Raw genomic sequence first — 56,739 nt, 5'->3', positions numbered from 1 at the left:
GGCCCCCACCGGCAATATCAATGGCCCCGAAGGGCAATATCCAGTGGCCTCCAGACCTTCAAATACTCACCTTATGGGCACATCCAATTCCGAGGCGGCCGCTTTCAAGCCTGGTCTCCACCAGGATCGGCCCTTCAAAGCAAGATTTGAACCTCTGAGGGCTCGAGCACGTAGACTTCAAGATTTTTTGAGCAATCGGGCATGTCGCGGTTGCCCAAGTCCGCCGATTTTCTCGCCATGATGCAATTTCCTCTCGTGGGAAACAGCGGAGCACCTGCGATGCGTCCGAACCATGCTCTCTCCGGCGCATCCCATTCGGCGTCGAGGAGGCTGCCCCCGGTATCTGGACTCTTGGCCAGCAGGCTGGCCGCTGGGTGTGTTTCTGCATGGGAGTAGCGACTGGTCCCCGCCTTCGTTGCAGGGTGGGAAGGTCGAAACCGTGTTAGGCGGGCCGAACGCCAAACATGAAAATGGAGCCTTCTCTGGGATCGACCCCGCCTTTAGTTCATCAAGCGATCGTACTCCCGATCGCTTTAGTCGTTCTCTGTGCTGACATCCAGCCACTTGGCTTTTGGTGTTGTACGCGGGAGAGGTCCGTCCATTTGGACGACGCCTAACAGTTGTTGACTGGCGGCTGCGGCTATGTCGTATAGCACGTGGGGCACCGACGTGTCCGTCGTCACAGACCTAAGGACGTCTTCTGATATTTCCTCGCGATAGTCGTCGTCGAGGAGACAATACGCGACGACCGTCACCGCAGAGGTCGTTCTGTTGCCCTTCGCGACGAGATGTCCTAATACGAAGATGCTGGATGATCCCACATGATCAGCACGGGTGGACCATTCGATTTCCATGTCGTGATGTTCGCTAGAGTCGACGGCCGCTTGAACTGACAGAACCTTAAGTCCCTCAATTTTGAGGTGGTGTCTCAGGATTTGCTTAGTCCTGCTCTTCTTGCTCAAAGCACAGCCTCAGCCTGCTCCATCTCAGAGTAGACGGCCGAAAGGCTGCCACTCCCGATCTTCTTGCTGAAGAGGGGGACCACATTCGCTGCGTACTCTAGGACCTCTCTGTCGCGCGCGGAAGGCTCTGCGTCCTCTACTCTGTGACGGATTCGAAGCCCGACTGCTTGTGCATAGCGTCGAATGGTTGAGAGGTGAGGATCTCCACCGAGTCGTTCGAAGTTAGAAACGGCTGAGGGGTCGCGCCGCATTTTCGCAGCCACATCGGCTTGCCGAAGACCCTTTTTGATGCGCATGCGGATCAGTTCCTGAATGAACTCGTGGTCTTCCTCGGCCAGTTGCACACCCAAGAGATCTTCCGGATTGTCGAGATCCAAACCGAGCATTTCGAGAATCTTGCTGTTGGACGTCATGACTTGAGGTTAACCGCAAGTAGAGGGCTGCACAAGTTAACTCTTCCTCTGTTGCTTCATCCAAAGGGTCAGGCGATCGCCCGCCTCCCGGATGTCGTCATTCTGCATTTTCTTCCAGTCATGTCCGTACTTGTACCCGAACTTCAGTGCCAAGAGAACCCCAGGAAACCCGGATGGCTCGGCGAAGTACAGGCGGTACTTATCACGACCGATATTGACGATGAGCTCACCAACCTCCTGGTTCAATCCCATTGGGTATTTCACTACGGACTCATCCCATACGGTCTCCCCCCGCTCGGCGGTTTCGAGGATGGGAACTAAGGTAACGGCAATCTGTGGATCAGCAGCAGCTGCGAGCTGAATTTCAAGCGCGACCTGGGGTGCATAGTCCCACTCGCCGCCACCACCGCCTTGGAGCAGTTTTAACGCGGGCTTGCCAGCTTCACTCAATGAGATCTGTCCAGCCCAAGGCGCCCCCATCTGGGGTGGAGGAGCGGAGCGACGTCATGTCTGGAATTAAATCACGCCGTTGGACAATTGCATGGAGCGACTTAGGGGTAACTCCTTGGCAACCGCGCAAGTCTGGGTTCTCGGATTTGGCAGGTAGTGCTTTCCGACACCCGTGGCCTTCGTTCAAGGTGATTCAGACGAATCCTTTCGTCCCGTCGGTCTGGCGTGACTCAAAATGGCATGTTCGAGTTTCTTTCATGAATTCACATGTTCTGGGTGGCTTCTTTAAGGAGCCAGTCGGCACGATCAGCCGATGGACATGGCAGCATCAACCAACGCGAGATCCAGCCGTGTGGGGTGGACGCCGAGCCATTTCCCCCGGGTGGGCTCGCGCCGGGAAAGCGCGCTTACCGGTATGTTGTGCCTATGACTATCGACGGGGCCGGCAAGGTGACTTTTCTTCTCGGGGCCGGTGCCTCTGTTGACGCAGGGTTGCCAGTCTCGGTAGAGCTAACTCGGGTTATCACTCAGCGTCTGGACACTGGCTGGGGACGGTCTCCCGTGTCGCAGGCACTTCATGTAGCGATCGGGGCAATTGTCGCGCATGACACGGCCCGGGGGAAGAGCGCTTATGACGGTATAGATGTTGAACGGATCTTCGCCTCCATACAAATGCTCGCACGAAGGAATGATCATGAACTTACGCCGTTCGTGGCCGCTTGGAGTGGGGGAATCGATTCGTTTGGAGCTAACGGACGGCTGCCTGCGTTTTGGGGTGGTGAGTTCAGAAAGGCAGTCCACGACGATCGCTTTGGCACTTCTTCTCTGGAACGAAAGTTCAAGGAGGGTGTTGAGGCTCTCGCTAGGACTATTGACTCGTCCGAAATATATCGTCGCTTAGAGCAAGAAATGATTGAAAGTCTGGTGTCAACTCTCGAGGTTTCGGCCGAAAGCGTAGAGTATCTCTCCCCCCTGCTTAGAACTGCTGAGTCAACTACCGTTCAGATTGCAACGCTCAACTATGACAACAGCGTGGAATTACTGGCTAAGCAGCAGGGTGCTGACCTTGATACCGGCATCGAAAGCTGGCTGGGGGGTTACAAATGGAGTTGGCGTCCTGAGGCCAACGTTCGTCTCCTGAAGTTGCATGGCTCACTTGATTGGCGTCTCCGAGTTCGACGCGAAGACGGCGAACGAATCGCGGTTGACCGCGTCCTGGTCGGTGAGGATGACGACCGAAAACTATGGGGAAGCAATATGGGCGTGGTGTTTGGGCAGGGCTCAAAACTACGTGCCGACGGCCCTTTCTTGGCTATGCTGATCGAATTTGATCGGTTTCTGGAATCCACAGAACACCTCGTCATAGTCGGCTACTCCATGCGTGATGAGCACATCAATGCTGCTTTACGTCGCTGGGTAGTGGAGCACCCGGAGGGAAGGCTTTCGATAGTGGATCCCGGGTTTCCGGATATTGCTGATGCCCAATACGACGTGCCTTTCCAACGGGATCTCGTTGAAGCCTTCTGTGAATTCGACGAGTCTGGATCCCGGCTGGGTTACCCGCGGACACCAACTGCCAATCTTGTTGTTATTCGTAAGGGGGCAAGAGACGGCTTAGCTGAGGTTTTCGAGCGGGTGTTACCCGGGTTCGAATAAGTCCAGTGAGGGTGTGACGTTCTATTCACCCCGGCTCGGCATGTTCGTCCCAAGCCGTAAGTACAGGGTTCTTGCATGAGTGGCCGGCGTTGAAGTCGAAACGGACTTCACAACCGGGGAACTGCGGCCACGAGGAGTGTACAGCTGCTTCGGAGTGGAGACAGTACAGAAGCCGGGGCCCTTCTGAGGGGAGCACAAGCTGAAGGCGGAAAACCATGAACGGCCTTCGCCCCTTAAACCTCCGCCACCGGAGCCGCGAACTGCGCCTCGTACAGCCGCGCGTAAGCTCCACCAGCAGCCAGCAGTGAACCGTGCGTCCCCTGCTCCACGATCTGGCCGGCCTCCATCACCAGGATAAGGTCGGCGTCGCGGATCGTGGACAGGCGGTGCGCAATCACAAAGGAAGTACGGTCGCTCCGCAAAGCACTCATGGCCTTCTGCACCAGCACCTCGGTCCGGGTATCCACCGAAGACGTCGCCTCATCCAGGATCAACACTGACGGCCGGGCCAGGAACGCCCGCGCAATCGTCAGCAGCTGCTTCTCCCCCGCGGACACATTGGAGCCCTCGTCCTCCAGCAGCGTGTCGTACCCGTCAGGCAGTGACCGCACGAACCGGTCCACATACGTCGCCCGCGCCGCCTCCAGGATTTCAGCATCGGTAGCCCCAGGCCGGCCGTACGCAATGTTGTCCCGGATCGACCCCGCAAACAGCCACGTATCCTGCAGCACCATCCCCATCCGCGAGCGCAGCTCGCGCCGCGGCACGGAGGTGACGTCCACGCCGTCGAGCGTTATCCGCCCCGCATCAATCTCGTAGAACCGCATCATCAGGTTCACCAGGGTGGTCTTCCCCGCCCCGGTGGGCCCCACAATCGCCACCGTCTGCCCCGGCTCCGCCACCAGGGACAGCGAAGAGATCAGCGGCTGCTCCGGCGAATACGAGAACGAGACATCCGAGAACACCAGCCGCCCCCGCCCAAACACCGGCCCCGCAGAAGGCGCAGGCTCAACAGACTCCTCGTCCTCGTCCAGCAAAGAGAACACCCGCTCCGCGGACGCCACTCCGGACTGCAGCACGTTGGCCATGGACCCCAGCTGCGCCAGCGGCATGGTGAACTGCCGCGAGTACTGGATAAACGCCTGCACGTCGCCCAGCTGCATCGCCCCGGACGCCACCTGCAGTCCGCCCACCACGGCAATCCCCACGTACACCAGGTTCCCGATGAACGTCATGGCCGGCATGATAAGCCCGGAAATGAACTGCGCGCCAAAACTGGCCGAGTACAGCTCCGCGTTCTTCTGCCGGAACCGCTCTCCCACCTCCTGCTGCCGGCCGAACACCTTCACCAGCGCATGCCCGGTGTACGTCTCCTCGATCTGCCCGTTCAGCTCCCCCGTGTGCTTCCACTGCGCCACAAACAGCTTCTGCGAGCGCTTGGCAATCAGCGCAGTGATCCCCAGCGTCAGCGGAATGGTCACCAGCGCGATCAGCGCCAGGGTGGGCGACAGGATAAACATCATCACCAGAACGCCCACCACGGTCAGCACCGACGTAACCGCCTGGCTGATGGTCTGCTGCAGGCTCTGCGAAATGTTATCCACGTCGTTCGTCACCCGGCTGAGCAGCTCGCCGCGCTGGATCGAGTCGAAGTACCGCAGTGGCAGCCGATTGATCTTCGCCTCGATCCGCTCCCGCAGCCCGAACACCGTCCGCTGCACCACCCCGTTCAGCACATACGCCTGCACCCACATAAACGCCGACGACAGCACATACAGCACCAGCGCCCACGTCAGCACACTTCCCAGCGCCGCGAAGTCGATCCCCTGCCCCGGCACCAGGTCCATAGCACTGAGCATGTCCGCGCGCTGCCCCTCCCCGGACGCCCGCAGCTGCGCAATCACCTGCTCCTTGCTCACCCCCGCCTGCAGCTCCCGGGACACCACGCCGGCGAAGATCAGGTTGGTGCCCTCCCCCAGCAGCCGCGGCCCGATCACGGACAGCGCCACCCCGGCCACCGCCGTCACGAACACCAGCAGCAGCCACGCCCGCTCCGGCCGCAGCGTCCCCATCAGCCGCTTGGCCGACGGCCAGAAGTTCATCGCCTTCTCCGCCGGGACGTTCATCCCCGCGAACGGCCCGCCCCTTCCCGGCCCGCCCACCGGACGGGGGATGCGTACGACGTCGGCGCTTGCCGTTTTGGCCGCGGGTGCGGTTCCGGAGCTGGTCCCTGGAGCGCCGCTTCCGGAAGAGGCGGACGACGGCGGACGGTGCGGCGCGCTCATACCGTCTCCTCCGCTGCCAGCTGGGAGGAGACGATCTCCCGGTACGTCCCGGACGTCTCCAGCAGCTCGCGGTGCGTTCCGCGCCCGACGATCCTGCCGTCGTCGAGCACCAGGATCTGGTCCGCGTCCACGATGCTGGACACGCGTTGGGCGATGATCACCAGCGTGGCGCCGGCGGTGCTGCGCTTGAGGGCCTGCCGGAGCCGGGCGTCGGTGCCGGTATCCAGCGAGGAGAACGAATCGTCGAAGATGTACAGCTCGGGCCGCTTGACCAGGGCCCGGGCAATGGCCAGCCGCTGGCGCTGCCCGCCGGAGACGTTGGTGCCGCCTTGGCTGATGGGCGCGTCCAGCCCCTCCTCCATCCGCTCCACGAAGTCGCGGGCCTGGGCGATCTCCAGCGCGGTCCAGAGCTCGTCCTCGGTGGCGTCCGGCTTGCCGTAGAGGAGGTTGCTGCGCACGGTGCCGCTGAACAGGTAGGGCCGCTGCGGGACCAGGCCGATATGCCCCCAGAGCAGGTCCGGGTGCAGCTCGCGGACGTCCACGCCGTTCATCCGGACCGAGCCTTCCGTCGCGTCGAACAGCCGGGGCATGAGGTTCACCAGGGTGGTTTTGCCGGCGCCGGTGCTGCCGATGATCGCCGTCGTCTGCCCTGCCCTGGCGGTGAAGCTGATCCCGCTGAGGACCGGCTGGTCGGCACCCGGGTAGGCGAATCCGACGTCGCGCATCTCCAGCTCGCCGCGGCGGCCGTCCTGTGCCGCCGTCGTACTAATGGGATGAAGCGGCGGCCGGACGCTCGACTCGGTCCGCAGCACCTCCCCGATCCGGTCCCCGGACACCGCGGCGCGCGGGATCATCACGGCCATGAACGTGGCCATCATGACGGACATCAGGATCTGCAGCAGGTAGCTCAGGAAGGCGATGAGCGTGCCCACCTGCATGGAGCCGTCCTGGATGCGGAACGAGCCGAACCAGATCACGGCCACGGACGAAACGTTCAGGACCAGCATCACCACGGGGAAGGCGAGCGCCATGAGCCGGCCGGCGCGCAGGGCGGTGTCCGTGACGTCCGCGTTAGCGCGGGCGAAGCGTTCGGTCTCGATGTCCTCGCGTACGAAGGCGCGCACCACGCGGATGCCCGTGAGCTGCTCGCGGAGGACCCGGTTCACGGTGTCGATCCGCGTCTGCATCTTGCGGAACAGCGGCACCATCCGGGCGGTGAGCAGGCCGACGGCGACCAGCAGCACCGGGACTGCGACGGCGATCAGCCAGGACAGCTGCGCGTCCTGCCGCACCGCCATGATCACGCCGCCGATGCTGAGCATGGGCGCGGTGACCAGCATGGTGGCGGACATGAGCACCAGCTGCTGGACCTGCTGGACGTCATTGGTGGACCTGGTGATGAGGCTGGGGGCGCCGAACTTGGTGACCTCCTGCTCGGAGAACTCCCCCACCCTTGTGAAGATGGCGTCCCGAAGGTCCCGGCCCACACCCATCGCCGCCTTCGCCGCGAAGTACACCGCGATCACCGCGCAGACGATCTGCAACAGGGTGATCCCCAGCATCACCCCGCCCAGGCTGAGGATGTAGCCAATGTTGCCCTTGGCCACGCCCTCGTCGATGATGTCCGCGTTGAGGGTGGGCAGGTACAGGGACGCGATGGACTGCGCGAGCTGGAAAACCACGACGGCGGCCAGCAGCTTGCGGTGCGGCCGCAGGTATTCAACAAGCAGCTTCCAGAGCATGGGCGGCTCCCTGACACAGTGTCCACAAGGTGTGGTGCGAAGGTCAGTTTACGTCCGGAGGCTGGGAAGTTCTCTAGAGCACCAGGCCCAATGCGAACGGGCCAATGAGCACGGTGAAGATGGTGATCAGGAGGACGCCCACCACGTTGAGCACGATGCCCCCGCGGACCATCTCGCTGATCTTGACGTTGCCGGTTGCGAAGACGATGGCGTTGGGAGGTGTTCCCACCGGCAGCATGAACGCGCAGGTTGCCGCCAGTGCCGCCGGGATCAGGAGCGCCATGGGGTCGATTCCGATGCCGATGGCTACCCCGCCCAGGATGGGGATGAAGGTGGCCGCTGTGGCGGTGTTGCTGGTGATCTCGGTGAGGAACAAGACAATCAGGACAACCGTGGCCAGCAACAGAATGATCGGCAGGGCCCCGAGGCCGCTGACCCGTTCACCGAACCAGGCGTCCAGGCCGGTGCCCGCCACCGCGGCAGCCAGCGACAGGCCGCCGCCGAACAGCAGGAGGACGCCCCAGGGCAGACCCTCTTCTGCGTCCTTCCAGTTGAGGGTCATGTTCCCCTGCTTGTCGCCGGGGATGATGAACAGCAGGGCACCGGCCGCGATGGCAACCACGGTGTCGTCGAAGATGTCCAGGAAGGGCAGTTGGTCACCCAGGTCGCCGATGTTGGACAGCAGTCCCGGCACAATCCAGAAAAATGCGGCGCCAACGAACACCGCACGCACAATTTTCTCGCCCTGGCTCATAGGCCCCAGTGCGGCGATCTCGTCATTGATGAGCTGCTTGCCGCCGGGCACCTCGTCCAGGTGGAACCGGAAGATCATCCGGGTGAGGAGCAGCCACGCCAGCCCGATGAACACAACAACAATAGGGACGCCGAGCATCATCCACTGGGCGAAACCGACGGTCTTTCCAAGTTCGTCACTGATGTAGCCGGCCACAATGGCGTTGGGAGGGCTGCCGAGGAGGGTTCCCAGCCCGCCGATGGTGGCGGACCATGCCACCGCGAGGACCAGGGCGACGCCGAAGACGCGCACTTCGCGGTTCTCGATGAGGTCACTGACGGCCCCGCCGGCCCGGAGTTCCTCGCCAACGTCTCTTCCACCAGTACCGACGGCGGCTTCCGCGCCATGCTTGCTGTTCTCCACCACGAGGGTCAGCACGCTCAGGGCAATCGGCAGCATCATCAGCGTGGTGGCGGTGTTGGACACCCACATCGACAGGAACGCGGTGGAGATCATCAGGCCCAGGATGATCTGGCGCGGGTGGGTTCCCACGCGCCGCAGGGTCAACAGCGCGATCCTGCGGTGGAGGTTCCACTTCTGCATGGCAATCGCGATCAGGAAGCCGCCAAGGAACAGGAAGACGATCGGGTTGGCGTAAGGAGCAGTGGTCTCGGCAATGGTCCGTTCCGTCAACACGGGCATCAACGCGATGGGCAGCAGCGACGTGACGGACAACGGCACAGCCTCAGTCATCCACCAGACCGCCATGAGGGTGCCGACGCCGGCCACCACGCGGGCGTCGTTGGACAGTCCGGAGCCGCTGAGGAGGAAGTAGACGATGACGCCGAGGGCCACTCCGAGGCCGCGGACCAGCCATGTACGGCTTGCCCGTCGGGGAGGCCGGCCTTCGCCGGGCTCCTCGTCAAACTCACCTTGCTCGGGAATTACCCTCCTGGACGGTTCGCTCATTTTCCGGCCTCCGCACGCCATTGTGTGAGTGAGTGCCAACAAAGCAGCAGCCGGCCAACGGGCCCACAACCCCCTGCTGGCGCCTACCCATCGTTTGGCCAGCGTGGATTCACACTGCTAGTCGGCCCAGTTCCGGCCGTGGCGGCGCCGTTCGCCAGTTGGCGCCGCCACCTCCCTTTATCAGCGCCTGGTCAGGCGTTCTGCTTGATAAGGTCTTCGGCTTCCTTGAACCATGCGTCGGCGGCGCCGTCGACAGTCAGCTTGCCAAAGTTCAAGTCGGAGGCGACACGCTTGAAGGACGCCTCGAGGGTACCGAAGCCGACGATCGGCGGCTCGGGTGCGTCCTTGAGGTACTGCTCGATGGACTTCTCGTAGTCCACCACGAGCTTGTCCGTACCTTCGAAGGTGGTGCCGTCGCGCTGGGTCTTCGACGCCGGGACACCGCGGGAGGTCTTGAAGATCTGTCCCACCTCGGGATCATTGACCATGAAGTCGATGAAGCGGCCGGCAGCGTCCTTGTACTTGGTCTTGGCGCTGGCCACCATCAGCATGGAGGGCTTCAGGAACAGGCCCAGGTTGTCCGGATCGTCCGAGGGCGGCGGCACCAGCTTGAGCTCCTTGGCGCCGGTGTCCGAGAGGTAGCCGGCCATGAAGTTGTCCCAAGTAAACTCGGTCGCTGCAGAGTTCGAGCTGAAGGGTGATTTCGGCGCCAACTGGGTGACGCGCTCTTCGGAAATCATGGCCGGGGTGCCGCGCAGGGCCGCGGTCGTATTCCACCACTTCTTCAGGTCATCCTTGGTGAAGCCGAGCTTGCCGTCCTCGGTGAAGGCCTCGATATTGTTCTGGCGCAGCCAGATGTTGAACATCCACCAGACGGACGTGTAGTCGCCGCCGCCGTAAATAGCGCCGTTGCTCTTGGCGCCCACCTCCGTCATGAAGTCGTTGAACTCCTTGTACGTCCATGTGCCGGTGGGCTCCGCGATGCCCAAGGGCGCCAGCTTGGCGGGGTCGTAGTAGACAGCGAACGCGTTGGTGCTGGTGGGGATGCCGTAGGTCTTGCCCTTGATCTGCCCCGAGGGCAGCAGGGACTTCTCGAACGCGTCCGTGTTGATGTTCACGGTGCCCAGGTCCAGGAGCTGGTTGCGCTGGCCGTAGTCACGCAGGTAGGACAGGTCCCACTGCATCACATCCGGCAGCCCGCCGCCGGCAGCCTCGGTGGCGCGCTTCTGCCAGTAGCCGGCAAAGTCGGTGAAGTTGCCGTTGACCTTGATGTCCGGGTTCTTCTCCTCGAACAGCGCGATCGCCTTGCGGGTACGCTCGGCCCGGTCATCGTTGCCCCACCACGTGTAGTTGATGGTGACCGGGCTCTCCGCGGAGCCCGTCTCTCCGGCACTGGTGCCGGTGCCTGTTCCACATGCTGCCAAAGCTGCGGCAGATGCGGTGCCGACGGCCACGGTGGTGAGGAAATGCCTTCTGTTGATCATGCGAGCCTCCTTGCTCAGTGTGTTGCCTGATGGTCCGGACATTCCTCTGTGAGGTGACCTGGATTACACGTTGTGAAACGTATCAGTCGCCAGCGGAAAAATCCAGAAACATTTCCGTTGACAGGAAAACTGCAGAAACATAGGCTTGGTTTCGCGAGCAGATCCCCCATGTCAGGAGAACCGTGAGCTTTCCCTCCCGCCGGGTCACCCTGGCCGACGTCGCCAATGCCTCCGGGGTATCAATTGGCACGGTCTCCAAAGCACTCAACAATCGGGGCCAGCTCCGGGAAGATACCCGGGACAGGGTCCTGGCTGCAGCACACAAGCTTGGCTTCGAAACCCTGCCTGCCGAAACCAGCAGCGGCGGGGTGATCACCATAGGCCTGGTCACCTCGGATGACATCGGACGCTTCAGCATTCCGGTGATGTACGGCCTCGAGGATTCATTCGGCCCCGACCAGGCGTCGGTGCTCATCAGCAACTCCCGGGGTGACCTGGTCCGCGAGCGCCACTGCGTTGAAACGCTCGCCTCGCGGAATGTCGACGGAATCGTCGTCATGACCAACCACACCGGCCCCCGCGCCCCGCTCCCCAAAACATCAGTGCCGATCGTCTATGTCATGGGACAGTCTTCAGACCCCGACGACATGTCAGTGGTGGTGGACCAAGTGCAGGGCATGCTCCTGGCCCTGGAACATGCAGCCAACCTGGGGCATCAGAACATCGCCTACGTGGCGGGCCCCCGCCAGGACTACTCTGCCCGGATCCGCGCCCAGGCCGTCCAGGAACACGCCCCGACCTTCGGGCTCACCCTCGTGGGCGACCGTGCACTCTACGGAAACTGGTCCGAGGCGTGGGGCAGGCAGGCTGCCCAGATGCTCCGCCAGCGGGTGGAACCCGTGGACATGGTGCTCTGCGGCAGTGACGAAATCGCCCGCGGCGTAGCTGACGGCCTGCGCGAGGCAAACATCGTTGTGCCCCATGACGTCTCAATCATCGGCTTTGACAACTGGGCAGCAGCGGCCCTGAACAGCCGCCCCGCCCTGACCACCATCGACATGAACCTCGAAGAACTGGGCCGCGCGGCAGGAGCACGCGTCCTCGAAGCCATCACCGGTAATCCCAGGCCCGGGATAGACGCGCTGCCCTGCCAGCTCATCGTGCGCGACTCCACCTAGCCCCTGCAGGCACAAACTGCGGAAGCATGAGGGAGCGCGCGCCTTCCCCGGAAGCCACATCCATGAAAGCAACCATGCACCTCACCATTCCCCCGGCAATCACGCAACTGCCGCCGTCGTCCTTTCCCTTGGACCGGATCCGGCTGCTGCCCGGCCAATTCAAGACCGCGCAAGACGTTGACGTCCGGTATGTCCTCGAACTCGACGCCGACCGTCTTTGCGCGCCGTACCTGCAGGAAGCGGGACTTGGTGCGGCAGCGGAACCCTACGGCGGCTGGGAATCCGACGGCATGGGAGGGCACATCGGCGGGCACTACCTGACGGCCTGCGCCCGGCTCTTCGCCGCCACCGGCGACGTCCGGCTGCTGGAACGGGTGCAGTACGTTGTGGAGGTCCTGGAACAATGCCAGGCTGCAGCCGGAAACGGCTACCTCGGTGGCGTGCCCGGTGGACGCCGGCTCGGCGAAGAGCTGGCGGCCGGGAACATCGACGCTGATCTCTTTACGCTCAATGGCCGGTGGGTCCCGCTCTACAACCTTCACAAGACCTTTGCCGGCCTCCTGGACGCGTACACCCATGCCCGCTCCGAGAAAGCCCTGACGGTACTCACCCGGCTGGCGGACTGGTGGCTCACGGTCTCTCGCCATCTGGACGACGACTCATTCGAGGAGGTGCTCACCACAGAGTTCGGCGGCATGAACGACACTTGGACGTCCCTTGCCCGGCTGACCGGCCGGGAAGACTACCTGCGCGAGGCCCGCCGTTTCTCGCACCGGGCACTCCTTGATCCGCTGGCTGCGGGTGACGACCGGTTGGATGGACTTCACGCCAACACGCAGATTCCCAAGGTGCTTGGTTACGAACGGTTTGCCCAGGCGACCGGGGACGCGCGCTACGTCAAGGCATCCGATCACTTCTGGGATGTCGTCACCAGGCAACGGACCGTGTCGATCGGCGGCAACAGCGTCCGCGAACACTTCCATCCGGCGCGGGACTTCACCCCCATGGTCCTGGACGTCCAGGGCCCGGAAACCTGCAACACGTACAACATGCTCAAGCTCGCCAAACTCCGTTTCGAACGGACCGGTGATCCGGCGGCGGTGGAGTTCTATGAGCGCGCCACCTTCAACCACATCCTTTCCTCCCAGCACCCCGAGCGGGGAGGCTTTGTGTACTTCACGCCCATGCGGCCGTCCCACTACCGCGTGTACTCAAAGGTCCACGAATCTATGTGGTGCTGCGTGGGCTCCGGCATGGAGAACCACGCCAGCTACGGGGAGCTCATCTACAGCCACAGCGGCGACACCCTGGCGGTCAACCTCTACATTCCATCCACCCTGGACTGGACCGAGCGCGGGATACACGTCCAACTGGAGACGGATTTCCCGTACTCGGACGTCGCCACGCTGACCGTCACCGCGGACACCCCCGCAGAGTTCACCCTGCGGCTTCGACGCCCGGCGTGGGCCACCGATATGGAGGTCCGCCTGCCGCAGAGCGACGCGGGGGTCTCACCACAGGCTGGAACCGCCGACGACGGCCACCCCGTACTCATCCGGCGCGTCTGGGAGGGCGCCACCACAGTTTCCATCAGGCTCCGCGCTGAAGTCCGGGCCGAAGCCCTTCCGGACGGCTCGCCGTGGGTGTCCTTCCTGTACGGACCTGTGGTCCTTGCCGCCAGGGAAGGGAACGCAGGCATAAGAAGCTTCGAAGCACCCGACGAACGCATGGGCCATGTTGCCAGCGGCCACCAACTGGCGCTGGCACATGCCCCGGTGGTCTCCGCGCAAGAGCCGGCAGACGCCGTCGTTATGGTCAGCCGCGAAGCGCTTTCCGCGGAACTCACCGCCACCCAGGGTGGTTCTCCCGTCCGGGTCCGGCTCGAACCGTTCGCGGAGATCCACGACGAGCGCTACACGGTCTACTGGCCAACCGGCCCCGCGCCCGCCGTGCGGGCAGCCGAACTCGCCGCCATGGACGCAGACGCAGCGGACATGGAAGCCGTCGTCGACGCCGTCACGGCAGGCGAGCAGCAGCCCGAAGCTGACCATTCCTTCGCCGGCGAAGGCACAAAGGCCGGTGGACAAGACGGACTGCACTGGCGGACCGCAACGGGTTGGTTCTCCTACATCCTCAAGGACCCCGGTACCGACGCAGCCTTCCTCAGGGTCAGGGTCCGGCAGGATCCGGGCCGCCGCCAGCGGCTCACCCTGAACGGCGCACCGCTGGCGAAGGTATTGCGCTCCGATGTCGACCACGGACACGAAGTAACCGAGTACGCCATCCCGGCGGAAGCAAGGATCAAGGACCCGCACTCCCTCGTGTTCTCGGTGCACGCGGAGCCTGGCTACACCACCGAGGACTTGCTGTCGGTGGAACTGCGACAAGGACCTCGGCGTGACTGACGGAGCTAAGGGCTTGGCACCTGCCTGCCGGAGTGGATGGCTTCCTTGTAGGCATCGATTTTCCGTTCCAGGGCACTGAGGTGCAGGTGCACGCCGGCTAGACGTTCAAGAACGGCTGCGTGGTGCTGTTCAAGCAGTGCCAGCCGGTCTTCGGTGGATGCCCCGGCCTGGTATGCGGCGGCGTAGTCGCGCATCTGTTGGATATTCATGCCGGTACCGCGAAGCATGAGCACGCCCGCGAGCCAGCTCATGGTGGAAGGATCGTACCGGCGCCATCCGCTCGGGCCTCTCTCCGGCGCGGGGGCGATCCCTTCCTTCTCGTAATAGCGAATGGTGTCAACGGTGATGCCGAGGGCATCTGCAGCCTCACTGATCGTGAGGCCAGCATCGGGTCCGGCCGGTGTCAGGGAAGGCATGCTTCCAAGTTTCGCATTTGACATGGTGTGCACACCAGCATCGACGCTGAATGCACCCGGATGTTCCGGAGCTTGTGTTTGGAGGACAGCATATGAAACAGGTTGCACTGGGCTCGCAGGGCCTGACCAGCTCAGTCATGGGACTTGGATGTATGGGCATGAGCGCCTTCTACGGCGGTGCCACGGAGAACGAATCGATCAGGACCATCCGCCGTGCACTGGACCTCGGAGTGACCATGTTCGACACTGCAGAGGCCTATGGGCCCTTCGCCAATGAGCAATTGCTGGGGAAGGCGCTTGGCGGAGACCGCGATCGCGTGGGCATTGCAACGAAGTTCGCCATTGAGTTCGACGACGACGGGACGCCTCATGGGCCGAACGGTTCCCCTGAGTACGCACGCAGGGCACTCGACCGGTCCCTTCGCCATTTGGGAACCGACCATATCGATCTCTGGTACCTGCACCGCGTCGACCCGGCTACACCGATCGAGGAAACGATCGGGGCGATGGGGCAGGCGGTAGAGTCCGGAAAGGTCCGTTACATCGGCGTATCTGAAACTTCCGCCGAAACCCTGAGAAGGGCCCACGCGACGTTCCCGATCACTGCCATCCAGTCGGAATACAGCCTGTTCGAGCGGGACGCGGAGCACAACGGCGTCCTTGATACCGCACGTGAACTCGGCATCGGGTTTGTTCCCTTCTCACCGCTGGGCCGGGGCTTTCTGGGCGGGACAATCACCAGGAAGGATGACCTGCCGGAAGGCGATGCCCGCAGGAACTTGCCCCGATTCTCGGACTCAGCCATCGAGGCCAACCTCCGGATCGTCGACGTGCTGCGGACGCTCGCCGGGCGCAAGGGCATCACACCGGCGCAGCTCGCGCTTGCCTGGGTGATCCACAATGGCACCACCCCCATCCCAGGGACCACCAAGGCACACCGGGTGGAAGAGAACGCTGCCGCAGCAGAGGTCGAGCTCACCGCGGAGGACATCGCGCGGATCGGGGAAGCGTCACCCCACGGAGCAGCAACCGGAACCCGGAATACGGAAGCGGCCATGGCCCGGGACCGCGGCTAAACGCCGTGTGAAAAGCGAGGTGCTAACCAGCCCGGGTATCAAACTGCCGCCGGTACTCCGTGGGCGTCGTCGAAAAGGCGGCCGCGAAGTTCTGCCGGAGGGTGACGGCGTTGCCGAAGCCGCAGTCCGCGGCCACCTGTTCGATGGACAGGTCGCAGGTTTCGAGCAGCCGCCGGGCTGCGTCAAGGCGGCGGGCCCGGATCCAGGCGGCGGGCGTCGTTCCTGTTGCTGCCCGGAAGGAACGGACGAAAGTCCGGCGGCTCAGGTGCGCCTGCGCCGCCAGCAGGTCAATGGTCAGGGGTTCACCCAGGCGGCCCAGGGCCCATTCCAGCAGGCGCGAGATCGGATCGTCGGTGGAGCGGGAAGGAACAGGGCGCTCGATGTACTGCGCCTGCCCGCCCTCCCGGTGCGGTGCGATGACCAGGCTGCGTGCCACCTGGTTCGCCGCCTCCGCCCCGAGCCGGGCCCGCACCAGGTGCAGGCACGCGTCCAGCGCGGAGGCGGTTCCGGCCGAGGTCAGCACGTCGCCGTAGTCGATGTAGAGCACGGACTGGTCCAGGGCGATATCAGGGTGCCGTCCGGCAAGGGAATCGAACGCCTGCCAGTGCGTGACCGCCCGACGCCCCGCGAGCAAGCCGGCGTCGGCCACGGGGATTGCCCCAAGGCACAAGCCCAAGATCGGCACCCCGCGCCCGTGCGCCTCTTGGAGCACCTGCCGCAGCGAATCACTGGGGAGGCGCCCGTCGTCGAACCATGAAGGCACCACCACAACGTCCGCCGCCTCCGCGGCCTCCGGCCCTTCCACCTCGCCCAGCCGGTAGCCCTCAGCGGTGGTGACCTCACCTGCCTGGTCAGAAAAGAGAACCGTCTTCCAGCCGGCAAGGCCCTGCCGGGCAACCTCGTCAAAAACCATCTGCGGAACGGCAAGGTGAAACATCGTTGCCCCATCGAACGCGTACACCGCGATCCTCATCCCACCCCTTCCAAACAGCTTGGCCCGAATCCATCGTATATCCGCCTTCGTGCCACTGTTGGCACACATCCGCGGCGGGAAGACTGGAAAAGTTGCCAGCAGGCAGCCGAGAGAAACACCAGGGAGAACAAGATTATGAGCACCCCCCGCCGCGCCCTCATCCTCATTGACGTGCAGCAGCAGTACTTCAGCGGACCCCTCGAGATCCAGTACCCGCCGCATCAGGAGTCCCTGCCCACGATTGCCAGGGCAATTGACGCCGCCACTGCCGCAGGCATTCCGGTTGCCGTGATCCAGCACTCCGCGGGCGTTGGTGCACCCGTGTTTGCCCCGGGCACACCCGGGTTCGAGCTGCACCCCGAGGTTGAGGGCCGTAAAACCGGCGACTGGAAGCAGCTGGTCAAACAGTACGGTTCCGTCTATGCCGGCACGGACCTCGCCGAATGGCTGCGGAAGCACGACGTCGACACGGTCACCTTGGCCGGCTACATGACCAACAACTGCGTGCTCGCCTCCGCCGTGGAGGCAGAGTTCCTTGGCTTCACCACCGAAGTCCTCTCAGACGCCACCGGCGCCATCAACATTGCCAACCACGCAGGCTCCGCCGACGCGAAGACCGTGCACACCACGCTGCTCGCGCTGCTGAACTCGAACTGGGCAGCAGTAGCGGATACTGACACCTGGACCAGTGCCCTGGCTGCGAATCAGGCCCTTGCAGGGAGTGACCTCGGAAGCTCCGCAGTTGCCGGTTTGGAGCTGGTCCCGCAGGCGTAACCAGCCTCCCGGGCCTCCCCAGCGTTTCTCGGCGGTGGGAAGCCCGGGAACACCAGCAGCACTCCTGCGGTTGCACCCACGGGGACCAAGCCCCAACGAAATTCAAGGACTGTTTTCATGAAGTGGATTCTTCTCGCCGGTGCCATCCTGAGTGAGGTGACGGCGTCCCTCTCCCTGAAAGCGGCCCTTGATAATCCTGCTTTCTTCATTGTGGTGGTCCTCGGCTATTCCGCGTCCTTCGCTTTCCTCGCCGGAGTCCTCCGCAAAGGCCTCGGCCTTGGCGTCGCCTATGGGATCTGGGCTGCGCTGGGAGTGACACTCACCGTGCTGCTGGCTGCCCTCCTCTTTGGTGAAGCGCTGACGCCCGTGATGATGGTCGGCGTCGCCATGGTGATCGGCGGCGTGCTGTGTGTTGAACTCGGGTCACACAAGGAACCGGCAGCAGAACCCGCAAAAGAAGTGGTCCGCTCATGATGTGGCTGTTGCTGACGGCCGCAATCCTCACCGAGGTGACCGCCACCCTTTTGCTGCGGGTCGCGTCCACCGGTAAGCGGCGCTGGTACGTGCCTGTCGCCGTCGGATACTTCCTGGCCTTCACCCTCCTGACGCTGACCCTCCAACAGGACATGAACCTCGGGGTGGCCTACGGCATCTGGGCCGCGGCCGGCGTCGCCCTGACGGCCCTGGCCAGCCGTGTCTTCTTCAAGGAGACAATCACCCCCGTCATGATGCTGGGGCTCGGACTCATCATCGGCGGGGTCCTGCTGATCGAGCTCGGCGCAGCGCACTAGGCAGCCCGCTCAACAGGAGCTGAAGCTGGCCGGATGCCTCGGCAATCCAGCCTGCTCTCTTATGGCAAACGGCCCCTCCCCCGGGCGGCCAGTCCATGATCAAATGGGAAGGTTGAACCGGCCGCCCGAGTCCGCTCCACGGCCTCGGCCAGATGGAAGGAAGCACATGACCGATCGTCCGGAACACCCTCCGATACCCACTCCCGGAAGTGCCCAAGGCCTGGACAGCAAGGTCGAGGGCGGATGCCCGGTGGACCATGGCAGCGTGACCTCGCACGGCAGCGAGAGCGAAAACCCGGCCATTGATTCGCCCCAGCCCAAGGGGCACCGGCCGCGCACCGTTGCGGACTGGTGGCCCAACCAGCTGGACCTCTCCGTGCTTCACGCCAACCAACCCAAGGGCAACCCGCTCGGCCCGGGCTTCAGCTACCGCGAGGAGTTCCAGAAGCTCGACGTCGAGGCACTGAAGCAGGACATCACCGAGGTCCTCACCACCTCCCAGGACTGGTGGCCCGCTGACTTCGGCCACTACGGCGGCCTGATGATCCGCCTGAGCTGGCACGCTGCCGGCACGTACCGCGTCCACGACGGCCGCGGCGGCGCCGGGGACGGCAGCCAGCGGTTCGCGCCCCTCAACAGCTGGCCGGACAACGCCAACCTGGACAAGGCCAGGCGGCTGCTGTGGCCGGTCAAGCAGAAGTACGGCCAGAAACTCTCCTGGGCGGACCTGCTGGTCCTCGCCGGCAACGTCGCCCTCGAATCCATGGGTTTCAAGACCTTCGGTTTCGCCTTCGGCCGCGAGGACGTGTGGGAGCCTGAGGAGATCTTCTGGGGTCCGGAGGACACCTGGCTGGGCGACGAACGCTACATCGGCGAAGGCCAGATGTCGGAGGAAGTCGGCTCCACGGAAATGGGGCTGATCTACGTCAACCCCGAAGGGCCCATGGGCAATCCGGACCCCAAGCTCGCCGCAGCGTTCATCCGTGAGACGTTCAAGCGGATGGCCATGAACGATGAAGAGACGTTTGCCCTGATCGCGGGCGGCCACACGTTCGGCAAGACCCATGGAGCCGGCGACGCCGATGCTCACGTAGGTCCCGAACCCGAAGGCGCCGACCTTGAAGCGCAGGGCCTTGGCTGGCTCAGCACCTATGGCAGCGGCAAGGGTGGCGACACGATCACCTCCGGCCTGGAAGTCACCTGGACGGACGTGCCCACCCAGTGGAGCAACCGCTTCCTGGAGATCCTGTTCGAGTACGAGTGGGAGCTGGTCAAGAGCCCCGCCGGCGCCCATCAGTGGGTTGCCAAGGACGCCCCGGAGATCATTCCCGACGCGCACGACCCCGCGAAAAAGCACCGGCCCACCATGCTGACAACCGACCTGTCGCTCCGCTTCGATCCCGTCTATGAGGAAATCGGGCAGCGCTTCCTGAAGAACCCGGACGAGTTCCAGCTCGCCTTCGCCAAGGCCTGGTACAAACTGCTGCACCGCGACATGGGTCCCGTGGGCCCACACATGCTGGGACCGTGGGTCCCGGAAGCCCAGCTCTGGCAGGACCCCGTTCCCGCCGTCGACCACGAATTGATTGGCGAGCAGGACATCGCCTCGCTCAAGGCATCGCTCCTGGACTCGGGCCTGTCCGTCTCCCAACTGGCCACCACGGCATGGGCTGCCGCCTCCACCTTCCGCAAGACGGACCGGCGCGGCGGCGCCAACGGTGCCCGGATCCGGCTGGAGCCGCAGCGCAATTGGGAGGTGAACGAACCTGAGCAGCTTTCGACGGCGTTGCAGGCCATCGAGCGCGTGCAGCAGGAGTTCAACTCGTCCCAGTCCGGGGGCAAGAAGGTCTCGCTGGCGGACCTGATCGTCCTCGGCGGATGCGCGGCGGTGGAGAAGGCGGCGGGCGACGCCGGCTTCCGCGTCACCGTGCCGTTCCGTCCGGGACGCACCGATGCCGCCCAGGACCAGACCGACGTCGAGCAGTTCCAGTACCTGAAGCCGCGGGCTGACGGGTTCCGTAACTATGTGCGCCCCGGCGAGAAGCTCCAGCCGGAGACCCTCCTGCTGGACAAGGCGTACCTGCTGGACCTGTCCGCACCGGAGATGACAGCGCTCATCGGCGGCATGCGCGCCCTCGGCACCAACATCGGCGGCTCCAAGCACGGCGTCCTCACGGACCGGCCGCAGGTCCTGACGAACGACTTCTTCGTCAACCTGCTCTCCCCGGGCACCAAGTGGAAAGCCTCGGAGAACGAGGAGAACGTCTACGAGATCACAGACGTCGCTACCGGCGAGCTGAAGTGGACCGCCACCCCGGTGGACCTGGTGTTCGGCTCCAACTCCCAGCTCAGGGCGATGTCCGAGGTCTACGCGAGCGACGACGCCAGGGAGAAGTTCGTCAACGACTTCGTGGCGGCCTGGGTGAAGGTCATGGAGCTGGACCGCTTCGACCTCAAGTGATGCTGCTCCATTGACCACTGCGTCCGGGCCGGCTGCGTTTGCGGCCGGCCCGGACGTTTGCCACTGGTCAACAGCAAATCAGGGAATCAGGCTCTCAGCCTTATAACGGTCGAAGAGCGCGGTAAAGGCATCCAGCGTCCGCCGGTAGCCGGTGAACCCGGCATCCCGGCTCTTCCCCATGTCCGTCACAACCTCAATGCCGCGCCCCAGGTCGCCGTCCGTGTGCCACCAGGACGCCAGCCGATTCAGGTCCGGCTCGCTGAGGTTGTGGCGCGCGGCAATGTCCCGCCACTGGTCCTCCCGGCCCGCCATTGACTGTTCCAGGGGGCGGGGTGATCCCTCGTATCCCTCCCACTTCACGCCGAAGTACGCCGCGAGCTTCGGCCACATCCAGCGCCACCGGAACACATCGCCGTTGACGATGTTGAAGGCCTCGTTCGCGGCTGCTGGCGTGGTGGATGCCCAGATCATGTGCTCGGCGAGCAGGCCCGCGTCCGTCATGTCCGTCAGGCCGTTCCACTGTGTTTCGGAGCCCGGGAAGACGAACGGCTCCCCGCTCTCCCGGCACAGGGTGGCCTGGGCGGCGAGCGTGAGGCCCATGTTCATGGCGTTTCCGACGGCGTGCCCGATCACCGTGTGCGCGCGGTGCACGGACCAGGTGAACCCTTGCCCGGCCGCGGCCGCCCAGAGCTCGTCCTCCTGGGCGTAGTAGAAGTTCCGGACCGGCAGGCGCGGCTCCTCCTCGTGGAAGGGCGTGTCCGGCATTTCCCCGGCGGCGTAAGCCTCGAAGGGTCCGAGGTAGTGCTTCAGTCCGGTCATCAATGCAACGTGGGCTACGTCCTTGCCGCGAAGTGCAGCCAGGAGGTCCCGCACCATGCCGGCGTTGACGGAGATGTTTTCCTCCTCGGTGTCCTGCCGCGACCATGCCGTGAAGAAGACATGGGAGGGATTCTCCGGACCGAGCGCATCGGCCAGCGACGCAGCCGAGGTCAGGTCCGCGGAGAGCCACCGAACTCCGGGCCTCTCTGCCCCGGGCTTCCGGGAAAGGGCAAGCACACTCCACCCCTGGCCTGACAAGGTATCGACCAGGGCAGACCCCGCTATGCCGGTCGCCCCCACAACAAGAGCAGTCTTTTCGGTCCCTGCGGTTGTTCCTGCGCCAATAGTCATGAAGCTCCTTCTGGTTTGTGCTGAATTTCGCCTGGGCAATGGCCCCTAGCTGCAAGCCGCTGGCCCCGGGAGATATTCCTCGACCCCGCGTCACACCACCCCTACTCATAAGGAGTGGGACTGCCGCACCGGGCGCGGCGCTGGCACTTTGTGCGTGCAGCTATTCCGAGCCCAATCCCCACCGGTTCGACCGATGAAAGCGAGTAAATTCCGGTCGAGGAAGCAGTCAAAGTGCTCGGTTCCCGAAGGACCCAATGACAAGTTTCGGGAACATAATTGGAAGTGGGCTGGGCGACACATTCTCGGAGAGGAGTGGTCATGATCCGGGCCCTGATGTGCAGGCTCAATGTCGGGCACCACTGGCTGGTGGAAAGGATGCCCGACGGCGGCTTCCGTCGGCGTTGCACTAAGTGTGGCAAGTACGGTCGCCGCAGCCAGAGATGGTCGGGGCACCTGGAGGCTGGAGACCGGCCGCGAAATCCGATGGGGCCGGTTCCCTAATGAACAAGCACGCTGCGGTGCTGGCCGTGGCTCTTGTGCTTTCCGGCTGCACGTTTATCGCCCCCGACGAAACAGCCACCACCCCGGCTGAAAACCTCGCCGCGACGCTGGAAGCTTTTGCGGCCGACGCGTCCGCGCATGGAGCGCCTGCCGTGGTCTTCCATGTTCGGAACGGAGACCAAGAAGAGCTCATGGCCACCGGTGTGAGAGACCTGAAGTCCAACAGCATGGCGATCCCTACGGACAAAACGTGGATTATCGGGGCGGGTACGCCCATGGTCGCCGTGTCCGTGATGAAGCTGGCGGAGACCGGCGCCGTGCGCCTTGAAGATCCCGTCTCCGCTCATCTGCCCGAGTTCACAGCAATCTTCCCGGCGTGGGACCGTGTCACGGTGCGGGACCTTCTGGGCAGTACCTCCGGCCTCCCTGACTACTTTCCACCCCTGATTGAATCCGCGAGCCTGGACGAGCTCCAAACGCGCGTATTGACCTTCGAGGAACGGTTAAGGATTGCAGCGGGGGTAGACCTTCCGCCAGGGCCCGTGTCCTACTTTGCATGGTCTGCAACGGACTGGGAAGTGCTGGGTTGGTTGCTGGAAAGCAAACACAACCGCGGACTCGACGAGGTTCTCGCCAAGGACGTATTTGAGCCGGCAGGAATGGGCAGCACGCACGTGGCGGCGGCAGGGCAGCCGCCCGAGCCCATGCTGCATGGGTACGTGCTGGAGAGCGGGAACAGGCGCGACTTCACGCGTATTGACGCGATCGCCGGATCGGCCGATTCTGGGGTCATTTCAACGGTTGAAGATCTCAGCAGGTTCGCGGCGTCGCTCACCACGGGCCGATTCATTCGCGAAGAAACGTGGAAGAGCATGATTGAGTCCGAGCCATTTCCCTTAGGTGGCATCCGTCTCAGCGATGACATCTGCCCGGGCACACGCCACGTCTTCCTGTCCGGGGGCGGGGGCCCGTATAGTGTCCAATCTGTTTCCTCCTTAGATGGGCACCAGCAGGTGACGGTGGCTTCGGTGCTTCCGCCCCGGGATCTGAACGTCACCGACGCGCCTCCGCTCGTCCCCGAGATGGAGGACGCTATCCAAGAGACAGCCAGGAGCATGTGCTAGCTGGAACACCTCAGAGCTGCCGGGTATGGACACGCGGACGGCCGGCCTCAGGCTAGGACATTACGCAGCCCGACGTGCTCCTCATTGAGTGACACGTACCCGCCATCCGGGCGGCTGGATCGATGACGTTGTCCCTGATGGTTTCGAGTTGGATTATTTTGACACGGGACTTCACCGATAGCCTGCTGTGATGGTCCCGGACGAGCAGGAACTTGCAGGCGGCAATGCGTCCGGCAAGGTTGTGCGCGTCGGCAACACCGTACGGAAACCCTGGCTGGATAACACCGCCGCTGTGCAGGACTATCTCCGCGCGCTCCGCTCGTCCGGGGTGGACGTTCCCCAACCTCTGGGAAAGGACGACGACGGCCGGAGCGTTGTGGAGTTCGTGGAAGGCGTCCTCGCGCTGGAGGAACTGCCGCTCACCCGCGACGATCTGCTGCGGGTTGGCCGCATGATCCGCCGGATCCACGACGCGAGCGAAGCTTTTGTGATTCCTGATCCGGACGGCTGGAACATGCTCTTGCCTGCTGAAGCTCCAGACCTGATGTGCCATAACGACCTCGCGCCATGGAACCTCGTCAGGGGTGATCGGTGGGTCTTTATCGACTGGGACGGTGCCGGTCCCAGCACACGGCTATGGGACCTTGCGTACGCAGCGCAGTCTTTCGCCATGCTGTTCGACGGACAGCCGGTGAAGGAAGCGGCCGCAAGACTGCGTGCAATTGTTGACGGTTACCAGGCTGACGAATCGCTCCGCAGCGCGTTGCCGGCAGCGATGGCGGAGCGAACTGCAGCTATGTTCACACTCTTGGAGTCCTCGCACGAGACCGGGTTCCAGCCGTGGGCGGACATGTTCGTCAACGGCCACGGGGAACACTGGCGTGGCGCTGCCCAGTACGTCCGGCAGCATCAGTCGGCGTGGGAGCAGGCCCTCGACCGGCCGTGACCTGCGCGATTGCGGAAGTGAGGCACGGGCTCGATTACGCTCGTGTGATGGCCCGCCTTATCGCTCCGGACGTTAGTTACCACTCCTCCTGGCTGGAAGGGGCGGGGAATTTCAACGGCACCCGTCAGGACGGCGCGGGCGCCGAGGACTGGCCCCTGGAAGACCTGAGAGACCCCCAGACGTTCGGCCGTTTTGTGGACTGGCTCGTCAAAGATGCCCTACCGGAGAGCCCGCGGAATCCAGCGCATGTGCCCTGCACCTACCTGTGGATTGTGGAAGGTGGCACCTTCCTTGGGTCCCTGGCCATCAGGCACGAACTAACCGACTTCCTCCTCAACGAGGGTGGCCACATCGGCTACAGCGTCAGGCCCTCAGCCCGGCGCCGCGGCCACGCCGCGAAAGCACTGGCCGACGCCCTGCCCATTGCGCGCGAACTGGGGATCACCCGGGTTCTCTTAACCTGCGATGAGGACAACTTCGGTTCCCGGGGCACCATCGAAAAGAACGGCGGCACCTACGAGGACAGCCGCAACGGCAAACGCCGCTACTGGATCGATATCGTGCCGTCAGATGAATTGTCGCAGGCCCCTGCGGGATTGGACGTCCGCCCGAGCTGACTCCACGAACTCTTCAACCTCTGCCCGGCAGCGTTCGCCCTGCTCGTTCAAATCCCGGCGGCTGTCGAGTTTCTTTAGGGCTGTGATATGTGTGAGCACGTCATGCGCCAGGTCCCCAATGGCCTTCTCACTCGCCAAAAGGCGTACGCCGTAATAGGCGGACCATGCCGATCCGCGGGCGCGGTGAACGTCGTCGTCCTCCGTTTTTAGATCCACACCGTGTCCCTCGAACCATTCATCCATCACAGTCCGCCGGTACTCCATCGCCGCTTGCGCGAAGGTCTTGTAGGCATCAATTCGGGCCTCATGGAGCCGCATTTCGGCGGCGTTCTTCCGGTTGAAGGCGTAGGTCAGAACGGCCCCGAGCAGAGCACCGAGCAGGCCGATAATCGCACCGTCCAAGGACTATCCCCTACCCCGCCGGCCGCAGCGATGTGATCATGCGCTTGATGTCCGCATACTCCGGCGTCCCCGCATACAGCTTGGCCTTCTCCAGGTACGGCAGCGACGGGTCCCCCGGTGTCAGGTTCAGTTCCGGGTTGTAGAACGCCCCGAACGTGGCGGCGTTGGGCGGCCAGTTGAAGAAGTGGAACATGTAGCAGGCCGAGTCACCTTCGGGCAGCGGCGCGGTGGTGATGCCGTAGGCCGCCGCCGGGGTGTCCGGCGGGCCGGCCGCGGCGTCGTTGCCGCGGGTCTCGAACGTATACCGCGGCACGGTGCCGTACTGGGCCAGCTGCGGCAGGTCCTGCGACTCCAACACTGAGTAGGGGTACTTCTCCGTACACGTGGACCCGGTGGCCATGTTGGTCCGCAGCGTCGCCAGCAGCCGCCCGTCCTCACTGGTCACCTCAGCAAACGCTCCGCCGCCCTCAGCCAGCTCCCCAGCCGGGTCCGTGATGCTCCAGGTGGACGGAAGGTCGAAGGCCAGATCGCCCGCCGCCGTCGTATAGGTGGTCCAGGACGCCGACGGCGGGGCGCTGGCGCTCGGACTCACGGTCGCGCTGGGCGGTGCGGCCGTCAGCGTCGCAGTGGGCGTCGCTGGTTCGCTCGCGGCAGAGGTAACGCCCGACGGCGTCGCCTGCGGTTGGGCGGCCGGCCCACCGCACGCCGTGAGCAGCGAAAGCGAGAGAAATAGTGCCGCGCCGGGCCACGCTGACCGCCGCATGTCCGCCTCCCTGGAAGCCGTTGTGATCCTCCCATTGTGCAGCCACGGCGGCTCCCGGGACCTATTAATCAACCGATTGGACCCGAACTGTTGCAGCTCGTAACGAAACCATTCCCGGCCGGGCCGGCCGCCCGCCGTCGTACTTTTATGTCCCTTTCAATACACCCTGCGGTGCGGGCTGCTGGGGTGGGCGGATGGCAACCAGCGTGAACACAAACGCGACCGTGGCCGTGACCACCAGCAGCATCAGCCCAATGAAGTAGCTGTTGTCTTCGGCGTTGTACGTGGCGCCCATGACCAGCGGCGGGAAGTAGCCGCCCATCCCGCCGGCCGCGCTGACAATGCCGCTGATGCTGCCCACCTTCCCCTGCGGTGAGAGCCTCCCAACCCACGCGAACACGCCGCCGGTCCCCAGGCCAAGCGCGGCGGCCATCGCCACGAAGGTGAGTCCGGCCGGGATTTCGCCGTCGGGCCTCAGGTTCACCACAAACGCCAGGACCGCGATGCCTGCCAGGGATGACAGGACCACCGGTTTGGACCCGATCCGGTCCGCCAGAACTCCCCCGATGGGCCGGAACAGCACCGCCGCCAAGGCAAACCCGGCGGTGCGGGTGCCGGCAGCGGTGGGATCGAACTGGTAGATGTCCCGGAGGTACGTGGGCAGGTAGGTGGCGAAGGAGACGAACCCGCCGAAGACGATGGCGTAGAGGAAGCACAGCTTCCAGGTGACGGCGAGTCCGGCTGCGTCCTTGAGCTTGGGGATCACCGGCGCGGTGTTCCGGTGCCAGTCCGGCGACTCCTTCAGGTTGAACCAGATTACGGCCCCCATCACCACCAGCAGCCCGGCAATCAGCAGGTGCGTGGGCAGGTACCCGATCCAGGTCACCAGCCGCGGGGTGAGGAAGGCCGCCAGCGCGGTCCCGCCCATCCCGGCGCCAAACACGCCGGTGGCGAAACCTCGCCGCGACGGCTCGTACCAGGCGGAAACAAAAGGAATTCCGACGGCGAACACGGTACCTGCGATCCCCAGCAGCAGTCCGGCGCCCAGCACCACCGCATAGGAACCCAGGCTGCCGCCGAGGGCAACCAGCAGGACGGGAGGAACGCTGCCCAGCAGCACGAACGTGAACATCACCCGCCCGCCGAACCGGTCCGTCATGGCTCCCACTACGATCCGGCCCAGCGATCCGACGAAAATCGGCATGGCCACCAGAACCGCGGTGGCGGTGGAGTCCAGCCCCATCTCCTGGGTATAGCGGGCACCCAGGGGCGCCACGATGTTCCACGCCCAGAAGGCCATGACGGACGCGCTGGTGGCCAGCGCCAGGTTCAGGCCCTTGCCGGGATGGGAGGTTTCCGCGGGCGGTGCGGGATTCGCGGGGCGTGCGGCTTCAGTCATGGTGTGCTCCCCTCACCGGTTCCGGGTGTCCCGGTCCTCGGTCCCGACCGCCGACCAGCCGCGTTTGCCGGCGGGGGCGTTGGGGTTCTGCGCGGCATTGCCACGGGACCTGCTCCCGGCCCTGCCTGCGGGCCGTGTACCCGCGCGCCCGCCCGTCCTGCCGCCGTCGCGATCCCGCGAGCGGTACACGATGTACGGGCGGAACAGGTAGTGGAACGGCGCGGTGAAAGCGTGCACCAACCGGGTGAAAGGCCAAATGATGAACAACGCCATCCCCACCAGCGTGTGCAGGTGGAAGGAGAACGGCGCCGCAGCCATGACGGCAATGTCCGGCTGGAAGATGAACAGGGACCGGAACCACGGCGCCACGGTTTCCCGGTAGTTGTGCCCGTGCTCGCCCTCGAACACGCTGGCCAGGGTGGTCCACAAACCGAACACGATGGCCGCCGTGAGCACGACGTACATGGCCTTGTCATTCTTGGTGGTGGCCATGAACACAGGCCCGGTGGTGCGGCGCCGGTAGATCAGCAGCATGATCCCGCCCAGTGTCCCGATGCCCGCAATCCCGCCCACGAACAGGGCGTTGAAGTGGTAGAAGTCCTGGCTCATTCCCACCGCTTCCGTCCAGGACTTTGGAATGACCAGGCCAAAGAAGTGCCCGGCAACCACGGCGAGCAGCCCAAAGTGGAACAGCGGCGAGGCAATCCGCAGCAGCCTGGACTCGTACAGCTGGGAGGACCTGGTGGTCCACCCAAACTGGTCGTACCTGTAGCGCCAGACCAGTCCGCCCACCAGGACCACCACCATCACGTAGGGCAGCACGCCCCACAGCACAATGTCCAGGGCGGAAAGTTCGACGGCGGCACCGGGCTGTGTTTCATAAGGCAGCGTTTCAAAGGGCAGCGTTTCAAGGGTCACCATGTCAGGCCCCCTTCACTGGCAGCAGGCGCGGATCGTAGGGGTCAAGGCCCACTGCCTCAGTGGGCGGCCCGTAGCCTGCCATCCGCATCACGGCCTGTTCGTCCGCCGGCGACTTTCCGGGCAGCGTGGCGCAAATGGCCTGAAGGATCCTGGCGTGCGGCAGCTTGTCCCCGAGCAGCCCAAACTTCAGCATCTCAAGGCTGGGCCGGTACCGGATCAGCAACTCCCGCCCTGCGGCGAAATCCACCAGCGCGGTGTACTCGAGCACCATGGGCAGGTAGTCCGGCAGTTCCCCCTGGGTGTCCACCAGGATGTCGCTTTGCCGGTACGCCTTCTTGAAGCTGCCCAGCACCTCGCCGCGGCGCCGGGTGTCCCCATCCGTCCAGTAGCTCAGGTGCAGCGCGTGGCGCCGGCTGAGATCGAACTCCCGCACGTAGTGCGCCTGGGCCTCCATCAGTGGGGTGGACTCGAGCGCGTCCAGCACTTCCTGGAAGGGTTCGACGGCGCCGGGGAACTCCGCGAGCGCGGCGCGCATCAGCGGCACTTTGCCCAGGAGGTCCTGGTCCGGGTAGGACAGGCACCACGCACCGGCCATGTACACCACCTGGTCCCGGCGGCTCACGGCTGGTCCTCCGCCGCGGCCAGGGTCCCCGGCTCGGGTCCCTTGTCCGGGAAGAGCCCCGGCGGTGCCCCGCGGCCGTCCCAGTTCAGCAGGTTCACCCGGCCCTTCAGGCTCGTCCCGGCCGATACCTCGTCGCTGGTCTGCCGGTCCCGCAGGGCGTTGAACGTGTCCACCGCAACCGGCACCGGCCTGCCGCTCGCCTCACCGAAAGGCGAGGAATCCTGCATGCCCGGGCCGCCGTCGAAATCCAGCGAACAGCCCATCTCCTCCAGGTCATGCGCCTGCTCCACGTGTGCCTTGGGGATCACGTACCGCTCGTCGTACTTGGCGATGGCCATCAGCCGGTACATCTCGTACATGGTCTGCCCGTCCATGCCCACGGCCTCGGCGATGGACTCGTCCGGATCATTGCCCAGGCTGATCCCGCGCATGAACGCCCGCATGGCCGCGAGCTTCTTCAGCACCGCGGTGACCCGGTCCGCGTCCCCCGCGGTGAACAGCTCGGCGAGGTACTCCACCGGGATGCGCAGCGCATCAATGGCGCCGAACAGGTTGCCGTGGTCCTCGCCGTCGTGCCCCTGGTCCCGCAGCAGGTCCACCACCGGGGACAGCGGCGGCACGTACCAGACCATCGGCATGGTCCGGTACTCGGGGTGCAGCGGCAGCGCCACCTTGTACACCTTCGCCAGGGCGTACACCGGCGAGCGGCGGGCGGCGTCGATCCAGTCCTCCGGGATGTCCTGCGCCCTTGCTTCGGCCTGGACGGCGGGATCGTTGGGGTCCAGCAGCACGTCCATCTGGGCGTCGTAGAGTTCCTGCGGGTCGGTGACGGACGCCGCGGCGGTGACGGCATCGGCGTCGTACAAAAACAGCCCCAGGTACCGCAGCCTGCCCACGCAGGTCTCCGAGCACACCGTGGGAATCCCCACCTCCACCCTGGGGTAGCAGAACGTGCACTTCTCGGCCTTGCCGGTCTTGTGGTTGAAGTAGATCTTCTTGTACGGGCAGCCGGTGACGCACTGCCGCCAGCCGCGGCACTTGTCCTGGTCCACCAGCACAATCCCGTCCTCCACCCGCTTATAGATGGCGCCGGAGGGGCAGGAGGCCATGCAGGACGGGTTCAGGCAGTGCTCGCAGATCCGCGGCAGGTAGAACATAAAGGTCTGCTCGTAGGCGAACTTGATCTTGTCCTCAGACTCCCGCCGGACCTTTTCCACCAGCGGGTCCAGGTGGCCGTGCTCCGCGGAGCCACCCAGGTTGTCATCCCAGTTCGCGGACCAGGTGACCTTGGTGTCCTCCCCGGTGATCAGGGATTTCGGCCGGGCCACCGGAAAGTCGTCGCCCAGGGGTGCGTCCACCAGGGTTTTGTAGTCGTAGGTCCAGGGTTCGTAGTAGTCCTTGAGCTCAGGCTGGACCGGGCTGGCGAACAGCCCGAACATCTTCTTCACCCGCCCGCCGGCCTTCAGCACCAGCTTGCCACGCTTGTTCAGGCTCCAGCCGCCGCGCCATTTGTCCTGGTCCTCGTAGCGCCGGGGATAGCCCTGCCCGGGACGCGTCTCCACGTTGTTGAACCAGACGTACTCGGTACCCGCCCGGTTGGTCCACGCCTGCTTGCAGGTGACCGAACACGTGTGGCAGCCGATGCACTTGTCCAGGTTCATCACCATGCCCATTTGCGCCATGACTCGCATCAGTACTGCACCTCCTGTGAGCGGCGGCGGACCGTGGCCACCATGTCGCGCTGGTTTCCGGTGGGGCCGAGGTAGTTGAACGCGTACGCCAGCTGGGCGTAGCCGCCGATCAGGTGCGAGGGTTTCACCAGCAGCCTGGTCACCGAGTTGTGGATGCCGCCGCGCCGTCCGGTGGCCTCCGACTTGGGGACGTCGATGGTCCGCTCCTGGGCGTGGTGGACGTAGACCACGCCAGCGGGCATCCGGTGGCTGACGATTGCCCGGGCTACCAGGACGCCGTTGATGTTCAGGCACTCCACCCAGTCGTTGTCCCTGACCTGGATGGAGTCGGCGTCCGCCGGACTCATCCAGACCGTTGGCCCGCCCCGGGAGAGCGAGAGCATCAGCAGGTTGTCCTGGTATTCGGAGTGGATGGACCACTTGGAGTGCGGCGTCAGGTACCGGACTACCACCTCCAGCTGCCCGTTCTGCCCGAGTTTGGGTTCGCCGAACAGCCTGTGCATGTCCAGTGGCGGCCGGTAAATGGGAAGGGCTTCGCCGATGTCCGTGATCCAGTCGTGGTCCAGGAAGAAGTGCATCCGGCCGGTGAGGGTGTGGAAGGGCTTGAGCCGTTCGATGTTGATGGTGAACGGGGCGTAGCGGCGGCCGCCAGTCTCCGAACCGGACCATTCCGGCGAGGTGATCACCGGGACGGGGGCGGCCTGGGTCTGGGCGAACGTGATGAACTTTTCCTCGGACCCCTCGGACAGGTCCGCCAATTTCCGCCCGGTCCGGACTTCCAGGTCCTTGAAGCCCTGCACGGACAGCGCACCGTTGGTGGTGCCGGAGAACGCCAGGATGGCCTCCGCCATCTTCGCGTCCGTGTCCATGGCCGGGCGGCCGTCCGCGGCGCCGCCGAGCATCACGCCGTTCGAGTGGCTGAGCCGCTTCAGCGGCTCCTCCAGTTTGTACGTGACGTTCTTAACGGTGAAGCCCAGCCTGTCCGCAAGGGGACCGACGGCGGCCAGCTTGTCCGCGATGGTTGTGTAGTCCCGCTCCACCACGGAAAAGACGGGCATGTTCTGCCCCGGGACGGCGGGGATGTCCGGCTCCCGCCAGTCGCGGACGATTCCGCCGGGCTGGGCGAGCTGGCCCGGGGTGTCGTGCTGCAGCGGCACGCTCACCAGGTCGCGGCGGACTCCCAGGTGGGCCTTGGCCAGCCGGGAGAACTCCCGGGCCAGCAGGTGGAAAGTGTCAAAGTCGGTCTTGGTTTCCCAGGGCGGGTCGATCGCCGGCGTGAACGCGTGGACGAACGGGTGCATGTCCGTGGAGGACAGATCGTGTTTCTCGTACCAGGTGGCGGCGGGGAACACGACGTCGGACAGCAAGGTGGTGGAGGTCATCCGGAAGTCGGCGGAGACCAGCAGGTCCAGTTTCCCTTCCGGCGCCTGCTCGTGCCATTTCACGTGCGTGGGTTTGAGCCCCTCGGCATGGTCCTCGCCTAAGACGTTGTTGTGCGTGCCCAGCAGGTTCCGCAGGAAGTACTCGTTGCCCTTCGCGGAGGAACCAAAGAGGTTGGAACGCCACAGGACCAGGGTGCGCGGCCAGTTCTCCGGAGCGTCCACGTCCTCGATGGCCGGGTTCAGGGTCCGGTTCTTGAGTGCGTCCGCGATGTAGGTGGGGGTATCTTTTGCGGTTCCGGCGGCGACGGCGGCCTCTGCCTCGTCGGCGAGGTCCAGGGGGTTGCGGTCGAACTGCGGGTAGAACGGCATCCATCCAAGCCGGGCGGACTGGGCGATGGCGTCCGCGGTGTGCAGGCCGTCCAGGGCGCCGGTGGACAGCGGGGACTTCAGCGCATCGGCTGAGTATCCATCCTGGCGCCACTGGTCCGTGTGCATGTACCAGTACCCGGTGCCGATCATGGTGCGGGGCGGCCGGGACCAGTCCAGGGCATTGGCCAGCGAGACCCAGCCGGTGATGGGCCGGGTCTTTTCCTGCCCCACGTAGTGGGCCCAGCCGCCGCCGTTCCGTCCCATGCAGCCGGTCAGCATCACCAGCGCCAGTATGGCCCGGTACGTGGTGTCGCCGTGGAACCACTGGCAGATGCCCGCGCCCATGATGATCATGGAGCGGCCCTTGGACTGCTCGGCGTTGCGGGCAAATTCGCGCGCCACACGGATGCAGGCCTGGGCCGGAACGGACGTGATCTCCTCCTGCCACGCCGGGGTGTAAGGAGTGGCGGCGTCGTCGTACCCCGCGGCCCACTCGCCGGGGAGCCCTTCGCGGCCCACGCCGTACTGGGCGAGCATCAGGTCGAACACCGTGGTGACCAACTGGCCCTCCACCTCGATGACGGGCACCCCGCGGCGGAGCACGCTGCCGGTGCCGTCCGCCTGCTCGAAGCACGGGAGCAGGATCTCGGCGCTTTCCCCCGAGACCTCCCGCAGCGAAAGCGCCGGTTCCATCCCCTCAAGGTCCAGGTTCCACTTGCCCTCGCCGCTTCCGGAGTAGCGGAACCCCATGGAACCGTTCGGGACGGCGGCACGGCCCGTCTTTTTGTCGAACAGGACGGTGCGGAAGGCAGCGTCCTCAGCCCCGGACTCCCCCGGGATGTCCCCGGCGGTGAGGAATTTCGACGGCGTGAGGGCGCCGTTGTCGCGCTTTTCCAGCCTGACCAGGAACGGCAGGTCCGTGTACTGCTTCACGTAGTCCGTGAAGAAGGGGACCTGCCGGTCCACGAAGAATTCCTTGAGCGTCACATGGCCCATGGCCATGGCCAGCGCGGCGTCGGTTCCGGCCTGGGCCGGGAGCCACTCATCCGCGAACTTGGTGTTGTCCGCATAATCAGGGCTGACGGTGACCACTTTGGTGCCGCGGTAGCGCACCTCGGCCATCCAGTGCGCGTCCGGGGTGCGGGTGACGGGGACGTTGGAGCCCCACATCATGAGGTACCGGGCGTCCCACCAGTCGCCGGATTCGGGGACGTCCGTCTGGTCCCCGAACACCTGCGGGCTGGCCACCGGAAGGTCCGCGTACCAGTCGTAGAAGGAGGTCATCACGCCGCCGATGAGCTGGATGAACCGGGTGCCCACCGCGTGCGAAACCATGGACATCGCCGGAATGGGCGAGAAGCCGGCGCAGCGGTCCGGGCCGTAGGTCTTGATGGTGTTCACGTGCGCGGCGGCGGCAATTTCGATGGCCTCCTGCCAGGACACCCGGACCAGGCCGCCCTTGCCGCGGGCCTGCTGGTAGCGGCGCCGTTTGTCCGGGTCCGCCGCGATCTCGGCGAAGGCGAGGACCGGATCCCCCAGCCGCGCCTTGGCCTCGCGGTACATCTCCACAAGGACACCGCGGGCGTAGGGGAAGCGGACCCGGGTGGGCGAGTAGGTGTACCAGGAAAAGGCCGCCCCGCGGGGGCAGCCTCGTGGTTCGTATTCAGGACTGTCCGGCCCCACCGAAGGGTAGTCGGTCTGCTGGGATTCCCAGGTGATGATGCCGTCCTTGACGTATACCTTCCAGGAGCAGGAGCCGGTGCAGTTCACGCCGTGGGTGGAGCGGACCACCTTGTCGTGGCTCCACCGGTCGCGATAGAAGATATCGCCCTTGCGGCCACCCTCCCGGAAGACTGCCCTGCCGTCGTCGGTCTGGTCCCATTTTGTGAAGAACCTGCCTACCTTCAGCATTGCGTCCGATGCTGCTCCGTCTACCCCCGGGACAAAACGCTCCTCAGCCATGCTGCCACGGTAGGCAGGGTGCGGACGGGCGAGTAGGGTCTTTCGACTGGTTGCGCTTTGGGCGGGGCGGGACTATGTTTCGGGGCTGCCGTAGGCTGAAAACCCGCAGGCGACGGACAGGAGACAAACGGTGGCTGAGACACCAGTGGCGGGAACAAAAGTGGCCGGAGCAACAGTGGCGGAGCTGATGGCTGAGCTGGCCGCGCTCGAGGACCCGAAGGCACGCGAGGTGAACGAGCGGCACGGCGATGATCACGGCGTGAACCTCAGCAAGCTCCGCGCCATCGCCAAGCGGCTGAAGACCCAGCAGGACCTTGCCCGGGAGCTGTGGGCCACCGGTGATACAGCGGCCAGGCTGCTGGCGCTCCTGGTCTGCCGGCCCAAGGCCTTTGGGCGGGATGAGCTGGACGCCATGCTGCGCGAGTCGCGCGCGGCCAAGGTGCAGGACTGGCTGGTGAACTACGTGGTGAAGAAGAACCCGCACGCCGAGGAACTGCGCGTCGCATGGCTGGCCGACCCGGATCCGGTGGTGGCGGGTGCCGGCTGGGCCCTAACCAGCGAGCGCGTGGCCAAGTCTCCCGAGGGCCTGGACCTTCCGGGGCTGCTGGACGTCATCGAGGCGGAGATGAAAACCGCTCCGGACCGGCTGCAGTGGGCCATGAACACCTGCCTTGCCCACATTGGGATCCACCACGCGGGGCATCGGGCCCGGGCACTGGAGATCGGCGAGCGGCTGCAGGTTCTCAAGGACTATCCCACGCCCCCGGGCTGCACGTCCCCGTTTGCACCCGCGTGGATCAACGAGATGGTCCGCCGCTCGGATCGCTAGCCAACAATGGCGAAGCCCCCGCGCGAGTCTGGCTCCAGCGCGGGGGCTCCTTGGTGCTTCCGTGTTGGGGAATAACGTGGAAACAGATAGAAACTTACAGCCGCCTACAGGCCCGAAAGTCCATTTCGCAGGGTTGCCGCAAATCTTGATTAAACATTGAGGGATCCATCCGGGGCGCCGGGATTCAATCCCTAATCGGTCTCCGGCGCTTCCGTGGCGTCCGGATCCTCTTCGGGTTCAAAGGTGTTGGGCTCGGCATCCGCTCCGATCCCTACGCCATCCTCCTGGCCGGGAACACCGCCGTCGTCCTTTCCCTGCGCAGTGGCCGTACCCTCCTGCCGATCATCCTCAGGCAGTGAATCTGGTGAGTTAACAGTCATCGCTCCTCCTTCATTGGCCGGTCCTTCACGCTAACAGCCCCCCGGCAGAAAAGGCGCGGATACAGCCAAAGAATTTACGGCCGACGGCGGACCGGCGCCGCCGCGCGGAGGATGATCTCCAGTCCCGCAGGGCTTCCGGGCCAGTGCCGCTCAAGCGCCCCGGGACCCGCCCGTTTGAGCACCGAACGCAGCACCAGCGCCACGATCACGGCGTCATCCGCGTAGCCGATCACCGGAACAAAGTCCGGCACCAGGTCGATGGGCAGGAGCAGGTAGGCGAGCAGCAGCACCAACCGCACCCGCACACCGGCGGCCAGCGTCCGGTCCGCGGCCAGCCTCCGGACCAGCCGGAGCAGGTCCGGGAGCAGGCGCAGCGCGTCCTTCATGGTGACGGTTTCGGGGTGGCGCCGGGCATAGATCCACAGGAGCACAAGGAGCACGGCGTACGCCAGCAGCAGGCCGGCCACAATTCCGGCGACGGTTTCCCAGGTCATTTCCGCCCCCTCCGAAGGGCCGGCGGTGACGCCGGCTACTGACTGAGGGTACGCCAAGGAACTCTGCTGCTACGGCGTCATCCGGTAGCCCACGCCGCGGACGGTCTCCACCCAGCGGGGATTCTGCGAGCTGTCCCCCAGGCGCTTGCGCAGGTTGCCCAGGTGGACCTCGACGGCGCGTTCTTCCCCTGCGGTGACAAAGGATCCGGTGTTGTACGGCTCGTTGCGGAGCCGCCGCACCAGGTCCGCCTTGGTCTGGACGGTCCGCCCGTTCTCCATCAGGACCAGGAGGATGTCGAACTGGGTGCGCGTCAGGTCCACGGGCTCCCCATTGATCGACGCCTGGCGGGACGCCTCATGGAGGGTCAGGCCCCGGTGGGCGAAATCGCAGCAGCCCGGAGCCGGAGGCGAACCCGCTTCACCCTCAGGGCCCTCGTGCGGCCCGTGAGGATCACCGTGCGGGGCCTGCCCCGGTGAGAGCCGTTCGCCTCTTCGCGGCGGAAGCGCCCGCTCCGCCGGCGCCTCCCGCAGGGTCCGCGGCCGCCGGAGCATGGCCGCAATCCGCGCACGCAGTTCGCGGGGGCGGAAGGGTTTGGTGAGATAGTCGTCCGCGCCGGCCTCGAACCCCATCAGGGTGTCGGCTTCGTCCACCCTGCCACTGACGATGATGAGGTAGGCGTCGCTGAACGTCCGGATCCGCCGGGACGCCTCAATGCCGTCGAAGTCCGGAAGGCCAACATCTATGGTGACGATGTCCGGGTTGTGCTCACGGACGGCATCCACGCCTGCAACGCCCGAGGCTGTTGAATGGACGGCGAACCCCGACTGCTGCAGCACTTCCGTCAGCGTTGTCCTGATGTCGTCGTCGTCTTCCACCACCACGGCAACACCGCGCTCCACCATGCACTCCCCCAAGCTTCACTTCATTTTGCGCCCAGGTTTTCCTCAGGCACATTCAAGGAACATTCGGAGAAACGGGCAATATGGATTGCTTTTATTATTCCGCACCGTGGGACCGGTACGAGCCTAGCCCAAGGAATTGCAAGTGAGCTTATTTGCTTCGTCTAAATTGAGCATTTCTTGAGCTTTGGCAAATATTGCGCATTTACTGAGATTTGCCTCACTAAAAATTAAGTCCGTTGAGCTATTGCCTTCTGCAGAGTTCCTGGCTGAAGATCAACCTGTGCTCCTCAGGGGCGCAATTGCTCGCTGGGAGCAACCGAAAAGGGGCGTTTCATGGCTGACTTTCGCTTTTTTGTCTCACATCCCAAGCGCCGGACCACACCGCTGGCAATGCTGGCAGCGGCCGCCGTCGCAATGCTTGCCTGCGTGCCGCCCGCCCAGGCAGCGGACACCACGCCGATGGATCCCAATCCGGGGCCCTCAGGCAACTTCGCCTGGAAGGGATTCAACTGGGAGAAAAGGTTCTGGGGCGGCGCCCCGCAGTACAACAAGGCCTTTGCAGCCGCGAACGTCAGCAACCCGGACGCCAACGGCCACATCACGATGAACCTGACCAATCCCACCGGCGATGCCCCTGTGGCAGCCGAGTTCCAGTCCACGCGGAAAGGGTTCGGCTACGGGACCTACAGCACCACCGTGGAAAAGAACCTGGAAACTCTGCAGAAAGAGGTGGTGTGGGGATGCCTGTTCACCTACGATCCCCTGGCCGAACCGGGCTACAACGAAATCGATCTCTGTGAGGCCTCTGCGTGGGGCGGCGGCGCCGCGTACGGGCAATCCTGGCCGGTGAGCCAGGGGCACGGCTACTGGTTTGATGCCACCAAGCCTCCCGGCGAGGGCAACAACACCACGGTCTTCGACGTCACGCCGGACCCCATCACCACCCACCGGATGGTGTGGGAGCCGGGGAAGATCACGTTCGAATCATTTGCCGGCGAGGGATTCGCCGGGAGCCTGCTGAAGCGCACCATCCTGGAAGGGGCCACTGTCCCGGTGCCGGCCCAGGAGCAGATCCACTTCAACCTCTGGGTCACCGGGGGCGGCGGCGGGGATCCTGCCCATGTGAAACCCGAAAGCGTGGTGATCAGGGATTTCTCCTTCACCGCGGCTTCCGGCCCAGCACCGGCGCAACCTGCCTCCGCCATCAAGCTGGCTGCCGCCACCACCAAGGCGAAGTCCGTCAGCACCACCACCCTGACGTGGACAGGGGCCACGGGCACCAACGTGACCCTATGGATCAACGGGACGCAGAAGTCCGTGGCCAACACGGGCTCCTACGTCAACAAAATCAAGGGTGGAAAAACCACGTCCTACAAAGTCTGTGATGCCGCCGGCTGCTCCAACGTGGTCAGCGTGGTGACCTGACCCGCCTGGACTATCTGGAAAACCTGCCACCGTGCCCGTTGGGAAACGCAGGGCGCCCGTGCGGACGCCCTGCGTTTTCCCTTGGGCTGGGCCCCGGGAACAGCGTGGAGTTTAGGCCTTGGTGCCGCGGACGGGGATGATCCTCTTGATGGCCAGGCCCAGCGCCAGGAGCGCAAAGGCTGCGAGGGCGAACCAGAACACGTCACCCGCGCCGGTCATGGCGAGGGTTCCGGAACCGGCTCCGGCTGCTGCGGGAACTGCTGGATTGTTATACATGGTTCTTACCAGGCTTTCTTTCTGTTAAAGGCTGCGTCTGTGTACGCCTTCGCGTGAACCAGCTGCAGGAAAAGGTCGATCACCAGCTCGTACATGGTGGCGGCCGCGAGCATGTATCTCCATCCCCGGAGCCGCACCGTCACCACCCGTTCGATCACGAAGACACCGGTCACGGCAAGCCAGAACGGCTGGATGTGCAGCCCTGCCCCCGTGCCCAGTGCAACCGCTACCGTGCTGAGGTAGCCAAGCGTCACCAGGACACCTGCCACCGAAAGAACCTGCCTCCCCCAATAGGGCCTGGTGACCCGTGTCCAGCCGTACTGGACGCAGTTCTCCACCGCGCCGCGCTTCCACCGCAGGCGCTGGGCCCAGAGTTCCCGCCAGGTGGGCATGACCTCTGTGACCAGGGTGCAATCGGCGGGGGATTTGATCCGGTACTTCAGCGTCAGGAGGGCGAAGGACAGTTCGTTGTCCTCTGTCAGGACCGAGGTGTCGTAGACGCCGCCCCTGCCGTTGCCGGGAGGGAGCGTGCCGTCCAGTCTGGCCGCGGACACGTCGCGGAGCGTCCGGACCCGGAACAGGGCTGCGGTGCCGGTGACTACCAGGCATTTGCCGTGCAGCCGCCGGACGTCCCTGGCGTACCGGGCGTATTCGTTCCTCTGCAGGTGGCCAACGAATCCGCCGCCCTCACCGCCCCGGAATACACCGCCCACGGCACCAAGCCGTGAATCAGCCTGAAGGTGCCCCACCGAGCGTTCAATGAAGTCCCGTGACAGCTGCGAATCGGCATCCTGCACCAGGATCATGTCCTCGGGCGCAGCCTCCGGCAGCAGGCCAGCGAGCACGAAGTTGAGGGCGCCGGCCTTCTTGTCAGTGTTGCCCACCGTTGACACCACCTCGGCGCCCGCCGCCAGGGAAATAGCTTCGGTTTTGTCCGTGCAATTATCTGCGACCACAATTATCCGGTCCGGGATAATGGTCTGGTTTTGCAGTGACAAGAGGGTTTCGCCGATTCCCGCAGCCTCGTTGTGGGCCGGGATGATGACCGTGATCACAGGGTTTCCCCTGCCAAAAGCTCAAGCATGAATGATGCCTGTAATTGCGACGCCGCGCACATTTTTCCCCGCTGAAACCATTTGAAGTTCTATTGGCTTTGAGTGTTTCAACGACAACTCAAATCGCTTGCACAGAAGTGGCAACAAAACTGCAAGCTTCAATCAAGATGACCGCACGCACCTCAACCTCAGGATGCGGTAGCGCTGAGGTTGAGGGCAGGCAGTGGCGCCCCTGCTTCCAGCAAGCGCCCCGCCTGGGGGTTCACAAGAAGAAGCAGAAGCGCACAAAAAACGCACAAAAACTCTTGACTGCTCACAGCGAGCGCTGTTACAACTTGTGTAACGCCCGTGCTGAAACGATACAAACCCTTGTCCCTCATCAAAGGAGATGACAGTGACCGCTGATGCCCGAACATCGAACAAGCCAGGCTCTTCATCCATCCATGGCGGGTCGGCCAGGAAATCCTTGGCCGCCGGCCTCGCCGCAGCAGCCCTGCTGGGTGGGGCCGGCGTGGCCGTTACCGCGCCGGCTGCCTACGCTGAACCCAGCAACTACCGCTTCGACTTCGGGAACGGGCCCGTGGAGCACGGTTACACAGGAGTCGGCGCCACAGACGCCTACAGCCCCGAAACCCGCTATGGCTTCAACACCCCGGAGCACATGGCCAACGTTTCCGCCAAGGGCACCGGAGCCGGAAGCGATGCCGTACGTTTCCTCCAGTTCGGGACCAAGAGCGCCAACACGTTCAACGTGGACCTGAAGGAAGGCCTCTACAAGGTCACCGTCACCCTGGGCGACACCTCCCGGGCCAGCATCGCGGCCGAAGGCGTGTTCCAGGAAATGAACCTGACCGGAAACGGCGCCACGGCCTCCTTTGAGATTCCTGTTACTGACGGCCAGCTGAACCTCCTGGTTACGGAGGGCAAGGTTGGCACGGCCTTTACCCTGAGCTCGCTGGAGATCGACAAGGTCTCACGCCACCCGGAGATGGACCCCACCATCTGGGTGGGCGGCGACTCCACCGTGGCCAGCTACTACCCCCTGGAAAACAGCATCCAGGGAGGCTGGGGCCAGATGCTCCCCCAGTACGTTGACCCGGCCGCGTTCGACATCCGGAACATGGCCACCGGCGGACAGATTGCCCGCGGCTTCCGCAATGACGGGCAGCTCGAAGCCATCCTCCAGTACATCAAGCCGGGCGACCTGTTCCTGCTGGAAATGGGCATCAACGACACGGCAGCCAAGAACGCCACCACCGAGGCGGAGTTCAAGGAGATCATGCGTGACATGGTCCGCCAGGTGGCTGCCACCGGTGCGACGCCGGTGCTGGTCACCCCGCAGGGCCGCGCCATGGACTTCGTGGACGGTGTGCACTCCTCGGTCAACCGCTGGTACCGCAACTCAACGGTTGCCCTGGCGGAGGAGGAAGGCGTGCACCTGGTTGACCTGAACGTCCTGGCGTCCGCCTACTTCACGGAGATTGGCCCGGAAGCCACCCTGGCCCTGTTCATGACCGGCGACACGCTGCACCCCAACCGGGCCGGCGCCTCCGAATTGGCGCGGCTGGTGGCGGAGGACCTTTCCCGCCAGGGTCTCTAGACCAAGGTCCCTGGAGCAAAGTCCCTGAATCAGGGCCTCCCGACCAGGCTCCCTGGATCCAGTTCCCTAGATCCAGGGTTCCTAGATCCAGGGTTCCTAGATCCAGTCAGCGGAGAAATCCTGCGGCGGCCACCACCGGGTCCGCGCCTGCACCTGGAACCTGCGGCCCGTGACTTCCGTGGGATTGATCCGGATGAGGTGCTCCTTGAGGCCGGACTCCCACGGTTCACGGTCCGGATCGGACAGTTCCAGGGGCACATTGCCGTCTGCCACGGGCTCGGGTATCCCTTTGACCACCACGCTCCAGACTTCCGTGCTGTACGCGTTCAGCCCGTCTGCTTCCAGCGCCACAAGGGTTCCTGCAAGCAGGGAGTACAGCTTGGTGCCGGGGGCGGTCCTGAAGAACAGGGCCCCTTCAGCGGGCACAAAGTTCACGGGGAAGATTTCCGGGGTGGTTCCGTTAATGACTGCCAGCCTGCCGATATAGGAGGAACGCAGGTATTTCCAGCACTCCTCTTCCGGAAGGATTTCAGTTTTCGGTCCCGACGGTGAGTTCTCCATGGCCCGAAGTCTAGGCCTCCGGGAACCGGCAGGAGTAGGGTCTTCCTTCCCGTGCCCTGAGGGCCGCTCAGCCTGCCTGCCCGGGTGGACGGATGATCCGGCGCCGGGTGGCGGCCGCGATGGCAGCCGTCCTGTTGTCCACGCCAAGCTTCCCGTAGATGTGGACCAGGTGCGTCTTGACCGTGGCCTCCGAGATGAACACCTGTTTGGCGATGGCGCGGTTGGACAGCCCGGTGGCCAGCAGCTCCAGCAGTTGGACCTCCCGCGGAGTGAGTGAGGTGCCCGGGTTGGTGATGCGGTTCATCAGCAGGGCGGCGGCCCGCGGTGCCAGGACGGTCTCCCCCGCGGCCGCAGCGAACACGGCCTGCCGGATCTGCTCCGGCGGGGCGTCCTTGAGCATGTAGCCGCTGGCACCGGCCTCCACGGCAGAGAGGATGTCGGAGTCGGTGTCGTAGGTGGTCAGGATGAGGACGGGCGGGGGCGCAGCCAGCTTCCGGATCGCGGCAGTGGCCGCCACTCCGTCCATGCCCGCACCCATCTGCAGGTCCATCAGCACCACGTCCACGCCCTCGCCCAGGACCGACAGGCGCGAGAGTTCCTTCAGGGCGGCTTTCCCGTCCGCAGCCTCCGCGGCGATGGAGATGCCCTCGAACTCGGTGAGCATGGCCCTCAGCCCGGCGCGGACCACAGGATGGTCATCCACCAGCAGGACGCGCACGTCAGCCACAGATGTCTCCCCCGGCATGATCGAGCGGCAGGCGGATGGCCACCACTGTTCCCTCGCCCGGGGAGGTCTCCAACTCCAGGGAACCATTGAGGGCTTCTACCCTTTCCCGCAGCGAACGGAGGCCGAATCCGCTGCCGTCCGCGCCGCCGTCGTGCCCCTTCCTGGCTGTTCCTGTCCCGGCGGTCCCTGGCCCGGCAGTTCCTGCCCCCGCGGCCCTTGCCCCAGCAGCCCCTGCCCCGCCGGCGAGGTCAGGGTCAAAGCCCACGCCGTCGTCGTAAAGGTCCATGGTGACTTCCGTGCCAAGGAAGGTGAGCGTGACCACGGCGTTGCCCGCGTTGGCATGGTCGCGGACGTTGGCGAGGCTCGCCTGGGCCGCGCGGAGCAGCGCCACCTGGTGCGTTTGCGGCAGTTCGGCCGGCTCCCCGTCCACCTCCAGCCGGCAGCGGAGCGCCGCTCCCCCCGCCGCGGCGCTCTGCCCGGTCTCTTCACACAGCCGGCGCAGGGCCTCCACCAGCGTGGTGTCGTGCAGCTGAGGGGAGGACAGGCCGCGGACAAAGCTTCGGGCTTCGGCCAGGTTGCCTGCGGCCGTCTGCTGCATCAGGGCCACCCGCGACGCTGCGGTTACCGGATCCCCGTGGGCCAGCGACTGCTCAGCAGCCCGTGCAAGCAACACGATGCTGGAGAGGCCCTGCGCCAGGGTGTCGTGGATTTCGCGGGCCAGCCGCTCCCGTTCCGCCAGCACTCCGGCCTCGTGCTGGGACGCCGCCAGTTCCTGGCGGGTGCGGCGCAGTTCATCCGCGGCCCGCCGCTGGTTCTCCGCCTCCCGGTACAGCGCAACGTACGCAAGGCCGGTGATGACGGCGAAAGCGGCGCCAAACAGTGGGCCGACGACGGCCGCCGCGTGCGGGACCGGGTCACCGCTGGCGGACCATTGGGAGGCGATGACCGCGGCTGTCATCAGTGCGATGGTCAGCAGCGCGGCACGCCGCGGCAGCAGGTGCAGGTGCAGGAAGAACAGGGGGAACGCCAGCCAGGCAAAGTCGGCGCTCCCCACCAGCAGGAGGACCCACAGCGCTGTCACTGCCGCCAGCCACTGGAGGCCGTAGCGGCGGGGATTGAGCCGGATCCGGCCCGCGGCATGCCGGTGTTCCAGGACGGTCCCGGTGAGGTACACCGCCGCCAGGACAAGTGCCAGGCCAGCCCAGAGTAACGGGAATGAGCCGCGGGAGCCGGGTGCCAGCAGCCTGACCACGCCCACCACCAGCAGGGCTGCAAACCCGGTGTGGAGCGTCACCCTCAGCACCCGCAGGATCGCTTCCGAGGACGCCGATTCCACTGCGCTCAGGGGGTCCTTGGGCGCGTGGGCGCCGGAGGAGCCATTGCCGGCGGCGGGTCCCCCGGGCCCGCCGGAAGAGTGCAGGGCAGGGGTGGCGGACATGCCACCAGCTTATGCGCGCCCGGCCAACGGAGGGTCAATCAAAAGGTTGACCTTGGGTTCCACCTTTCATCCTTGGCGGATCAACTGCCCGCCCGATGGACCGCGGGCGGACGGACGGGACAGTGGATGGAGACCTTTATCCACTGGAACCAACCGAGAGAAGAACAACGTGTTTCTGGCAATCCGCGACATCCGTTTCGCCAAGGGCCGGTTCGCCATGATGGGCGGGGTGGTGGCCCTGATTACCCTGCTCCTGGTCATGCTGTCCGGCCTGACCGCCGGGCTGGCCGAACAGTCAACCTCCGCGATCGGCAAGCTGGGGGCTGCCGCCGCTGCGCCCGTGGACACCGTGGTGTTCGGCGCCCCCGGCTCCGGCACGCCCAAGGCCTCCTACACGGAAAGCTCCGTGACTTCAGCCCAGGCGGAGAGCTGGCGGAACCGTCCGGGTGTCCGCGCTGCCGAGCCGGTGGGGATCACCCAAACCCGGGCCCAGGGTGCGGGCGCCGGCTCGGGCACCACCAATGTGGCCGTGTTCGGGGTGGCACCCGGCAGCGGGCTGGCGCCTGTGGACGTAGCCGCCGGCACCGCTGTGGTGGGCGCTTCCGTGGCCGAAGCCCTGTCCCTGGAGCAGGGGGACGCCCTGAGCATCAGTGGGATGGAACTTGCCGTGGCCGCGGTTGTTGATGACCAGTGGTACGCGCATACGAGCGTTGTGTGGACGGCGCTTCCGGCCTGGTCCGGGCTGGCCCACGTGTCCGACGGCGGCCAGCTGGCCACGGTTGTTGCCGTCACGTACCAGGACGGCGCGGAAGTGGATGAGGCTGCCGCGGATGCCGCGGCGAATACGGTGAGTGCCTCGCGGACGGAGTCCTTCCAGGCGCTGGGCTCGTTCAAGAGCGAGAACGGCTCGCTGACCCTCATGCAGGCCTTCCTCTACGGCATCTCATCCCTGGTGATTGTGGCGTTCCTGACCGTGTGGACCATCCAGCGGACCCGCGACATCGCCGTCCTGAAAGCCATGGGAGCGCCAGGGGCGTACATCCTGCGCGATGCCATCACGCAGGCGGCGATCGTCCTGGTAGCAGGCGCCGGCCTGGGCGGGATCATCGGCGTCGCGGCCGGGCTGCTTGCCGCCCAGGCAGCCCCCTTCCTCCTCAGCCCTGCCACCACGCTGCTTCCCGTCGTCGGGATTGTTGCCCTGGGGCTGGCCGGGGCAGCACTGGCTGTCCGCCGCGTCACCAAAGTCGATGCCCTGCTGGCCCTCGGCGGGAACTGAAACCCCAACCCCCTCCCCGAGTTTTTGTCCAGATATGCAGGCCTAAGGTGCCCTAAACCCTGCATATCTGGACAAAAACTCCAATCCTGTGAAAGGGAACCCGATGTCTGGCTACTCCACCCCTGCTCCGCTGGAACTGCACAATGTCACCCTCGAATACCCCGACGGCGGCGGCACCACCACCGCGCTGGACCGCGTCAGCCTGGCAGTCCCCGCCGGGCGCGTGGTGTCGCTCGTCGGACCGTCCGGCTCCGGGAAATCGAGCCTTCTTGCCGCAGCCGCCACCCTGGTCCGCCCCACCAGCGGGCAGGTGATCATCGACGGCACCGACACAACCGGCCTTCCGGACAAGGCGCTCACGGCGCTGCGCCGCAGCAAGGTGGGCATCATCTTCCAGCAGCCCAACCTGCTGCCGTCGCTCACGGCTGCCGAACAGCTCATCATCGGCGACCACCTCCGCGGAAAGCCCGTAAAAGCCGCCCGGAAGAAGGCCGCCGGACTCCTTGACGTCGTCGGCCTGTCCGCGAGCGCCGGGAAGCGCCCCCACCAGCTCTCCGGCGGGCAGCGGCAGCGGGTCAACATCGCCAGGGCCCTGATGGGGAACCCGAAAGTTTTGCTCGTGGACGAGCCGACGGCGGCACTGGACCACGAGCGCAGCGCTTCGATCATCCGGCTGCTGTGCCAGGTGACCTCCGAGTTCAACGTGGGCACGGTGCTGGTCACGCATGACACGGAGTTTGTTCCGCTGACCGATGCCGTGGCCACCATGCGGGACGGGGCCCTCGCCGCCCCGGTGCTGACCAGCGCCTGAAAGCACGGATGGCCCCGGCGGGATTTCCGCCGGAGCCATGAACAAAATACCGGCAGGTTTGCCGGCCCATGCTTTCCGCTTATCCCTTGGGTGTCACCTGCAGCCTGTCAAAGGAGATCTGCTGACCGTCCTGGTCGAGGACCACTACATCGTCGCGCCCGTTCTGGACGTCTGCCGGCAGGATGAATTCAACCGTGTTGTCCGTGGTGGGAAAGATCCACCCGATGCGGTGACTGTGTTTGTTGAGGTAGACGTAGTACCACTGGCCGTATTCGAGGCCGTTGAGGACCACTTTCTGGCCGTTGCGGTACTTATCCGCCGTGCCCAGATCGAACGGCGGAAGCTGTTCCTCGAGGTCCTGGACGGTCAGCGCGGGAACGGTGTCCGGGCGCGCCGGTTGCAGGTCCAGGACGGTTTCGCCGCCGGCCAGTGTTGCGGAGATCTGCTGTGTACCGTTGGCGGCGGTTGCCTTGAGCTCCACAGCCTCCAGCCGTCCGGCGGCGATGTCGCCGGCGGTCAGGACGTAGTCGCGGGTTGCCGTTACGGTGCCGCCCACCCCAAGGGCCTGTTCCTGGATGGAAGCATCGGGTGCGCTGAGTTCCGTCAGGGAGACATTGCCGGCGTTGCCCAGGGTGTAGGTGTAGGTGACGGTGTCGCCTGCGGAGGCATACCGGTCCCCGTCGGTGTCTTTCCACTCCGTTGCTACGGTGCCCTCAAGCCGTGGATCACGGACCTTGAGGTCCACTTCCCCGCCATCAACGGTGTAGGTCCGTGCAGTCTGCCCGGCAGAACTGACCTCCCACGTGGTGGCCGGAACAAAGAAGCCCTGTTCGGCTTCTGCCGCGGTGACTTCATGCCGCGGGGTGGTGCAGGCGTAGCTCTGGCCGGCCGGCAGCACACCGTAGCGGCAGTTGCCAGGGCCCTCGGGGACAAAAGGGCTGAAGCTGCCGGCCGTGGGAACGACCTTTTCGGTCAGCGGGCTGGTGTTGGTCACATTGAATGTGTAGGGAAAGGCTTCCCCGGCGGTGTAGGGCTGGGTGGCCAGGTCACGGCCGGCGTCGTTGCGGGCGCCGCTGATGTCCGCTGCAACCAGTCCGTCCCGCAACGCAACGGCCGCACCGGTAAACGTGACCGTCTTAGTGAGCGTCGGCGTCGAGCTGGCTGTGATGGTGAAGCTCGCCTGTGGGACGAAGTAGCCGCGCGCGATGTCTTCGGCCGTCAGCGTGTGCTTTGCCGTGGTGCAGTTGTAGCTGGCACCGGCGGCAAGGTTGTTGTAGCGGCAGTTTGGAGCCGACGGCGGCAGGAAGCCGGCGTCGAAGGTGCCGGACACGGGCACCGAGTTCGCCGTGACGTTGGCCGTGCTCTTGACGTTGAAGGAGTAGCCCAGTACCTCGCCCTCACGGTACGGGTTGGCGATGACGTCCCTGGCGGGTGCGGTTCCTGTGACGGAGAGGCCCACCTGCGGCGCCACGGGAACGGTGGCCGTGAAGGTGTGCTGCGAGACCCGGCCGTCCGCCGTCGTGAAGGCCGCGTTGAGGTTTTGTGGGCCGCTGGCGCTGGTTGAGGCGGTCAGGTCGACGTTGACTCTCACCGAGGCGCCGGGCGCGATGTCGGGGACAGGAACCGTGGAGGCGGACCAGCCGCTGGGGGTGTAGACCGTGGCGTTGGCGCCCGAGAGCGTGGTGGCTTCCTGGTTGGTGATGGTGACGGGGACCTGCTGGGTGGCCCCGGGTGCGGTGGTGACAGCCGGTACTGACAACGGCGCGCAGACGTAGTTCAACCATGCGTCGTCGAACTTGGAGAACGTGATGTTGTCCGTGTAATTGCCCTCGTACAGGACCCCGAACTGTCCGTCTTCGAGCCGGGTCACGGTGGAGTACGCGGAGAAGCCCGGGCGGATGGTGCGGACCCCTGGCCAGGTGGCGCCGTCGTCGCACGAAATGCGGGCCGAAACGTTCTCCCGGCCGGTCTTGGAGTTGGAGTTGGTGAAGATCAGCTTCCTGGCGTCAGCGGACCCTTGGGCCGCCGCCGGGTACATCCTGGCGATGGCCCCGTTGTTCGCCGGGTCCGGGAGTTCCGTGTCCTGCGTTACGGCGCCGTAGGTGGCGCCGCCGTCGGTGGAGACCGCCACTTTGCGGTAGCCCTGGTTGGCGTTGTCGCGGGAGTTCAGGAGGACCCGGCCGTCCGAGAGTTCCACGGTTTTGTTCTCATCCATGCGGTCACCCACGTTGGCGCCTTTGTGCCAGGAAGCGCCGTGGTCATCCGAGTAGACGCTGTAGGCCTGGATTTTGTTGGTGCCGTCAGCCTGGCGGACATCACCGGCGTACTGCTGGATCAGACGCCCCTTGTACTGGCCGTACTTGAGCTGGATCCCTTCCCCGGAGGAGGCAAAGTTTGAGCGGACGTCACCGGCTGCGGGGTTCGTTTTGCTGGTGCCGGGCTTGGTGACGCTGGTGATCAGCCGCGGCTGGCTCCAGGTCACGCCGGCGTCGGAGGACTCGATAACGGCGGAGGAAATGACGCTGCGGTCAGCATCGTCGTTTCCGTACTGGCTGCCGAAGAAGCCCTGGTCCTTGGAGTAGACGAAGAAGTTGAACACTTTGCCCGTCTCAGCGTCAAAAATGTAGGAGGGGTCGCTGTAGCCGTACTTGGGGGTGGTGGAGTTGCCGGGGTGGCCAGCAGCGATGACCTGCACGGGGCCCCAGGTGCGGCCGCCATCGGTGCTGCGCCGCTGCACGATCGAATTGGGATTTGGGGCGTCGGCGGCGCTTCCGGGCCTGCCGTCCCAAGAGGCCAGGACCACGCCGTTTTCCAGATATGTCATGGCCGGGATGCGATAGAAGAAGTTGCTGGCGGTCCGGTCTGCCGCCAGGTTCATTTCCGAAAAAGTCCCGGGAGTTGCGGTGGGGCTGTTCGGCGGGATGGGGGCGGCCTGGGCTGCGGGAACGGTTCCGGCCAGCAGGGCGAGGGCTAGCGCCCCTGCTCCTGCGCTCCTCCCCATCACTGCTGCGCGTCTGGTTCTTCTCGTGGTGGAACCCAAATTATGTGTCCTTTCGGGAGCCGCTGCGTTGCGGGCCTGGTGAGGTAACCGTCGGTAAAGGCCAAATATATTCCTTCTACATACGACGTCCTACCACCGTATAGTGGTCGGCTTCACATTGCTAGACTTGAGAGGTGACGTCCTACATCCATTCCCCTCCTGCCAAGCTTTCCCTCGCCGCCCCGGCGGTGGAGCACGTCCTCGCCGCCCGCGGGACCGGCGGCTACCGGCAGTACCGCATCCCAGCCCTTGCCGTTACCGCGCACGGGACTGTGCTGGCGGCCTTCGACGGCAGGCCGAACCTTGATGACCTGCCCAATCCCATTGACCTGCTGATCCGCCGCAGCACGGACAGTGGCCGCACATGGGACAGCCAGGCGGTGGTCCGCACCGGGACAGGCCTGGAGGGCTTCGGGGATCCGAGCCTGCTGGTGGACATGGATACGCAGCGCATCTTTCTTTTCCATGCGGCCGGCACCCGTGCTGGGTTCTTCGAAGCCACCACCGGAGAGGACCCGGACGATGAATACGTCCAGCACTGCGATCTGAGCTTCTCCGACGACGATGGCCTGACGTGGCAGCACCGCAGGATCACAGGCCAACTGAAGAGGAGCGCGGACTGCCCGGTGACAGGGATCTTTGCTGCCGCTGGCCAGGGCATCCAGGTCCATTCAGGACCTTTTAAGGGCAGGCTGGTGCAGCAGTTCGTTGTCCTTTGCGAGGGCACCATCATGGCCGCCTCCGCGTACAGCGACAACCACGGAAACTCCTGGACCCTCGGCCGGCTTATTGGCGAGAATACGCACGGCTTTAGCCCCAACGAAAACAAGGTGGTTGCACTGGCGGACGGCCGTCTCCTGCTCCACAGCCGCGGCACGCCGCACCGCCTCGCGGCAACATCGGACGACGGCGGTGCCACCTGGAGTGCGTTGAGTCCCGTTGAGGAGCTTCCAGATCCGAGCGACAACGGTTCCCTTGCCCGTTTCGACGGCCTGCCTAGTGTGGCCGGCCTGGCGGACCGCAGCACCGATGCGTGGCTGCTGGCCACCAACAACCACGACACAGCCCTGCGGCGAAACACTGTACTCAGCCTCTCAGTGGACAACGGCCGCACCTGGACGGCGAAACTGGCCCTGTGCCCGGGAAGCTCCGCGTATTCCACGGCAGCCCGGCTCCCGGACGGCAATATTGGCGTCCTGTATGAGCGGCAGGGTTACCGGGAAATAGTTTTCGCCTCCGTGCCGCCGGAGCAGCTCACGCAACACCTTGCTGACACTCCGAAGGCTGCCTCCGGGGACGGCCCGGGCCTGGAATTCGATATGGAACTGCGCTCCATCACCCCCGGACGCCCTGCCATCTGGCTTAACGCGGGGGAATTCCATGTCATGCCGCCCAATCCAGACGGCTGGAACGCCCATATCTGGAAGGAGATTGGTCAGGGCTACACCGAAGAATCAGCACAAATCATCGGCACCCGGGAGGCGCAGGACCTGAACTACGGCCACATCACGCCCGGCTACAAGGCCGGTGACATCCTGGCTTTCACCGGCAGGGCACGCAATGGCGGCACTCTCCCGGTGACCGAGGTGCGGCTGGACGGCCCGGGCGCCAAAGCGTTCCCCTGCGAGGATCTTCTGCCCGGGGCCGAAGCGCTCTACTTTACCCCTACACACACCGTGACCGAAGACGAGGTCAAGCGAGGGTCGGTAGAAGTGGCGTACTCGGTTGAGGGAGTCGTGGGCGGTTCCCGCCACTGGACGTCCCGGACCTTTCATTTCGATACTGCAACAGGGGAAATCGGCGTGGAGCACCGTCCCTGGACTTGACCGGCTTACGGCCGGATGGCCGCCGGGCTCCCCTTCCGTCGGCCACTCCCGGTCAGGACCGCGTTTCGATCAGATCGCACATCTGCTGCAGGCGCCCCACCCGGTCCCGCACCGACAGGCCATGCTCTGACAGCCCGATCTTGAAGCCCGTCATGGCCACCGGACCCGCCGCGGCCAGGCAGCGCTGGACCTCGGCGCGGTTAAGCAGGGAGCTCGGCGGGGCACCATCGACCTCAACAGCGGGGAGGTGGGCATCAATCCACGGGTAACCGAACTCTGTCGCCTCCGGGGAGCACCCGGAAAACATAACCCCCGCGAGGACCCCTGCTTCCCGGGCCTGCAGCAGATGCTCAACCGCGGTGCCTGTGTCCCCTGATTCAATAACCGACCGCGCCCAATTGACCACGATGCCCACCTGACCCCACCCCTCGGCCCGGAGGGAAGCGACGGTGTTGACCTCCTCATCGAACGGCAGGAACCCTTTCTCAGGCAGGCTGCCCCACCGCAGGGCATCGCAGTGCTCCACGAGCACACGCGTACTGCCCCACTCCCAGTCGAGTACTTCCTTGAGGGACTCCTCAAACAAGCGCGCCGAGGAATACAGGGTTGGGGCAGAATGCAGCTCCACCGCCTCCACCCTGCGCCCCTGGCCTGCAAGGCGGGAGGCATAGTCCCGCAACCCTGAAACGAACTCCAGCGCCGCCCGCCGCCCGTCGCCGTCCCTGGAGGCCAGGCCAAAAGTGGAAGCTTCGCCCAAGCGCTTCATGGTGCCGGGAATTGCAGTTACCACGGCCGTCCAATCCTCCGGAGCACCCGCTGGCCACGGACTCCCGCCGTATGGGCCGTAGGGCAGTTCCAGTCCCCGGATTGAAGGAATGGCGCCCAAGGCTTTAAAGAACTGCTGCTGCTGTTCTTTCGGCTGCGCAGGATAGGCGCCAACGATGAGGGACATTTGGACTCCGTTTGTGAAGGGACCGCCGCACTTGACGACGCACTGTGATCGGACTTACAGTTTTACCACGAGCTCGGACGTCCTACATCCGATAAACCTTCTGGAATCGCGAGGCCTTCATGAACATCTCCTCCAAGAACCTGCCGCTGGTCAATGACGCCAGCCGCCGGAACTTCCTCAAGCTGACCGGCGCCATGGGCGTCGCTGCGGCTTTCACCGCCTCGGTCGCTGCGTGCGGCAGCCCGGCAGCCACCACCACCAGCGGAGGCTCCGCGAACGCCGCCCCTATCAACAAGGACCTGATGATTGAGGCGGGCATCTCCTATGCCCTCTCCACCGGTTTCGATCCCCTGAGCTCCTCCGGCGCCACTCCCATGGCCGCCAACCTGCACATCTTCGAAGGCCTTGTGGAACTGCATCCGGCCACCCGCGAGCCTTACAACGCCCTGGCGGCCGCGGACCCCAAGAAGGTCAACGACACCACCTACCAGGTGACCATCCGCGACGGCGCCAAGTTCCACGACGGGTCGCCCGTCACCACCGAGGATGTCGCCTTCTCCTTCACCCGGGTCATGGACCCGGCCAACAAGTCCCTCTTCTCGCAGTTCATCCCGTTCATCCAGGACGTCAAGCCTGTTGATGCCAAGACGGTCGAGTTCACCCTCAAGTACGCCTTCCCCGGCTTCGGCCCCCGCATCTCCGTGGTCAAGGTTGTCCCCAAGGCCTTGGCCACGGACCTCAAAGCCTTCGACGCCGCCCCCGTGGGCACCGGCCCCTACAAGCTGGTCTCTGCCGTCAAGGACGACAAGATCGTGTTCGAGGCATTCGCCGACTACAACGGCCCCAAGCCCGCACTGGCCAAGGGCATGACCTGGCTCCTGCTCTCGGATGCCGCAGCCCGTGTCACCGCTGTCCAATCCGGCCGCGTCCAGGCCATCGAGGACGTCCCGTACCTGGACGTCGACGGGCTCAAGTCCAAGGTTAAGGTTGAATCCGTCCAGTCCTTCGGCCTGATGTTCCTCATGTTCAACTGCAACAAGGCCCCGTTCAACAACAAGCTCGTCCGCCAGGCCCTGCACTACGGCCTGGACAAGGACGCCATCATCCAAAAGGCCCTGTTCGGCAACGCCAAAGCGGCCAGCTCCTACTTCCAGGAAGGCCACCCGGACTACGTCAAGGCCAGCAACGTCTACGGCTACGATGCCGGCAAAGCCGAAGAGCTGCTGAAGGAAGCCGGTGTCACCAGCCTGGAGTTCGAACTGCTCACCACGGACACCGCATGGGTAAAGGATGTCGCCCCGCTGATCCTTGAATCCTGGAACAAGATCCCCGGGGTTAAGGCCTCCGTCAAGAGCCTCCAGTCCGGCGCCTTGTACACGGACCGTGTTGGAACCGGCGACTATTCAGTTGTGGCAGCGCCCGGAGACCCGTCCGTTTTTGGCAATGACGCAGACCTCCTCCTGAGCTGGTTCTACTCAGGAGCCACCTGGATGGACAAGCGGGCCTACTGGACCACCCCTGAGCGCGCCCGGCTGCAGGAACTCATGGACGAAGGCTCCCAGGCCGCCGGGGACGACGCGAAGAAGATCACCGGCGACATCGTTAACCTTGTCTCCGACGAACTTCCGCTCTACCCGATCTTCCACCGCCAACTGCCCAGCGCGTGGGATGACAAGAGGCTCAACGGCTTCCAGCCCCTGCCCACCACCGGCATGTCGTTCATCGACGTCGGACGCACCTCGTAGGCAGCCCCCTGGCGTTGCGAGGCCTGCACTGCGTCCCTGATTCCCCCGGGAGCACGCAGGGCAGGCCTCGCAACTTTTTGAACTGCAGCACCCAAACACACCGGAGAATAAATTGGTCACGATATTGCGTCTGCTAGGCCGCAGACTCGCAGCATTGCCATTGATGATCCTGGGCATCACCCTGCTGGTCTTCCTCGTCCTGCAGGCCGCCCCCGGCGATCAGGCAAGCTCGGCACTGGGCGAAGGCGCCAGCGAAGAAGCAAAGCAGCAGTACCGCCAGGAGAACGGGCTGAACGATCCGTTGGTCGTCCAATACTTCGCTTTCCTCGCCAAGCTGCTGCAGTTCGACCTCGGAGTCACCACGCCGCCCGCCAAGTCCGTGGCGTCCATGATCGGCTCGGCGTTCCCGCTCACGCTCCAGCTGACATTCCTGGGCGTCATCATCGCGGTGGTCCTGTCCCTGGTGTTCGGAATCCTCGGGGCCCTCTACCGTGACAAGTGGCCGGACCAGCTGGTCCGGGTCTTCTCCATCGCCGCAATCGCCACCCCATCGTTCTGGCTGGGTATCCTGCTCATCCAATGGTTCGCCCTCGGCTCCAGCCCCCTGTTCCCCTCGGGCGGAATTGCGACGCCGGAATCAGGTTTTGGCGGATGGCTGAACTCCATGGCGCTCCCGGCGCTCGCCCTCGGCATCCCGGTCTCAGCTTCACTGATCCGTGTGGTCCGAACCTCAATGGTGGAGGAACTTGATCGGGACTACGTCCGCACAGCCATCGGCAACGGTGTCCCCTACCGTGAGGTTGTCTCCAGGAACGTCCTTCGCAATGCACTGGTGACACCGGTGACCGTGCTGGGACTGCGGGTTGGCTACCTGCTGGGCGGCGCCGTCGTGATTGAAATGATCTTCGCCCTGCCCGGCATGGGCCAGCTCATCCTGAACGGCATCACCAACCTGGACGTCAACCTCGTCCAGGGCGTGGTGCTCACCATCTCCGTCACCTTCGTTCTGGTGAACATCGTGGTGGACCTCCTCTACCTGCTCATCAACCCCCGAATCAGGACGGTATAGCCCATGCGCAGCAAACTCGCTGAACGGCTGAGCGCCCCGGGCCTCCGGTTCAAGGCCCTGCCCTGGGGCTCCCGCATCGCTCTCCTTTTCCTCATCATGATCGTCCTGGCCGCCGTCTTCGCACCGGTGCTCGCCCCGCACGATCCGCTCGAAACCTTCATCCCGGCCACGCCCCCGGGCGCCGAGCACTTCTTCGGCACCGACCGGCTGGGACGGGACATCTTCTCGCGCCTGCTGTTCGGCGCACAGTCCTCGCTGCTGATCGGCCTCGGCGCCGTAGCCCTGGCCATCCTGGTGGGCGCGCTGCTGGGTTCCTTCGCAGCGACGTCCAGCAAGGCAGTGAACGAACTGATCATGCGCCTGATGGACATCCTGATGGCCTTCCCCGGCATCGCCCTGGCCGCGGTGCTGCTGGCCGCGTTCGGCAATTCGGTTCCCACCATCATCATCGCCATCGCCATCATCTACACCCCGCAGCTGGCCCGCGTGGTCCGCGCCAACGTGCTCTCCCAGTACGGCGAGGACTATGTCCGCGCCGAGCGTGTGATCGGTGCCGGCCGGTTCTACATCCTCCTCAAGCACATCGTCCGCAACACCGCTGCCCCGGTACTGGTGTTCGCCACGGTCATGGTTGCCGATGCCATCATCCTCGAAGCGTCGCTCTCCTTCCTGGGCGCCGGCGTGCAGGACCCCGCGCCATCATGGGGCAACGTGATCTCCTACGGCCGCAACCTGGTGCTCTCCGGAGGATGGTGGGCCACAACCTTCGCCGGTGCCACCATCCTGCTCACGGTGCTGTCGCTGAACATCCTCGCAGAGGGCCTTACCGACGCCATGGTGAACCCGAGGCTGCGCAAGGCGGCGGCCGTAAAGGACGACGACGGATCAGCTGCCGCTATTGGCGCCGCCGTGGCGGTGGACACGGAAGTTGGCACCTCCGTGGCCCAGTCCTCCGTGGTGGAACAGCACGAGCTCGACGGCGTCCAGGCGGCTCCCGGCGGCGTCCTCACCGAGGAGGACTACAACCAGGCAGCCGTCCTGTCCGATCCGAAGCTGGCCGCGCTGAACCCGCACCTCCTGCTGGATAAGGAACTGGAACTGCTGGCCACCATCGAAGCCAAGCGCACCGACAGGCTCCCCCAAGTGGAACCTGGCGCCCGCAACGTACTGGAAGTGAACAACCTGTCTATCCGCTTCCCCGGGCGTTTTGGTCAGACAGCCATCGTGGACAACGTCTCCTTCACCGTCCGCGAAGGCGAGACCATGGGCCTGGTGGGCGAGTCCGGCTGCGGCAAATCCATCACCTCCCTGGCGGTTATGGGGCTTCTGCCCAAGACTGCAGAGGTCACCGGGTCCATCAAATTCGACGGCAAGGAACTCCTGGATCCGGCCACGAAGCACAGCAGCATCAAGGCCTACGAAGGCCTCCGTGGTGAACAGATCGCCATGGTCTACCAGGACGCCCTGAGCTCCCTCAACCCGTCCATGAAGATCAAGGACCAGATGGAGCAGCTGACCAGGCGGGGCGGACGCAAGGCCCCCGCTGAGCTGCTGGAGATGGTCAAGCTCGATCCGGTACGGACCCTGGCCAGCTACCCGCACGAGCTGTCCGGCGGGCAGCGCCAGCGCGTGCTGATCGCCATGGCACTGTCGCGCTCCCCCAAGATCGTGGTGGCCGATGAGCCCACCACCGCA

Annotated in this window: 47 protein-coding genes (1 of these 47 only partly in view); 20 read left to right on the top strand and 27 right to left on the bottom strand. The window is 64.8% G+C overall.

The genetic code is table 11. The features are described from left to right. Positions 1 to 533 precede the first annotated feature (533 nt). The 3 genes from IEX43_RS15690 to IEX43_RS15680 are packed head-to-tail and all read right to left on the bottom strand — an operon-like array spanning position 534 to position 1,825. Complete coding sequence (locus IEX43_RS15690) at positions 534 to 962, bottom strand: hypothetical protein (protein ID WP_188812449.1); 429 nt, start codon at positions 960 to 962, stop codon at positions 534 to 536. Beyond that, the gene (locus IEX43_RS15685; RefSeq protein ID WP_188812447.1) at positions 959 to 1,375 is read right to left on the bottom strand and encodes a helix-turn-helix domain-containing protein; all 417 of its coding nucleotides are present in this window, start codon (positions 1,373 to 1,375) and stop codon (positions 959 to 961) included. Before IEX43_RS15685 ends, IEX43_RS15690 begins: the two co-directional genes overlap by 4 nt. Positions 1,376 to 1,411: 36 nt before the next feature. Beyond that, the gene (locus tag IEX43_RS15680) at positions 1,412 to 1,825 is read right to left on the bottom strand and encodes a hypothetical protein (protein ID WP_188812445.1); all 414 of its coding nucleotides are present in this window, start codon (positions 1,823 to 1,825) and stop codon (positions 1,412 to 1,414) included. Positions 1,826 to 2,251: 426 nt separating this feature from the next. Here IEX43_RS15680 and IEX43_RS15675 point away from each other — a divergent pair, with 426 nt between their 5' ends. After that, positions 2,252 to 3,481 (top strand): SIR2 family protein, encoded by a 1,230-nt coding sequence (locus IEX43_RS15675; RefSeq protein ID WP_188812443.1) that lies wholly within the window; start codon positions 2,252 to 2,254, stop codon positions 3,479 to 3,481. A gap of 233 nt (positions 3,482 to 3,714) precedes the next feature. Here the strand turns inward: IEX43_RS15675 and IEX43_RS15670 are convergent, their stop codons facing one another. The 4 genes from IEX43_RS15670 to IEX43_RS15655 all read right to left on the bottom strand — a co-directional run bounded on the left by IEX43_RS15670 (position 3,715) and on the right by IEX43_RS15655 (position 10,694). After that, entirely contained in the window at positions 3,715 to 5,766 is a 2,052-nt protein-coding gene (locus IEX43_RS15670) for an ABC transporter ATP-binding protein (RefSeq protein WP_308422247.1), read from the bottom strand. Continuing rightward, positions 5,763 to 7,508 carry an ABC transporter ATP-binding protein gene (locus IEX43_RS15665; protein ID WP_188812441.1) on the bottom strand — a complete coding sequence of 582 codons (1,746 nt, stop codon included), beginning with the start codon at positions 7,506 to 7,508 and terminating at the stop codon, positions 5,763 to 5,765. The genes IEX43_RS15670 and IEX43_RS15665 overlap by 4 nt, the downstream gene beginning before the upstream one ends. 73 nt (positions 7,509 to 7,581) lie before the next feature. Continuing rightward, entirely contained in the window at positions 7,582 to 9,210 is a 1,629-nt protein-coding gene (locus IEX43_RS15660) for an SLC13 family permease (protein WP_188812438.1), read from the bottom strand. Between the two features lie 191 nt (positions 9,211 to 9,401). After that, positions 9,402 to 10,694 carry an ABC transporter substrate-binding protein gene (locus IEX43_RS15655; RefSeq protein WP_188812436.1) on the bottom strand — a complete coding sequence of 431 codons (1,293 nt, stop codon included), beginning with the start codon at positions 10,692 to 10,694 and terminating at the stop codon, positions 9,402 to 9,404. A gap of 182 nt (positions 10,695 to 10,876) precedes the next feature. Here IEX43_RS15655 and IEX43_RS15650 point away from each other — a divergent pair, with 182 nt between their 5' ends. Both IEX43_RS15650 and IEX43_RS15645 read left to right on the top strand, forming a co-directional pair. Beyond that, on the top strand, positions 10,877 to 11,872 hold the full coding sequence (locus IEX43_RS15650; protein WP_188812434.1) for a LacI family DNA-binding transcriptional regulator: 996 nt from the start codon (positions 10,877 to 10,879) through the stop codon (positions 11,870 to 11,872). 62 nt (positions 11,873 to 11,934) lie between these two features. Continuing rightward, a complete protein-coding gene (locus tag IEX43_RS15645) occupies positions 11,935 to 14,277 on the top strand; it encodes a beta-L-arabinofuranosidase domain-containing protein (protein ID WP_188812432.1) in 2,343 nt (780 codons plus the stop codon). A gap of 5 nt (positions 14,278 to 14,282) precedes the next feature. Here IEX43_RS15645 and IEX43_RS15640 read toward each other — a convergent pair whose 3' ends face one another. After that, the gene (locus IEX43_RS15640; RefSeq protein WP_188812429.1) at positions 14,283 to 14,693 is read right to left on the bottom strand and encodes a MerR family transcriptional regulator; all 411 of its coding nucleotides are present in this window, start codon (positions 14,691 to 14,693) and stop codon (positions 14,283 to 14,285) included. Positions 14,694 to 14,785: 92 nt separating this feature from the next. On the opposite strand from IEX43_RS15640, the gene IEX43_RS15635 reads away from it, so the two are divergent. Then, on the top strand, positions 14,786 to 15,769 hold the full coding sequence (locus IEX43_RS15635; protein WP_188812427.1) for an aldo/keto reductase: 984 nt from the start codon (positions 14,786 to 14,788) through the stop codon (positions 15,767 to 15,769). A gap of 22 nt (positions 15,770 to 15,791) precedes the next feature. Here IEX43_RS15635 and IEX43_RS15630 read toward each other — a convergent pair whose 3' ends face one another. Beyond that, complete coding sequence (locus tag IEX43_RS15630; protein ID WP_188812425.1) at positions 15,792 to 16,742, bottom strand: GlxA family transcriptional regulator; 951 nt, start codon at positions 16,740 to 16,742, stop codon at positions 15,792 to 15,794. A 135-nt stretch (positions 16,743 to 16,877) separates the two neighbouring features. On the opposite strand from IEX43_RS15630, the gene IEX43_RS15625 reads away from it, so the two are divergent. The 4 genes from IEX43_RS15625 to katG all read left to right on the top strand — a co-directional run bounded on the left by IEX43_RS15625 (position 16,878) and on the right by katG (position 20,768). Beyond that, the gene (locus IEX43_RS15625) at positions 16,878 to 17,516 is read left to right on the top strand and encodes an isochorismatase family protein (RefSeq protein ID WP_188812423.1); all 639 of its coding nucleotides are present in this window, start codon (positions 16,878 to 16,880) and stop codon (positions 17,514 to 17,516) included. A gap of 117 nt (positions 17,517 to 17,633) precedes the next feature. Further along, on the top strand, positions 17,634 to 17,990 hold the full coding sequence (locus IEX43_RS15620; protein ID WP_188812421.1) for a DMT family transporter: 357 nt from the start codon (positions 17,634 to 17,636) through the stop codon (positions 17,988 to 17,990). Further along, positions 17,987 to 18,307 carry a DMT family transporter gene (locus tag IEX43_RS15615; protein WP_188812419.1) on the top strand — a complete coding sequence of 107 codons (321 nt, stop codon included), beginning with the start codon at positions 17,987 to 17,989 and terminating at the stop codon, positions 18,305 to 18,307. Before IEX43_RS15620 ends, IEX43_RS15615 begins: the two co-directional genes overlap by 4 nt. Before the next feature lie 166 nt (positions 18,308 to 18,473). After that, positions 18,474 to 20,768: a catalase/peroxidase HPI gene (katG, locus tag IEX43_RS15610; protein ID WP_188812417.1), complete on the top strand. Its 2,295-nt coding sequence runs from the start codon at positions 18,474 to 18,476 to the stop codon at positions 20,766 to 20,768. A 78-nt stretch (positions 20,769 to 20,846) separates the two neighbouring features. On the opposite strand, the gene IEX43_RS15605 is transcribed toward katG, so the two are convergent. Further along, positions 20,847 to 21,938, bottom strand: coding sequence for an SDR family oxidoreductase (locus IEX43_RS15605; RefSeq protein WP_188812415.1), 1,092 nt, complete (start codon positions 21,936 to 21,938; stop codon positions 20,847 to 20,849). Between the two features lie 500 nt (positions 21,939 to 22,438). Here IEX43_RS15605 and IEX43_RS15600 point away from each other — a divergent pair, with 500 nt between their 5' ends. The 3 genes from IEX43_RS15600 to IEX43_RS15590 all read left to right on the top strand — a co-directional run bounded on the left by IEX43_RS15600 (position 22,439) and on the right by IEX43_RS15590 (position 25,126). Further along, complete coding sequence (locus IEX43_RS15600; RefSeq protein ID WP_188812413.1) at positions 22,439 to 23,563, top strand: serine hydrolase domain-containing protein; 1,125 nt, start codon at positions 22,439 to 22,441, stop codon at positions 23,561 to 23,563. 190 nt (positions 23,564 to 23,753) lie between these two features. Continuing rightward, complete coding sequence (locus IEX43_RS15595; RefSeq protein ID WP_188812411.1) at positions 23,754 to 24,509, top strand: phosphotransferase; 756 nt, start codon at positions 23,754 to 23,756, stop codon at positions 24,507 to 24,509. Positions 24,510 to 24,556: 47 nt separating this feature from the next. Next, entirely contained in the window at positions 24,557 to 25,126 is a 570-nt protein-coding gene (locus IEX43_RS15590; protein ID WP_188812409.1) for a GNAT family N-acetyltransferase, read from the top strand. Here the strand turns inward: IEX43_RS15590 and IEX43_RS15585 are convergent. From IEX43_RS15585 to IEX43_RS15555, 7 genes are all read right to left on the bottom strand, one after another. Next, positions 25,076 to 25,528: a hypothetical protein gene (locus tag IEX43_RS15585; RefSeq protein WP_188812407.1), complete on the bottom strand. Its 453-nt coding sequence runs from the start codon at positions 25,526 to 25,528 to the stop codon at positions 25,076 to 25,078. The genes IEX43_RS15590 and IEX43_RS15585 overlap by 51 nt on opposite strands. Before the next feature lie 10 nt (positions 25,529 to 25,538). Further along, positions 25,539 to 26,291: a hypothetical protein gene (locus IEX43_RS15580; protein ID WP_188812405.1), complete on the bottom strand. Its 753-nt coding sequence runs from the start codon at positions 26,289 to 26,291 to the stop codon at positions 25,539 to 25,541. 145 nt (positions 26,292 to 26,436) lie between these two features. Beyond that, positions 26,437 to 27,690 carry an MFS transporter gene (locus IEX43_RS15575; protein WP_188812403.1) on the bottom strand — a complete coding sequence of 418 codons (1,254 nt, stop codon included), beginning with the start codon at positions 27,688 to 27,690 and terminating at the stop codon, positions 26,437 to 26,439. A gap of 12 nt (positions 27,691 to 27,702) precedes the next feature. Next, entirely contained in the window at positions 27,703 to 28,611 is a 909-nt protein-coding gene (gene narI, locus IEX43_RS15570; protein WP_188812400.1) for a respiratory nitrate reductase subunit gamma, read from the bottom strand. A 1-nt stretch (position 28,612) separates the two neighbouring features. Further along, positions 28,613 to 29,233: a nitrate reductase molybdenum cofactor assembly chaperone gene (gene narJ, locus IEX43_RS15565; protein ID WP_188812398.1), complete on the bottom strand. Its 621-nt coding sequence runs from the start codon at positions 29,231 to 29,233 to the stop codon at positions 28,613 to 28,615. Continuing rightward, positions 29,230 to 30,924, bottom strand: coding sequence for a nitrate reductase subunit beta (narH, locus tag IEX43_RS15560; RefSeq protein WP_188812396.1), 1,695 nt, complete (start codon positions 30,922 to 30,924; stop codon positions 29,230 to 29,232). Before narH ends, narJ begins: the two co-directional genes overlap by 4 nt. Continuing rightward, positions 30,924 to 34,637, bottom strand: a complete 3,714-nt coding sequence (locus tag IEX43_RS15555; RefSeq protein ID WP_188812394.1) for a nitrate reductase subunit alpha — start codon at positions 34,635 to 34,637, stop codon at positions 30,924 to 30,926. The genes narH and IEX43_RS15555 overlap by 1 nt, the downstream gene beginning before the upstream one ends. 187 nt (positions 34,638 to 34,824) lie before the next feature. On the opposite strand from IEX43_RS15555, the gene IEX43_RS15550 reads away from it, so the two are divergent. After that, on the top strand, positions 34,825 to 35,466 hold the full coding sequence (locus IEX43_RS15550) for a DNA alkylation repair protein (protein ID WP_188812465.1): 642 nt from the start codon (positions 34,825 to 34,827) through the stop codon (positions 35,464 to 35,466). A gap of 191 nt (positions 35,467 to 35,657) precedes the next feature. Here IEX43_RS15550 and IEX43_RS15545 read toward each other — a convergent pair whose 3' ends face one another. The 3 genes from IEX43_RS15545 to IEX43_RS15535 all read right to left on the bottom strand — a co-directional run bounded on the left by IEX43_RS15545 (position 35,658) and on the right by IEX43_RS15535 (position 37,243). Further along, positions 35,658 to 35,846 carry a hypothetical protein gene (locus tag IEX43_RS15545; RefSeq protein WP_188812392.1) on the bottom strand — a complete coding sequence of 63 codons (189 nt, stop codon included), beginning with the start codon at positions 35,844 to 35,846 and terminating at the stop codon, positions 35,658 to 35,660. A gap of 74 nt (positions 35,847 to 35,920) precedes the next feature. Then, complete coding sequence (locus IEX43_RS15540; protein ID WP_188812390.1) at positions 35,921 to 36,340, bottom strand: YkvA family protein; 420 nt, start codon at positions 36,338 to 36,340, stop codon at positions 35,921 to 35,923. A gap of 69 nt (positions 36,341 to 36,409) precedes the next feature. Continuing rightward, positions 36,410 to 37,243, bottom strand: a complete 834-nt coding sequence (locus tag IEX43_RS15535) for a response regulator transcription factor (RefSeq protein WP_188812388.1) — start codon at positions 37,241 to 37,243, stop codon at positions 36,410 to 36,412. A gap of 333 nt (positions 37,244 to 37,576) precedes the next feature. On the opposite strand from IEX43_RS15535, the gene IEX43_RS15530 reads away from it, so the two are divergent. Beyond that, entirely contained in the window at positions 37,577 to 38,668 is a 1,092-nt protein-coding gene (locus IEX43_RS15530) for a LamG domain-containing protein (RefSeq protein WP_229666493.1), read from the top strand. Positions 38,669 to 38,779: 111 nt separating this feature from the next. On the opposite strand, the gene IEX43_RS15525 is transcribed toward IEX43_RS15530, so the two are convergent. Both IEX43_RS15525 and IEX43_RS15520 read right to left on the bottom strand, forming a co-directional pair. Then, positions 38,780 to 38,944, bottom strand: a complete 165-nt coding sequence (locus IEX43_RS15525; RefSeq protein ID WP_172801463.1) for a hypothetical protein — start codon at positions 38,942 to 38,944, stop codon at positions 38,780 to 38,782. A gap of 5 nt (positions 38,945 to 38,949) precedes the next feature. Beyond that, on the bottom strand, positions 38,950 to 39,999 hold the full coding sequence (locus IEX43_RS15520; RefSeq protein WP_188812386.1) for a glycosyltransferase family 2 protein: 1,050 nt from the start codon (positions 39,997 to 39,999) through the stop codon (positions 38,950 to 38,952). 388 nt (positions 40,000 to 40,387) lie between these two features. Here IEX43_RS15520 and IEX43_RS15515 point away from each other — a divergent pair, with 388 nt between their 5' ends. Continuing rightward, complete coding sequence (locus IEX43_RS15515) at positions 40,388 to 41,599, top strand: rhamnogalacturonan acetylesterase (protein WP_188812384.1); 1,212 nt, start codon at positions 40,388 to 40,390, stop codon at positions 41,597 to 41,599. A gap of 96 nt (positions 41,600 to 41,695) precedes the next feature. Here IEX43_RS15515 and IEX43_RS15510 read toward each other — a convergent pair whose 3' ends face one another. The 3 genes from IEX43_RS15510 to IEX43_RS15500 form a co-directional block, all read right to left on the bottom strand. Next, positions 41,696 to 42,160 carry a pyridoxamine 5'-phosphate oxidase family protein gene (locus IEX43_RS15510; protein ID WP_188812382.1) on the bottom strand — a complete coding sequence of 155 codons (465 nt, stop codon included), beginning with the start codon at positions 42,158 to 42,160 and terminating at the stop codon, positions 41,696 to 41,698. Positions 42,161 to 42,227: 67 nt separating this feature from the next. Then, positions 42,228 to 42,887 (bottom strand): response regulator, encoded by a 660-nt coding sequence (locus IEX43_RS15505; RefSeq protein ID WP_308422245.1) that lies wholly within the window; start codon positions 42,885 to 42,887, stop codon positions 42,228 to 42,230. Further along, complete coding sequence (locus IEX43_RS15500) at positions 42,880 to 44,325, bottom strand: sensor histidine kinase (RefSeq protein WP_188812379.1); 1,446 nt, start codon at positions 44,323 to 44,325, stop codon at positions 42,880 to 42,882. Before IEX43_RS15500 ends, IEX43_RS15505 begins: the two co-directional genes overlap by 8 nt. Positions 44,326 to 44,494: 169 nt before the next feature. Between IEX43_RS15500 and IEX43_RS15495 the strand changes: the two genes are divergently transcribed. Continuing rightward, entirely contained in the window at positions 44,495 to 45,601 is a 1,107-nt protein-coding gene (locus tag IEX43_RS15495) for an FtsX-like permease family protein (RefSeq protein ID WP_188812377.1), read from the top strand. 103 nt (positions 45,602 to 45,704) lie between these two features. After that, positions 45,705 to 46,412: an ABC transporter ATP-binding protein gene (locus IEX43_RS15490; RefSeq protein WP_188812375.1), complete on the top strand. Its 708-nt coding sequence runs from the start codon at positions 45,705 to 45,707 to the stop codon at positions 46,410 to 46,412. 79 nt (positions 46,413 to 46,491) lie between these two features. On the opposite strand, the gene IEX43_RS15485 is transcribed toward IEX43_RS15490, so the two are convergent. After that, positions 46,492 to 49,413, bottom strand: a complete 2,922-nt coding sequence (locus tag IEX43_RS15485) for an exo-alpha-sialidase (protein ID WP_188812373.1) — start codon at positions 49,411 to 49,413, stop codon at positions 46,492 to 46,494. Positions 49,414 to 49,586: 173 nt separating this feature from the next. Between IEX43_RS15485 and IEX43_RS15480 the strand changes: the two genes are divergently transcribed. Continuing rightward, a complete protein-coding gene (locus IEX43_RS15480; RefSeq protein WP_188812371.1) occupies positions 49,587 to 51,278 on the top strand; it encodes a sialidase family protein in 1,692 nt (563 codons plus the stop codon). A 52-nt stretch (positions 51,279 to 51,330) separates the two neighbouring features. Here IEX43_RS15480 and IEX43_RS15475 read toward each other — a convergent pair whose 3' ends face one another. Next, positions 51,331 to 52,230 (bottom strand): DUF4862 family protein, encoded by a 900-nt coding sequence (locus IEX43_RS15475; RefSeq protein WP_188812369.1) that lies wholly within the window; start codon positions 52,228 to 52,230, stop codon positions 51,331 to 51,333. Between the two features lie 119 nt (positions 52,231 to 52,349). On the opposite strand from IEX43_RS15475, the gene IEX43_RS15470 reads away from it, so the two are divergent. The 3 genes from IEX43_RS15470 to IEX43_RS15460 form a co-directional block, all read left to right on the top strand. Beyond that, positions 52,350 to 53,975, top strand: a complete 1,626-nt coding sequence (locus IEX43_RS15470) for an ABC transporter substrate-binding protein (protein WP_188812367.1) — start codon at positions 52,350 to 52,352, stop codon at positions 53,973 to 53,975. A 112-nt stretch (positions 53,976 to 54,087) separates the two neighbouring features. Beyond that, complete coding sequence (locus IEX43_RS15465) at positions 54,088 to 55,044, top strand: ABC transporter permease (protein WP_174175051.1); 957 nt, start codon at positions 54,088 to 54,090, stop codon at positions 55,042 to 55,044. Between the two features lie 3 nt (positions 55,045 to 55,047). Continuing rightward, positions 55,048 to 56,739, top strand: partial view of a dipeptide/oligopeptide/nickel ABC transporter permease/ATP-binding protein gene (locus IEX43_RS15460; protein WP_188812365.1) — the 5' portion only. It continues 435 nt past the right edge of the window; 1,692 of the gene's 2,127 nt are visible here — the first part of the coding sequence; it begins with the start codon at positions 55,048 to 55,050; the stop codon falls past the right edge of the window.

The organism is Pseudarthrobacter polychromogenes (genome assembly GCF_014644495.1).
In the GTDB taxonomy this organism is placed as follows: domain Bacteria; phylum Actinomycetota; class Actinomycetes; order Actinomycetales; family Micrococcaceae; genus Arthrobacter; species Arthrobacter polychromogenes.
The sequence above is the reverse complement of the archived record's forward strand: the minus strand, read 5'-3'. Positions and strand labels throughout refer to the sequence as shown.

Excerpts from the sequence above, each read along its gene's own strand:
- IEX43_RS15685 (WP_188812447.1), bottom strand. The coding sequence starts at position 1,375 with ATGACGTCCAACAGCAAGATTCTCGAAATGCTCGGTTTGGATCTCGAC.
- IEX43_RS15675 (WP_188812443.1), top strand. The coding sequence starts at position 2,252 with ATGACTATCGACGGGGCCGGCAAGGTGACTTTTCTTCTCGGGGCCGGT.
- IEX43_RS15670 (WP_308422247.1), bottom strand. The coding sequence starts at position 5,766 with ATGAGCGCGCCGCACCGTCCGCCGTCGTCCGCCTCTTCCGGAAGCGGC.
- IEX43_RS15665 (WP_188812441.1), bottom strand. The coding sequence starts at position 7,508 with ATGCTCTGGAAGCTGCTTGTTGAATACCTGCGGCCGCACCGCAAGCTG.
- IEX43_RS15660 (WP_188812438.1), bottom strand. The coding sequence starts at position 9,210 with ATGAGCGAACCGTCCAGGAGGGTAATTCCCGAGCAAGGTGAGTTTGAC.
- IEX43_RS15655 (WP_188812436.1), bottom strand. The coding sequence starts at position 10,694 with ATGATCAACAGAAGGCATTTCCTCACCACCGTGGCCGTCGGCACCGCA.
- IEX43_RS15645 (WP_188812432.1), top strand. The coding sequence starts at position 11,935 with ATGAAAGCAACCATGCACCTCACCATTCCCCCGGCAATCACGCAACTG.
- IEX43_RS15640 (WP_188812429.1), bottom strand. The coding sequence starts at position 14,693 with ATGCCTTCCCTGACACCGGCCGGACCCGATGCTGGCCTCACGATCAGT.
- IEX43_RS15635 (WP_188812427.1), top strand. The coding sequence starts at position 14,786 with ATGAAACAGGTTGCACTGGGCTCGCAGGGCCTGACCAGCTCAGTCATG.
- IEX43_RS15630 (WP_188812425.1), bottom strand. The coding sequence starts at position 16,742 with ATGAGGATCGCGGTGTACGCGTTCGATGGGGCAACGATGTTTCACCTT.
- IEX43_RS15625 (WP_188812423.1), top strand. The coding sequence starts at position 16,878 with ATGAGCACCCCCCGCCGCGCCCTCATCCTCATTGACGTGCAGCAGCAG.
- IEX43_RS15620 (WP_188812421.1), top strand. The coding sequence starts at position 17,634 with ATGAAGTGGATTCTTCTCGCCGGTGCCATCCTGAGTGAGGTGACGGCG.
- IEX43_RS15615 (WP_188812419.1), top strand. The coding sequence starts at position 17,987 with ATGATGTGGCTGTTGCTGACGGCCGCAATCCTCACCGAGGTGACCGCC.
- katG (WP_188812417.1), top strand. The coding sequence starts at position 18,474 with ATGACCGATCGTCCGGAACACCCTCCGATACCCACTCCCGGAAGTGCC.
- IEX43_RS15605 (WP_188812415.1), bottom strand. The coding sequence starts at position 21,938 with ATGACTATTGGCGCAGGAACAACCGCAGGGACCGAAAAGACTGCTCTT.
- IEX43_RS15600 (WP_188812413.1), top strand. The coding sequence starts at position 22,439 with ATGAACAAGCACGCTGCGGTGCTGGCCGTGGCTCTTGTGCTTTCCGGC.
- IEX43_RS15595 (WP_188812411.1), top strand. The coding sequence starts at position 23,754 with ATGGTCCCGGACGAGCAGGAACTTGCAGGCGGCAATGCGTCCGGCAAG.
- IEX43_RS15590 (WP_188812409.1), top strand. The coding sequence starts at position 24,557 with ATGGCCCGCCTTATCGCTCCGGACGTTAGTTACCACTCCTCCTGGCTG.
- IEX43_RS15580 (WP_188812405.1), bottom strand. The coding sequence starts at position 26,291 with ATGCGGCGGTCAGCGTGGCCCGGCGCGGCACTATTTCTCTCGCTTTCG.
- IEX43_RS15575 (WP_188812403.1), bottom strand. The coding sequence starts at position 27,690 with ATGACTGAAGCCGCACGCCCCGCGAATCCCGCACCGCCCGCGGAAACC.
- narI (WP_188812400.1), bottom strand. The coding sequence starts at position 28,611 with ATGGTGACCCTTGAAACGCTGCCCTTTGAAACGCTGCCTTATGAAACA.
- narH (WP_188812396.1), bottom strand. The coding sequence starts at position 30,924 with ATGCGAGTCATGGCGCAAATGGGCATGGTGATGAACCTGGACAAGTGC.
- IEX43_RS15555 (WP_188812394.1), bottom strand. The coding sequence starts at position 34,637 with ATGGCTGAGGAGCGTTTTGTCCCGGGGGTAGACGGAGCAGCATCGGAC.
- IEX43_RS15550 (WP_188812465.1), top strand. The coding sequence starts at position 34,825 with ATGGCTGAGCTGGCCGCGCTCGAGGACCCGAAGGCACGCGAGGTGAAC.
- IEX43_RS15545 (WP_188812392.1), bottom strand. The coding sequence starts at position 35,846 with ATGACTGTTAACTCACCAGATTCACTGCCTGAGGATGATCGGCAGGAG.
- IEX43_RS15540 (WP_188812390.1), bottom strand. The coding sequence starts at position 36,340 with ATGACCTGGGAAACCGTCGCCGGAATTGTGGCCGGCCTGCTGCTGGCG.
- IEX43_RS15535 (WP_188812388.1), bottom strand. The coding sequence starts at position 37,243 with ATGGTGGAGCGCGGTGTTGCCGTGGTGGTGGAAGACGACGACGACATC.
- IEX43_RS15530 (WP_229666493.1), top strand. The coding sequence starts at position 37,577 with ATGGCTGACTTTCGCTTTTTTGTCTCACATCCCAAGCGCCGGACCACA.
- IEX43_RS15525 (WP_172801463.1), bottom strand. The coding sequence starts at position 38,944 with ATGTATAACAATCCAGCAGTTCCCGCAGCAGCCGGAGCCGGTTCCGGA.
- IEX43_RS15515 (WP_188812384.1), top strand. The coding sequence starts at position 40,388 with ATGACAGTGACCGCTGATGCCCGAACATCGAACAAGCCAGGCTCTTCA.
- IEX43_RS15510 (WP_188812382.1), bottom strand. The coding sequence starts at position 42,160 with ATGGAGAACTCACCGTCGGGACCGAAAACTGAAATCCTTCCGGAAGAG.
- IEX43_RS15500 (WP_188812379.1), bottom strand. The coding sequence starts at position 44,325 with ATGTCCGCCACCCCTGCCCTGCACTCTTCCGGCGGGCCCGGGGGACCC.
- IEX43_RS15490 (WP_188812375.1), top strand. The coding sequence starts at position 45,705 with ATGTCTGGCTACTCCACCCCTGCTCCGCTGGAACTGCACAATGTCACC.
- IEX43_RS15485 (WP_188812373.1), bottom strand. The coding sequence starts at position 49,413 with ATGGGGAGGAGCGCAGGAGCAGGGGCGCTAGCCCTCGCCCTGCTGGCC.
- IEX43_RS15475 (WP_188812369.1), bottom strand. The coding sequence starts at position 52,230 with ATGTCCCTCATCGTTGGCGCCTATCCTGCGCAGCCGAAAGAACAGCAG.
- IEX43_RS15470 (WP_188812367.1), top strand. The coding sequence starts at position 52,350 with ATGAACATCTCCTCCAAGAACCTGCCGCTGGTCAATGACGCCAGCCGC.